This is a genomic window from Nocardia wallacei (assembly GCF_029869545.1).
GTDB lineage: Bacteria > Actinomycetota > Actinomycetes > Mycobacteriales > Mycobacteriaceae > Nocardia > Nocardia wallacei_A.
In genome coordinates, this window is the sequence record NZ_JARWQD010000290.1 from 1 (window position 1) to 57,671 (window position 57,671).

44 protein-coding genes, 1 tRNA gene and 1 pseudogene (1 of these 46 running past the window's edge) are annotated in these 57,671 nt (G+C 68.8%); 15 read left to right on the forward strand and 31 right to left on the reverse strand.

The window, feature by feature from the left end:
* The 5 genes from QH290_RS25320 to QH290_RS25340 form a co-directional block, all read right to left on the reverse strand.
* The coding region (locus QH290_RS25320) for an NAD-glutamate dehydrogenase domain-containing protein (RefSeq protein ID WP_280262145.1) at positions 1 to 2,754 on the reverse strand (2,754 nt) is incomplete at its 3' end.
* A gap of 298 nt (positions 2,755 to 3,052) precedes the next feature.
* The gene (ettA, locus tag QH290_RS25325) at positions 3,053 to 4,729 is read right to left on the reverse strand and encodes an energy-dependent translational throttle protein EttA (RefSeq protein WP_280262147.1); all 1,677 of its coding nucleotides are present in this window, start codon (positions 4,727 to 4,729) and stop codon (positions 3,053 to 3,055) included.
* 113 nt (positions 4,730 to 4,842) lie between these two features.
* Positions 4,843 to 5,310, reverse strand: coding sequence for a single-stranded DNA-binding protein (gene ssb, locus QH290_RS25330; protein ID WP_280262148.1), 468 nt, complete (start codon positions 5,308 to 5,310; stop codon positions 4,843 to 4,845).
* Between the two features lie 135 nt (positions 5,311 to 5,445).
* Complete coding sequence (locus QH290_RS25335; RefSeq protein WP_280262150.1) at positions 5,446 to 6,402, reverse strand: threonine/serine dehydratase; 957 nt, start codon at positions 6,400 to 6,402, stop codon at positions 5,446 to 5,448.
* On the reverse strand, positions 6,399 to 8,438 hold the full coding sequence (locus tag QH290_RS25340) for a bifunctional copper resistance protein CopD/cytochrome c oxidase assembly protein (RefSeq protein ID WP_280262152.1): 2,040 nt from the start codon (positions 8,436 to 8,438) through the stop codon (positions 6,399 to 6,401). Before QH290_RS25340 ends, QH290_RS25335 begins: the two co-directional genes overlap by 4 nt.
* 186 nt (positions 8,439 to 8,624) lie before the next feature.
* Here QH290_RS25340 and QH290_RS25345 point away from each other — a divergent pair.
* A tRNA-Arg gene (locus QH290_RS25345) sits at positions 8,625 to 8,701 on the forward strand.
* Between the two features lie 127 nt (positions 8,702 to 8,828).
* Here the strand turns inward: QH290_RS25345 and QH290_RS25350 are convergent.
* From QH290_RS25350 to QH290_RS25375, 6 genes are all read right to left on the reverse strand, one after another.
* The gene (locus QH290_RS25350; protein WP_280385596.1) at positions 8,829 to 9,197 is read right to left on the reverse strand and encodes a hypothetical protein; all 369 of its coding nucleotides are present in this window, start codon (positions 9,195 to 9,197) and stop codon (positions 8,829 to 8,831) included.
* Positions 9,198 to 9,310: 113 nt separating this feature from the next.
* Positions 9,311 to 12,025 (reverse strand): helix-turn-helix transcriptional regulator, encoded by a 2,715-nt coding sequence (locus tag QH290_RS25355; RefSeq protein ID WP_280385598.1) that lies wholly within the window; start codon positions 12,023 to 12,025, stop codon positions 9,311 to 9,313.
* 125 nt (positions 12,026 to 12,150) lie between these two features.
* Positions 12,151 to 12,588 (reverse strand): hypothetical protein, encoded by a 438-nt coding sequence (locus QH290_RS25360; RefSeq protein ID WP_280269735.1) that lies wholly within the window; start codon positions 12,586 to 12,588, stop codon positions 12,151 to 12,153.
* A 47-nt stretch (positions 12,589 to 12,635) separates the two neighbouring features.
* Complete coding sequence (locus QH290_RS25365; RefSeq protein ID WP_280385600.1) at positions 12,636 to 13,301, reverse strand: cation efflux transmembrane domain-containing protein; 666 nt, start codon at positions 13,299 to 13,301, stop codon at positions 12,636 to 12,638.
* Positions 13,301 to 13,630: an ArsR/SmtB family transcription factor gene (locus tag QH290_RS25370; protein ID WP_280269737.1), complete on the reverse strand. Its 330-nt coding sequence runs from the start codon at positions 13,628 to 13,630 to the stop codon at positions 13,301 to 13,303. Before QH290_RS25370 ends, QH290_RS25365 begins: the two co-directional genes overlap by 1 nt.
* Before the next feature lie 61 nt (positions 13,631 to 13,691).
* Complete coding sequence (locus QH290_RS25375; RefSeq protein WP_280269738.1) at positions 13,692 to 14,162, reverse strand: hypothetical protein; 471 nt, start codon at positions 14,160 to 14,162, stop codon at positions 13,692 to 13,694.
* Positions 14,163 to 14,696: 534 nt separating this feature from the next.
* Between QH290_RS25375 and QH290_RS25380 the strand changes: the two genes are divergently transcribed.
* Entirely contained in the window at positions 14,697 to 15,902 is a 1,206-nt protein-coding gene (locus QH290_RS25380) for a hypothetical protein (RefSeq protein ID WP_280385602.1), read from the forward strand.
* Positions 15,903 to 16,076: 174 nt separating this feature from the next.
* On the opposite strand, the gene QH290_RS25385 is transcribed toward QH290_RS25380, so the two are convergent.
* The 3 genes from QH290_RS25385 to QH290_RS25395 all read right to left on the reverse strand — a co-directional run bounded on the left by QH290_RS25385 (position 16,077) and on the right by QH290_RS25395 (position 19,623).
* On the reverse strand, positions 16,077 to 17,915 hold the full coding sequence (locus QH290_RS25385) for a hypothetical protein (RefSeq protein ID WP_280385604.1): 1,839 nt from the start codon (positions 17,913 to 17,915) through the stop codon (positions 16,077 to 16,079).
* Positions 17,916 to 17,980: 65 nt separating this feature from the next.
* Complete coding sequence (locus QH290_RS25390; protein WP_280385606.1) at positions 17,981 to 19,024, reverse strand: glycosyltransferase; 1,044 nt, start codon at positions 19,022 to 19,024, stop codon at positions 17,981 to 17,983.
* 68 nt (positions 19,025 to 19,092) lie between these two features.
* Positions 19,093 to 19,623 (reverse strand): hypothetical protein, encoded by a 531-nt coding sequence (locus QH290_RS25395; RefSeq protein ID WP_280269742.1) that lies wholly within the window; start codon positions 19,621 to 19,623, stop codon positions 19,093 to 19,095.
* 166 nt (positions 19,624 to 19,789) lie between these two features.
* Between QH290_RS25395 and QH290_RS25400 the strand changes: the two genes are divergently transcribed.
* Positions 19,790 to 20,773: an AraC family transcriptional regulator gene (locus tag QH290_RS25400; protein ID WP_280269743.1), complete on the forward strand. Its 984-nt coding sequence runs from the start codon at positions 19,790 to 19,792 to the stop codon at positions 20,771 to 20,773.
* Positions 20,774 to 20,784: 11 nt separating this feature from the next.
* Positions 20,785 to 22,017, forward strand: coding sequence for a cytochrome P450 family protein (locus tag QH290_RS25405; RefSeq protein ID WP_425301892.1), 1,233 nt, complete (start codon positions 20,785 to 20,787; stop codon positions 22,015 to 22,017).
* Positions 22,018 to 22,057: 40 nt separating this feature from the next.
* Here the strand turns inward: QH290_RS25405 and QH290_RS25410 are convergent, their stop codons facing one another.
* The 4 genes from QH290_RS25410 to QH290_RS25425 form a co-directional block, all read right to left on the reverse strand.
* Positions 22,058 to 22,345, reverse strand: a complete 288-nt coding sequence (locus tag QH290_RS25410) for a hypothetical protein (protein ID WP_280269745.1) — start codon at positions 22,343 to 22,345, stop codon at positions 22,058 to 22,060.
* A 298-nt stretch (positions 22,346 to 22,643) separates the two neighbouring features.
* Entirely contained in the window at positions 22,644 to 23,684 is a 1,041-nt protein-coding gene (locus tag QH290_RS25415) for an NAD(P)-dependent alcohol dehydrogenase (protein WP_280385607.1), read from the reverse strand.
* 98 nt (positions 23,685 to 23,782) lie between these two features.
* Positions 23,783 to 24,415, reverse strand: coding sequence for a response regulator transcription factor (locus QH290_RS25420; protein ID WP_280269747.1), 633 nt, complete (start codon positions 24,413 to 24,415; stop codon positions 23,783 to 23,785).
* Positions 24,412 to 25,653 carry a sensor histidine kinase gene (locus tag QH290_RS25425; protein ID WP_280385609.1) on the reverse strand — a complete coding sequence of 414 codons (1,242 nt, stop codon included), beginning with the start codon at positions 25,651 to 25,653 and terminating at the stop codon, positions 24,412 to 24,414. Before QH290_RS25425 ends, QH290_RS25420 begins: the two co-directional genes overlap by 4 nt.
* A 220-nt stretch (positions 25,654 to 25,873) precedes the next feature.
* Here QH290_RS25425 and QH290_RS25430 point away from each other — a divergent pair, with 220 nt between their 5' ends.
* On the forward strand, positions 25,874 to 26,434 hold the full coding sequence (locus QH290_RS25430; RefSeq protein WP_280266910.1) for a GlcG/HbpS family heme-binding protein: 561 nt from the start codon (positions 25,874 to 25,876) through the stop codon (positions 26,432 to 26,434).
* 80 nt (positions 26,435 to 26,514) lie between these two features.
* Complete coding sequence (locus QH290_RS25435; RefSeq protein ID WP_280385611.1) at positions 26,515 to 27,234, forward strand: ankyrin repeat domain-containing protein; 720 nt, start codon at positions 26,515 to 26,517, stop codon at positions 27,232 to 27,234.
* Between the two features lie 9 nt (positions 27,235 to 27,243).
* Here QH290_RS25435 and QH290_RS25440 read toward each other — a convergent pair whose 3' ends face one another.
* Positions 27,244 to 27,618 carry a nitroreductase family deazaflavin-dependent oxidoreductase gene (locus tag QH290_RS25440; protein ID WP_280266912.1) on the reverse strand — a complete coding sequence of 125 codons (375 nt, stop codon included), beginning with the start codon at positions 27,616 to 27,618 and terminating at the stop codon, positions 27,244 to 27,246.
* A 118-nt stretch (positions 27,619 to 27,736) separates the two neighbouring features.
* Between QH290_RS25440 and QH290_RS25445 the strand changes: the two genes are divergently transcribed.
* Together QH290_RS25445 and QH290_RS25450 are read left to right on the forward strand one after the other, a co-directional pair.
* Positions 27,737 to 28,417, forward strand: a complete 681-nt coding sequence (locus tag QH290_RS25445; RefSeq protein WP_280385613.1) for a TetR/AcrR family transcriptional regulator — start codon at positions 27,737 to 27,739, stop codon at positions 28,415 to 28,417.
* Positions 28,418 to 28,428: 11 nt separating this feature from the next.
* Complete coding sequence (locus tag QH290_RS25450) at positions 28,429 to 29,094, forward strand: DNA alkylation repair protein (RefSeq protein ID WP_280385615.1); 666 nt, start codon at positions 28,429 to 28,431, stop codon at positions 29,092 to 29,094.
* Between the two features lie 15 nt (positions 29,095 to 29,109).
* Here QH290_RS25450 and QH290_RS25455 read toward each other — a convergent pair whose 3' ends face one another.
* Together QH290_RS25455 and QH290_RS25460 are read right to left on the reverse strand one after the other, a co-directional pair.
* Positions 29,110 to 29,583 (reverse strand): hypothetical protein, encoded by a 474-nt coding sequence (locus QH290_RS25455; RefSeq protein ID WP_280385617.1) that lies wholly within the window; start codon positions 29,581 to 29,583, stop codon positions 29,110 to 29,112.
* Positions 29,577 to 29,810, reverse strand: a complete 234-nt coding sequence (locus QH290_RS25460; RefSeq protein WP_280385619.1) for a hypothetical protein — start codon at positions 29,808 to 29,810, stop codon at positions 29,577 to 29,579. Before QH290_RS25460 ends, QH290_RS25455 begins: the two co-directional genes overlap by 7 nt.
* A gap of 128 nt (positions 29,811 to 29,938) precedes the next feature.
* Here QH290_RS25460 and QH290_RS25465 point away from each other — a divergent pair, with 128 nt between their 5' ends.
* Positions 29,939 to 30,370, forward strand: coding sequence for an SSI family serine proteinase inhibitor (locus tag QH290_RS25465; RefSeq protein ID WP_280385621.1), 432 nt, complete (start codon positions 29,939 to 29,941; stop codon positions 30,368 to 30,370).
* An 18-nt stretch (positions 30,371 to 30,388) separates the two neighbouring features.
* Here the strand turns inward: QH290_RS25465 and QH290_RS25470 are convergent, their stop codons facing one another.
* The 6 genes and pseudogenes from QH290_RS25470 to QH290_RS25495 form a co-directional block, all read right to left on the reverse strand.
* A complete protein-coding gene (locus tag QH290_RS25470; RefSeq protein WP_280385623.1) occupies positions 30,389 to 31,858 on the reverse strand; it encodes an NCS1 family nucleobase:cation symporter-1 in 1,470 nt (489 codons plus the stop codon).
* 16 nt (positions 31,859 to 31,874) lie between these two features.
* Positions 31,875 to 33,380, reverse strand: coding sequence for a CoA-acylating methylmalonate-semialdehyde dehydrogenase (locus QH290_RS25475; protein ID WP_280266918.1), 1,506 nt, complete (start codon positions 33,378 to 33,380; stop codon positions 31,875 to 31,877).
* A gap of 32 nt (positions 33,381 to 33,412) precedes the next feature.
* A complete protein-coding gene (locus QH290_RS25480) occupies positions 33,413 to 34,723 on the reverse strand; it encodes an aspartate aminotransferase family protein (RefSeq protein ID WP_280385625.1) in 1,311 nt (436 codons plus the stop codon).
* Positions 34,724 to 34,745: 22 nt separating this feature from the next.
* A pseudogene (locus QH290_RS25485) lies at positions 34,746 to 35,771 on the reverse strand (TIGR03842 family LLM class F420-dependent oxidoreductase).
* A 9-nt stretch (positions 35,772 to 35,780) separates the two neighbouring features.
* The gene (hydA, locus tag QH290_RS25490; protein ID WP_280385627.1) at positions 35,781 to 37,202 is read right to left on the reverse strand and encodes a dihydropyrimidinase; all 1,422 of its coding nucleotides are present in this window, start codon (positions 37,200 to 37,202) and stop codon (positions 35,781 to 35,783) included.
* A gap of 22 nt (positions 37,203 to 37,224) precedes the next feature.
* Positions 37,225 to 38,073 carry a nitrilase-related carbon-nitrogen hydrolase gene (locus QH290_RS25495; protein ID WP_280385629.1) on the reverse strand — a complete coding sequence of 283 codons (849 nt, stop codon included), beginning with the start codon at positions 38,071 to 38,073 and terminating at the stop codon, positions 37,225 to 37,227.
* 111 nt (positions 38,074 to 38,184) lie between these two features.
* On the opposite strand from QH290_RS25495, the gene QH290_RS25500 reads away from it, so the two are divergent.
* Complete coding sequence (locus tag QH290_RS25500) at positions 38,185 to 39,576, forward strand: aminotransferase-like domain-containing protein (protein WP_280385631.1); 1,392 nt, start codon at positions 38,185 to 38,187, stop codon at positions 39,574 to 39,576.
* On the opposite strand, the gene QH290_RS25505 is transcribed toward QH290_RS25500, so the two are convergent.
* The 3 genes from QH290_RS25505 to QH290_RS25515 form a co-directional block, all read right to left on the reverse strand.
* On the reverse strand, positions 39,539 to 40,090 hold the full coding sequence (locus QH290_RS25505) for a dihydrofolate reductase family protein (protein ID WP_280266924.1): 552 nt from the start codon (positions 40,088 to 40,090) through the stop codon (positions 39,539 to 39,541). The genes QH290_RS25500 and QH290_RS25505 overlap by 38 nt on opposite strands.
* A 37-nt stretch (positions 40,091 to 40,127) precedes the next feature.
* On the reverse strand, positions 40,128 to 40,592 hold the full coding sequence (locus tag QH290_RS25510) for a hypothetical protein (RefSeq protein ID WP_280385633.1): 465 nt from the start codon (positions 40,590 to 40,592) through the stop codon (positions 40,128 to 40,130).
* Between the two features lie 147 nt (positions 40,593 to 40,739).
* A complete protein-coding gene (locus QH290_RS25515) occupies positions 40,740 to 41,963 on the reverse strand; it encodes a GAF domain-containing protein (protein ID WP_280385634.1) in 1,224 nt (407 codons plus the stop codon).
* 174 nt (positions 41,964 to 42,137) lie between these two features.
* Between QH290_RS25515 and QH290_RS25520 the strand changes: the two genes are divergently transcribed.
* A complete protein-coding gene (locus QH290_RS25520) occupies positions 42,138 to 42,941 on the forward strand; it encodes an alpha/beta fold hydrolase (protein ID WP_280385637.1) in 804 nt (267 codons plus the stop codon).
* A gap of 26 nt (positions 42,942 to 42,967) precedes the next feature.
* Positions 42,968 to 44,236, forward strand: a complete 1,269-nt coding sequence (locus tag QH290_RS25525; RefSeq protein WP_280385639.1) for a cytochrome P450 family protein — start codon at positions 42,968 to 42,970, stop codon at positions 44,234 to 44,236.
* Positions 44,237 to 44,246: 10 nt separating this feature from the next.
* On the opposite strand, the gene QH290_RS25530 is transcribed toward QH290_RS25525, so the two are convergent.
* Positions 44,247 to 45,458, reverse strand: coding sequence for a phage tail tip lysozyme (locus tag QH290_RS25530; RefSeq protein ID WP_280385641.1), 1,212 nt, complete (start codon positions 45,456 to 45,458; stop codon positions 44,247 to 44,249).
* A gap of 179 nt (positions 45,459 to 45,637) precedes the next feature.
* Here QH290_RS25530 and QH290_RS25535 point away from each other — a divergent pair, with 179 nt between their 5' ends.
* From QH290_RS25535 to QH290_RS25545, 3 genes are all read left to right on the forward strand, one after another.
* Positions 45,638 to 47,353, forward strand: coding sequence for a WXG100 family type VII secretion target (locus QH290_RS25535; RefSeq protein ID WP_280385643.1), 1,716 nt, complete (start codon positions 45,638 to 45,640; stop codon positions 47,351 to 47,353).
* Positions 47,354 to 47,445: 92 nt separating this feature from the next.
* Positions 47,446 to 47,880 (forward strand): YbaB/EbfC family nucleoid-associated protein, encoded by a 435-nt coding sequence (locus tag QH290_RS25540; protein WP_280385645.1) that lies wholly within the window; start codon positions 47,446 to 47,448, stop codon positions 47,878 to 47,880.
* A 36-nt stretch (positions 47,881 to 47,916) separates the two neighbouring features.
* Positions 47,917 to 57,671, forward strand: the 5' portion of a protein-coding gene (locus QH290_RS25545; RefSeq protein WP_280385647.1) for an MFS transporter. The gene runs 41,524 nt beyond the window's last position; the window shows 9,755 of its 51,279 coding nt (coding positions 1-9,755); the start codon lies at positions 47,917 to 47,919; the stop codon falls past the right edge of the window.

A 57,671-nucleotide genomic window follows, 5' to 3' on the forward strand; every position in this document is an offset into this window, starting at 1 on the left:
ACCATCACGACGCACCACCCGAGCAGGCGGAACCACCTGCCCCGTCGCATGATCCACATTATCGGTCACATCCAACAAACCCGAGATGAACGTGCGATAACACGCCACCCCCTCGGCCTGCAACGCCTGACGATCCGCGGCGGGATCGCCGGTGGGCGCGGGCTGATGTTTCACCACGAACCCGCCCTTGGCGCCGACCGGCACGATCACCGCGTTCTTCACCGCCTGCGCCTTCACCAAGCCCAGGATCTCGGTGCGGAAATCCTCGAGGCGGTCGGACCAGCGCAAACCGCCGCGCGCCACCGGACCGAACCGCAGATGCACGCCCTCCACCCGCGGCGAATATACGAAGATCTCGAATTGCGGTCGCGGCTTGGGCAATTCGTCGATCTCGCGCGGCTCCACCTTGAGCGACAGATACTCGCGCGCGGCGCCCTGCTCATCGGTGCGGTAGTAGTTGGTGCGCAGCGTCGCCCGCATCAGGCTCAGGATGGCGCGCAGGATGCGGTCGGCGTCCAGGCTCACCACCTCGTTGATGCGCTCGGCGACCGCGGATTGCAGTTCGGCGGCGCGGTCGGGCGAGGCCGAATCCGGATCGAACAGCGCCGCGAACAGGTCCACGAACAGCCGGGCCGCGTTCGGCGAGGTCAGCAGCACCCGGGCGATATTGGCCTGGCTGTAGGGAAAGTCGGCCTGCTGCAGGTACTTCGAGTACGCCCGCAGGATCGACACCGTGCGCCAGTCCAGGCCCGCGCGCAGCACCAGCTCGTTCAGCGCATCGGCCTCGGCGCGCCCGTACCACAGCGCGTCGAACGCCGCGGTGAACCGCTCGCGCAGCCCGCGCTCCTGCGCGTCGAGCACGTCCAGGCGGTCGGACGTCTCCACCAGTTCGGCGTCCATGTTGCGGTCCAGCGACACGCGCAACAGGTCGGGCCGGGCCTGCAGGCCGAAGTCGTAGATCCACGCCTCGCGGCCGTTCTCGAACTGCAGCTTGTACGGCCGCTCGTCGACCACCTCCACGCCCAGGCTCTGCAGCAGCGGCAGCACCTGGCTCAGCGAGATGCCGCCGCCGATGTAGAGGGTGAAACGCCATGAGCCGGGGGCGGATTCGGGCCGCCGGTACAGGTGCTGGTCGATCTGCCCGGGGGCCAGCCGCTCCAGCCGCACGATATCGGCAAGGGCGCGCCCGGCCTGGAAATCCTCCTTGTAGGCATCCGGCAGCGCGGACGAATAGCGCTGCACCACAGCCGGATCCAGCACCGTCGAGGCCGCCACCTCGTCGCGCAGGTGGTCGTCCCAGGTGCGGCTGGCCTCGGCCAGCAGGTCCTGGATGCGCAGCCGGTTCGGCTCGGACACGTCCACCGGCGTGCCCGGCTCCGGCAGGCGCACCGTGAAATACACGCTGGCGAGCTCGCTTTCGGAGACACGCGCGGAATAGTCGATGGAGACGCCGCCCAGCTCGCGGACCAGAATGTCCTGGATCTCGAGCCGGACGCGGGTGGTGTAGCGGTCGCGCGGCAGATAGACCATGCAGGCCACGAATCTGCCGTAGGAGTCCGAGCGCAGGAACAGCCGCACCTGCCGCCGCAGGCCGACATTGAGCACCGCACCGGCGGTGTGCCGCATCGTCTCCACGTCGGCGGAGAACAGCTCGGTGCGCGGGAAGGACTGGATCACCTCCAGCATCGCCTGCCCCGAATACGATTCGAGTTCGTGGCCGCTCTGCTCGACCACCGCGCGCACCCGGCGCTCGATGACCGGGATGTCGAGGACGTTCTCGTGCATCGCGGCGACCGTGAACACGCCGATGAACAGATGCTCGCCGGTGATCGCGCCGCCGGTGTCGAATTCGGCGACGCCGACGAAATACGGATACACCGAGCGGTGCACGGTGGCCGGGACCAGCCCCTGGGTGAGCATCAGCAGCGGCCGGTCGCCGCCGTCGACCGGGACGCGGAAGTCGGTGCCCACGTCCGGGCGCAGCACGCCGAGGCAACTGTCCGGGTCCACAACGGATTTCGCCTGCACCCCGCCCGTCGCGGGACGCTGGTAGCGGGCGTAGCCGAGCACGGTGAAGTGTCCGTCGGCCAGCCAGCGCAGCAGGTTCGCGCAGTCGATGAGGTCGGTCGGCGAGAACGGCGGCGTGCTCTCCTTGGCCGCCAGCTCGAGCATCTCGGCCAGGCTGTCCTGCACCGCGCGCATGGCCTTGGTGTCGCCGATGACCTGACGGACATCGGTGAGCACATCGGAGATGCCGGTCTCGAGCTCGCCCAGCAGCGCCGGACTGGTCGACGGGTGCAGTTGTACGTGTATCCAGGACTCCCGCAGGGCATTCCCGCCGTTGCCGTCGACCTCGTGCGGGACGACCGATTCCAGAACGCCCTCGGCGTCGCGGGTCGACTCGAGAATCGGGTGGATCACCTCGCTGATGCTGACGCCGTGCCGGCTGAGATACGCCGTGACCGACTCCACCAGCAGCGGCATATCGTCGGTGACCATCTGCACCGCCGCCCCGAGACCGGCGCCGTCGTCCGGGTGGTACACCCGCACCCGGGCCTGCCCGGGCGGGCGCTGCATGCCCAGCTCGAGGTGTCGCCGGAACACCAGGCTCGAACCGCCCGTGATCGCGACGTCCACATCGCCGGCGTCCACGTGGCGGAAGTACGCCTCCTCGAGGTTCGCCAGTTCCCCGCGCAGCTGCGCCGGCAAACCAGCGGCCCACGCCGCGCTGGACATTTCGGACGAGACCGTCATTTTCTTCGCCAACTCCTCGGATTCGGTTCCGCAACAAAGTGACGCCGGAGTCGAGAGTAGCTGGACGCCCGCGGCGCCGCCGAGGAATCCTCCCAAACCTCCGGCGGCGCCGAGCAGTCCGAACGGCACGGTTGGTACGACCGCACCAGCTCGCCGCCCGAATTTCCAGGTAGCGTGCGACAGACGTTGCGCCAGTTGTTATTTGACGCCCGTCCCACTATGACGAATCACACTGTTTGCTTGTCGATAACCCGCGAGTAACCGGGGTTCTAACTCGCGGGTAACCGGATCGGCGGACCTAATCGCGGGTGAGCTTGCGGTGGGTGACCCGATGCGGCCGCGCGGCCTCCGGCCCCAGCCGCTCCACCTTGTTGGCCTCGTAGGCCTCGAAGTTGCCCTCGAACCAGAACCAGGATGCCTCGTTGTCGTCGTTGCCCTCCCACGCCAGGATGTGCGTGCAGGTGCGGTCCAGGAACCAGCGGTCGTGGGAGATGACCACCGAACAACCCGCGAATTGCTCGAGCGCGTTCTCCAGCGAGGACAGGGTCTCGACGTCGAGGTCGTTGGTGGGCTCGTCGAGCAGGATCAGGTTGCCGCCCTGCTTGAGCGTCAGCGCCAGGTTCAGGCGGTTGCGCTCACCACCGGACAGCACGCCCGCCGGCTTCTGCTGATCCGGACCCTTGAAGCCGAACGCGGAAACGTAAGCGCGCGAAGGCATTTCCTGGTTGCCGACCTGGATGAAGTCCAGCCCCTCGGACACCACCTGCCAGACCGTCTTGTTCGGATCGATACCGGCGCGGTTCTGGTCGACATAGCTCAGCTTGACCGTGTCACCGATTTTCACGGTGCCGCTGTCGGGCTGCTCGAGACCGACGATGGTCTTGAACAGCGTCGACTTACCGACACCGTTGGGGCCGATGACGCCGACGATCCCGTTGCGCGGCAACGTGAACGACAGGTCCTTGATCAGCTGGCGGTCGCCGAAGCCCTTGTCCAGGTGCTCGACCTCCACGACCACATTGCCCAGGCGCGGACCGGCCGGAATCTGGATCTCCTCGAAGTCCAGCTTGCGCATCTTCTCGGCCTCGGCCGCCATCTCCTCGTACCGGCCGAGGCGGGCCTTGTTCTTGGCTTGGCGTGCCTTGGCGCCCGAACGCACCCACGCCAGCTCGTCCTTCAGCCGCTTCTGCAGCTTCTGGTCCTTCTTGCCCTGCACCTCCAGGCGCTCGGCCTTCTTCTCCAGGTAGGTGGAGTAGTTGCCCTCGTAGGGGTAGGTGCGGCCACGGTCGAGCTCGAGGATCCAGCCCGCGACGTTGTCGAGGAAGTACCGATCGTGGGTGACGGCGAGCACGGCACCGGCGTACTGGGCCAGGAACTGCTCGAGCCACAGCACCGACTCGGCATCGAGGTGGTTGGTGGGCTCGTCGAGCAGCAGCAGGTCGGGCTTGCTGAGCAGCAGCTTGCACAGCGCGACGCGGCGGCGCTCACCACCGGACAGGGTGGTGACCGGCTCCTCCGGCGGCGGGCAGCGCAGCGCGTCCATCGCCTGTTCCAGCTGGGAGTCGAGGTCCCAGGCGTCGGCGTGGTCGAGCTCCTCCTGCAGCTTGCCCATTTCCTCCATGAGCTCGTCGGAGTAGTCGGTGGCCATCAGCTCGGCGATCTCGTTGAAGCGGTCCAGCTTCACCTTGATCTCGCCGAGGCCCTCCTCGACATTGCCGCGGACCGTCTTCTCCTCGTTCAGCGGCGGCTCCTGCTGCAGGATGCCGACGGTCGCGCCGGGGGCGAGCCAGGCGTCGCCGTTGTTCGGCTGGTCCAGCCCCGCCATGATCTTCAGCACGCTCGATTTACCGGCGCCGTTCGGACCGACCACGCCGATCTTGGCGCCGGGAAGGAAGTTCAAGTTCACGTCATCGAGGACGACCTTGTCTCCGTGCGCCTTGCGAACCTTGCGCATTTGGTAAATGAACTCTGCCATGTGCATCACCCTAGTAGTTCGGAAGCTATCGGCTTTACCCGGCTGGCGAATTCCCCCAGGTAGTCAACGAGTTTGAGGCCGATTCCGGCGGCCGCGGCGGCGACGGCTCCGCGTCACCCCGGATCGGCCGGAGCGGCGGCGAGCGGCTGCCCGACATCGGGCTCGACAAGCCCACCGTCAGCCGCAGAATCAACGGCCGGGGGCTCCGCGGAGTTCCCGGATCGGCGGCGCACCACCGTCGCCGTGCAGCGGCCCAGGTCCGGGCCGAGCGCGCTGGCCCGCATCTCCAGGTCCTGCCGCTGGGCGCCGTCCTTGGTGCGGTACTCGTTGGTCCGCAGCTGGCCGTAGGCGACGATCGGGTCGCCGCGGCGCAGCGAGGCGTCCACGCCCTCCACCAGGCGCCGCCAGCAGTTGATCGTGATGAACAGGCTGCCGTTGTCGACCCACTCGCCGCGGTCGCGGTCGAACCGCCGGGCGTTGCTCGCCATCCGGAAGGTGACCACCTGTTCCCCGCCTGGCAGGCTGCGCCGCACCGGATGCGTGACGACGGTACCGATGACGGCGGTGTTCGCCTCGTACATGATTCCTCCCCTTGGTGATTCGGCCCCCGCCCTCGCTACGAGGACAGGTCCAGCCTGATCGATCGGCGCCCGCCGGAAAAGGCCGAATCCGGTTCTGGGGATGGATTTCCGCACTGTGAATATCGAGTGTTTCAGCTAGAGCGTCGTCAGGTCGGTATTGGCCCCGCACAGCACGATCACCGGCCGCTCCCCCGGCTCCGGCACATACGCCCCGCTCTGGATCGCCGCCAGCGCCACCGCACCCGCGGGTTCCACCACGATCCGGAACTCGCGCCACAGGTACTCGCGCGCCATCGCGATCGCATCGTCGGTCACCAGCACCGAGCCCACCCGATAGCGAGTGGCGAGCTCGAGGGCGATATCGCCGACCCTGGTCGCGCCCAGCGCATCCGCGGCGATGCTGTTGACGTGCACGTCCACCGGACGCCCCGCGGACAGCGCGGCGTGCAGCGTCGGCGCGCCCTTCGGCTCGACACCGACCACCCGCCCGCGCGGCCCCAGCGCCGCCGCGATCCCGGCCGCCAGACCCCCCCCGCCGACCGCGACCAGCACCGGCGGCCGACCGCGCACCTGCCGCTCGATCTCCAGACCCACCACACCGGCCCCGGCCACCACGGCGGGCAGGTCGTAGGCGTGCAGCTGCAGCGCCCCGCGCTCGGCGACCAGCGCGTCGGCGTAGCCCTTGGCCTCGGCGTAAGTCGTTCCGTGCCACAGCACTTCGGCGCCGTAGGCCCACATCGCGGCCACCTTGGTGTGCGGCGCGGACTCGGGCACCACCACCGTGCACGGGCGGCTCTGCACGGCGCACGCCAGCGCCGCGGCGATCCCGGCGTTGCCGCCCGAGGCGATGACCACCCCGCGCTCGTCGCCGCGGACATCCAGCAGCGCGTTGAGGCTGCCCCGCACCTTGAAGGTGCCGCCGTGCTGCAGATATTCGAGCTTGAAGGTCACCTTCACCGGTCCGTGCGGTCCGGTCACCTCGGTGTGGAACACCGGCGTGACGCGGATCCGGCGGCCCAGGCGCAGCCGGGCGGTCCGCACGTCGGACCGGTACAGCCGCTTCACCTTTCGCGTCGCGGGTGCGTCGGTCACGGCTTGACCTCCCGGTCCCGCCGCGCCAGCTCGGCGAACATGGCGTTGTGGGCGGCGAGGTCGGCGTCGTGGTCGCGCTCGGCGGCGCGGTCGAGCCGCTTGGCCATCCGGTCGTCGCTGCGCGACCACTGGATCAGCAGTGCCAGCATCACCAGCACCAGTGGAATCTCGCCGCTGGCCCAGGCCAGACCGCCGCCGGTGCGCTGATCACCGAGCAGATCGGTATTCCAGCCCAGGCCGAGCGATCGGTAGAACCAGGCGCCGAGCACGGTCGTCATGCTCATCAGCGCGACGCCGAAGAAGGCGTGGAAGGGCAGCGAGCCGAACACCATGCCGACCTTGGTCAGCGGCTGCACCTGCCGGGGCTTGGGATCGATGCCGAGCACCACCCAGTAGAACAGGTAGCCCGACAGCAGGAAGTGCACGTTCATCGCCAGGTGGGCGCCGTGCGAGTCGAGCACCGCGCCGAAGATGCCGCCCAGATACAGCGCGTAGAAGCCGACGACGAAGAACGCCGTGGCCACCGCGGGCTGGGTCATGAACCGCGACACCGGATTGTGCACGGCGGCCAGGATCCATTCGCGCGGCCCGGGCGGGGTGTCGCGGCCCGCGGCGGGTAATGCCCGCAGCGCCAGCAGGATCGGGCCGCCGAGGGCGAACAGGATCGGCGCCAGCATCGACAGCAGCATGTGCTGGGCCATATGCACGCTGAACATGCCCGGCGCGTACCGGCCCACCCCCGAGCTGGTGGCGAAAAGCAATGTCGCGCACCCACACAGCCACGCGGCGGTGCGGCCGATCGGCCAGGTGTCGCCGCGGGCGCGCAGCCGCCGCACCCCGGCGAGATACAGCACAGCAAGCACGATGGCCAGGGTTCCGAAGATCAGGTCGAAGCGCCAGTCGAACAGGATCCGCGCGGCCGTCGGCGGCCCGGCCAGGTCGTATCCGAGTTCCACCTCGGCCGGGGACGGAATGGTCTTCAGGTCCGGCGGCGGCGTGCGGCCCAGGCCGACGGCGAGCCCGACGGTGGCGGCGAAGATCAGCGCCTCCACCCCGGCGTAGCGGATCAGCGCGGCGCGGTCACCCGGATCGGCCTGCAGCGCCGGGACCGCCTTGCGCCGCTGCACGAATCCGATCACGCCGAGGGCGCACAGCGCGACGGTCTTGGCGATCACCAGCTGCCCGTAAGTGGTCGTGAACAGGTCGGCCCACGGCACCCGCACCCACGCGTTGATCACACCGCTCACCGCGACGACGCCGAACGCACCGGTCGCCACCAGCGAGAACCGCCGCGCCGCCAGCCCGGTGTGGGCACCCGCGCGCACGGCGTGCGCGAGCACCGCGAACAGCCCGCCCACCCACAGCGCCATCGCCACCAGGTGCAGGATCAGGCTGTTGGTGGCGACATCGTGGGATCCGCCGGAGGAGGAATGCCCGGTGAGCGCGACCGGCAGCAGGCACAGCACGGCCCAGCCGAACAGCGGCGGCGTCCAGCCCCAGCGCAGCGCCAACCGGCATCCGATCGCCAGCGCCACCGCCATGAAGGCCGTCGCCCGCCACGATCCCGCCACCTCGACCTGGGCGATGGAATGCCAGACCTGTTCCGGCCGCAGGACGCTGCGCACGGGTTGCCCGGTGGTGTCCGACAGCGTCAGCGGCACCAGCAGCAGCGCGGCCCCGGCCCACACCAGCGCCGCGATCCCGGCCCGATGCAGCGCCCGATACCCGGCCACGTCGAGCAGTCCACTACGCTGCGGCGGCGTGAGGAATGCCGCGAACAACAGCGAGCCGATCGCCAATGCCGCGCACAGATCGGCGACCGCGCGGACCACCGGCAGACCGTAGGTGGTCAGCGGCCCAGGATCGGGGATTCCGAGCAGCGTCAGCGCCTGAGCTGCGGACAGGCTCACCACCAGCGGCGCGACCAGCGCGGCCAGCGCCGTCGCGACCGTCGTCAGCACCGGGAACATCGCCGCCGATTCCGACCGGACGGCCCGGGGATCAGCTTCGGCGGACGGGTCCAGCGGTGACGACATGCGGCCCAGCCTAGTTCGATTCCGCACCCCCGGCCGCCCCGCCCCGACCTCCACATCGGCCGCTGTGACGCTGCTGACATGCCCGCGGGTTGCCCGTCGGCGCCCGAGCCCCCTTCTGGACGCTCGCTATACTGAACCCGCTGGACACCATGCGGCGAACGCGGCATGGTGTGTGGTGCCTGCAATGCCTCCGTAGCTCAGTTGGATAGAGCAAGGGCCTTCTAATCCCTAGGTCGCAGGTTCGATTCCTGCCGGGGGCACCACGCGTGGGGCCAGCGACGCCGCTGGCACTTACACCATTACCCGCACCGTCGAACGCTCAAACACAGATAACCTTTCGCTCGCGCCGGTGCCCGAGGCCCGCTGTGGGCCCCGGGCACTCGCGGCGTATCAGGCGGGGATCTGGGCGCCGACGCCCCCGCCGACGCCCGCGCCCACCGCGGCACCGACGGCGCCGCCCGTCACGGCGCCGATGCCCGCGCCGACGGCGATACCGGCGACCGTGCCCACCGGGCAGGCGACAGTCGTCGCGACGCATCCGGTGGCGCCGCCCGCCACCGCGCCGAGACCCGCACCGGCGACCGTGCCGACGGCTCCGCCGACGACACCGCCCGCCACCTGTCCGGGAACGGCCTGGGTCTGCCCGGCGGCGACCGGCTGTGCGGCGGCGGGCTCGGGCGCCGCGGCCTCGGAGATACCGGCACCGGCGCCGATCATGGCGGCGGCGACGGCTGCGGTGGTGATGAATTTACGAATCATGATGTCACTCCTGGGTGTTCGGTGCCGCGTGTGCGGCCCGCGATCAGGGTGACAGAGATTCGAGCACCATGTCGGGGCGAGCAATCGCTCGGCGAACCGGTGCGCCGGGGTGATCAGAGGGTGAACCGGCCGAGTTCGGTGCGTTTGGTGATGCCGAGCTTCGGATAGGCGCGGTACAGATGATGGCCGACCGTGCGGGGGCTGAGGAACAGCTGGGCGGCGATGTCGCGGTTGCTGAGCCCGGCCGCGGCGAGGCGGACGACCTGAAGTTCCTGGGGGGTGAGCCGGGCGGCCGGGTCGTGATCGTGCGGACGGGCGACGGGGCGGTCACCGAGGGCGGCCAGTTCGGCGCGGGCCCGTCCGGCCCAGGCGTCGGTGCCCAGCCGCTCGAACGCGTGCAGCGCCTCGGTCAGTCGGGCATGGGCGTCGGCGCGGCGCCGCTGCCGCCGCAGCCATTCGCCGTACAGCAGCGCGGTCCGGGCGTGATCGAACCCGTGCTCGGCCTCGGCGTGCTGGAGAAGTGCTGTCTCGTAATGGTTTTCGTCATCGTCGCCGACCAGCGCATGGCAGCGGTGCACCAGCGCGGTCGCGTACGGCTGCCCGGTGTGGTCGGCCCAGTCGGTAAGGGCGGGCAGATACCGCGCCGCCTGCTCGGCCCGGCCGCTGCGAACCGCCGATTCCACCTGATCGGGGATGGCACGAATCAGGAAGTCCCGCCGGGCCGGTCCGGCGCAGACGGCCTCGAGGTGGTCCGCGGCCGCCTCGAACCGTCCCTGCCCGAGGTCGAGCAGACCCAGCGCCCAGGTGGCCAGGGCGGCGTTGGTGGGATGCCGGTCCCGTTGGCGCAGCATGGTTTCGGCGTGGGCGCGGCATCCTTCGGCGTCACCGGCGACGGCGGCCAGCCAGGCCGGGATGGCGGTCATGATGGCCGCCTGGGTGTGCTGCCCGAGGTCCGCGGATACCGACAGTGCCTCGGCCACAGCGGTTTCCGCGTCACGGAAGCGACCGCGCAGCAGGTACGCGATGGCCAGCGGCTCCTGCGCGTAGGGCAGCCAGCCCAGCGCACCCGACCGGCGGGCATCGGCGACCATCGCCTCCAGCACCTCGGTCGCGGCCCGGTCGTCGATGATGAGCGCGAGGTATCCGGCCAGCACGCGCTCGACCATGCCGGATGCGCGCCCGTCCCGGACCGCCGACACCAGCGCGCGCATGCCGGTGATGCCCCGCTCGGTGCGGCCGTCGAAAAACTCACCCAGACCGATCATCCCGGCCACCACCGGCCGCAGTTCGGAATCGGCCTCGAGCGGCACGCGGGCGAGGTCCCTGGCCGCGCGGCGCACCAGATCGGGCGCGCCGCCGTCCTTGGCGCATCCGATCGCATCGGTCAGCATCGAAACGGCTTGTGCCGGACGGGATTCGATGATCGGCCCGACTCCGTCCAGCATCAATGCGGCGGCCGCCGCGGGTGATTCCCGTTCGTAGGCGACCTGCGCCCGCAACCACGCGGCCTGCGCGAGGATCGACTCGTCGCCGGTGAGATCCGCTGCGGCCGAGGCATATTCGGCCGCCCGGTCGAGCGCACCGGCATCGTAGGCGGCGCGGGCGGCGCCCACGAGCCGTCGGCTGGCGCGGTCCGGGTCCGGGCTCAGCGCGGCACTGCGCTCGAGCGCGGCCGCGACGGCGTACAGCCCACCCCGCTGGGCGGCGTCCCGGGCTGCCGATTCCAATGCGGCCGCGGCGGTTTCGTCCGGCTTCGTGGCGGCGGCGGCCAGATGCCACGCGCGACGGTCGGCATAGCGGTCCTCGGTGAGCGTATCGGCCAGGGCCTGATGCGCGGCGATCCGCCAGCCGCTCGGGGCGCCCCGGTAGGCGGCGGCGCGAATGAGCGGGTGCCGGAAAGCGATTCCGCGAGTGGACAATTCGATCAGGGCGGCCTGCTCGGCGGGCTCCAGATCGGCCGCACTCAGCCCGAGCCGTTCGCCGGCGTGGGCGACGATCGCCGGATCCGCGGTGTCGTCGGCCGCCGCCAGGACCAGCAGCCGCTGTGCCGGTTGCGGGAGTTCGGCGATCCGGGCGCGGTACGCGTCTTGGACCTGCCCCGCCACGGGCAGCGGTTCGACGGGCAGCGACCAGGCGCCGCCGTGTTCCCTGCCGGTGAGCGCGGCGGTGAATTCGATGATGGCGAGCGGGTTTCCGCGTGCTTCCGCGAGGATCCGCGCGCGCGTCGGACCGGCCAGATCGTTCGCGCGCCGGTCGAGCAGGGCCGTCGCGCTGGCGCGGTCCAGGGCGGGCAGGGTCACCGTATCGAGCGCGGCCGCCGGGAAGTGCCCGGCGCCCTCGCGCACGGTGAACAGCATGGCCAGCGGTTCCTGCCGCAGTCGGCGGGCAGCGAACAGCAGCGCGTCCAGGGAGGCCGGGTCGAACCAGTGGGCATCGTCGATCAGACAGGCCAGCGGTCCGTCGCCGGCCAGCTCCGACAGCAGGGAGAGGGTGGCGGCGCCGATCAGGAACCGCTCGCCGCCACCGGCGTCGGTCAGGCCGAAGGCCGCGCGCAGGGCCTGCGCCTGCGGTTCGGGCAGGGCGTCGATGCGGTCCAGATGCGGGTGGAGCAGCAGATGCAGACCGGCGAACGGGACCTCGATCTCCGATTCGATTCCCACGCCGCGCAACAGCCGCAGATCCGCCGCCGCCGTCTCGGCGTGATCGAGCAGTGCGGTCTTACCGATCCCGGCCTCACCCCGGATCACCAGCGCACCCCCGGCCCCCGCTCGGACGTCCGCCAGCAGGCGCTCGATCCGCGCCAGCTCCTCCACACGCCCGAGAACCACCGCCGAACCCTAGCAAGCCGACCACTCGAGCAGGGCGAGCCAGCGGGTAAGCCACCGCCGGACTACTAGGACAGGGCCAGCCCGCGGATAGCCCATCCGCCCGACAACCCCGGCGGCGGCGCGGCTCACACGATGCGGGTCATGACCGAGTCGTAGCCACCGCCGCCGGGATATACCCAGGCTCCGGCCATGACCGTGTCGTTGTCGTCGAACGATCCTCGGAAGTACGCCGGTGAGCCCTTCTCACCACCCCAGATGGTGAGTTCGTCACCGTTCATCTCGTAGACGTAGTCCAAGGTGTCGCCCTTGTTGCCGTAGAAGCGGCTCTTGATGTCGGCGCTGGGCTCGTCGGCGCCGAAGGGGCGCTCTCGCCCGATCACCTCGATGCCCTCGATCCGCTCGCCGTACTGCTCCAGTTCGATGTCCTGGATCAGGAAGTGCTCGCCGGTCATCCAGCGGTAGGTGACGGTGCCCTCCGCGCCGCCGGTGACCTTCCACGTACCGATCAGCCGTTGCAGCGCGGCCAGTTCGGCGTCCCGGGCCCGGGTGTTCTGTTCACTCATGTCGGTCATCTCCTCTGCGTGCCCACCGCGACCGCGGTGGCTTCACGTCACAAGCTATGGCCGGGCCTATCGGTAACCGCATCGGTCGAAGTACTGGTATCGCAGGTCGGGCAGCAGGTATCGCCCTGCCAGGCATCGACGCCTTCCTTGACCGCGATGGCGGCGATGACCAGCGCGGCGATCGGGTCGGCCCACGACCACCCGAACACGCTGTTGAGCAGCAACCCGACCAGCAGCACCGCGGACAGATAGGTGCAGAGCAGGGTCTGTTTCGAGTCGGCGACCGCGGACGCGGACCCGAGTTCGCGGCCCGCGCGGCGCTGGGCCCACGACAGCACCGGCATGATCACCAGACTCGCTGCGGCCAAACCGATTCCGATCGGCGAGTGCCGGGCCTCGCCGACGCCCAGCAGTCCGCGGATCGAGTCGACGGTGACGTAGAGCGCGAGGGCGAAGAAGGAGAACGCGATGATCCGCAGCGCGACCTTCTCGCGGGCCTCGGGGTCTCGACCGGCGAACTGCCACGCGACCGCGGCCGCGGAGGACACCTCGATCACCGAATCGAGCCCGAACCCGATCAGCGCGGCCGACGAGACACGGGCGCCCTCGGTGAGGGCGATGATCGCCTCGATGACGTTGTAGGAGATGGTCGCGGCGACGAACCAGCGAATCCGCCGCGCCAGCAACGCCTTTCGTTGCGGCGCCTGCACCATCAGCAGCACTCCTCGGCATCGGAGGCCGCGCAGCAGGCCGGATCGACCGCCAGCACCAGCCCGAGCAGATCCTCGAGCACGGCCCCGATGCGGCGATCGGCCAGCTCGTACCGGCTGCGCCGCCCCTCCGGGATCGCGACCACCAGCCCGCAACCACGCAGGCAGGCCAGGTGATTCGACAGAATCTGCCGCGACACCCCGATCTGCTCGGCCAGGTCGGACGGATACCCCGGCCCGATCCGCAGGCTCAACAGGATCCGAGTACGGGTCGGATCCGACAGCGCGTGCCCGAACCGGGCCAGCGCGTCACGCTGCACTACGGCTTCCACAACCCCGACAGTACACAATTTTCTGTATTCATCAACGGGTGAACTATCCGAGCTCGTTGGCTCAGTCGATGATCTTGGGTAGATCGGCGGCCAGACCCTGACGCGCCTCTGCAAGGGCCGACTGCCAATCCTTTTCGGCCGCTGCCACCGAAGTGCTCAGCGCGCCATGGGATCTCAGGTCGACGAGTCGCTCGGCGGCGGCAAGTGCGGTTCCTACAGTGCCGTCGGCAAGCTCGGGCCGGTAGCGCTCGATCCTGGCTACCGCGCTGCGCAGGTCGGACATCGTGCTGTCGATGATGTCGGTTCCCGCTCGATCGCCCAGTGCGCGCAGGCGCCGGGCCGCGACCAGAAAGTCCCGGCAGGCGTCGTCGTATTCTTTGCGATGGGCCTCCCTCCGGTCGACATCCCGCATCGTGATCGCCAAGCCGACGGCATTGCGCGCATTGAGTCTGCTGATGAGAATCCCGTTGACCACCGTCGTCACGTTGCCGACAACCGCCACCACCGTCGTCAGCCAGAGTTGAAGAGTCATAGGGGGCAGGCTATCCACCGCAGCCGTTCCACTCGATACGGTAAGGTCGGCCGGGAATCGAGAGGGACAAGGCAGGCGTGGCGACAGAAGAGCATCCGATACTGCTCGGTCCGGCCGCCGAAAAGTGGCGGACTGTCGGCGCGACACACACGGTTCTCCTCATCGCCCACAACGTGACCACATTGTCGCGGCTGCTCGATATCGTCGATGTTTTCGACAATGATCCACGCATCCAATTGATCGTCACCTCGACGGCGTCGGATCCATTCCGGTCGGGCCTTTCCGAGGAGATAGGCAAGACCGGATTGGTGACGATCCCCTGGGACGTGGCGCGAACGTCACGATTCGGCCTGGCAATAGCCGCAAGCCACCATGACGATGTGTCGAACATATTGTCCCCCTTGGCAATTCTTTCTCACGGAATCGGATATACTAAGTTCTCCCCCGAGAGCCGAGAGCCGAGAGCCGAGAGCCGTTTTCGGTCTCTCCTCCGAATGGGTGCTGCGCGAAGGAAGGCCCGCCGCACGAGCACTGGTGTTGTCGCACGAGGATCAGGTGCGGCGACTGGCCCTATCGGCACCCGCGGCCGCCCCGGCGGCCGTCGTGGCGGGCGACCCGTGTTTCGACAGAATTGTCGCGAGCCTGCCGCTCCGGAATCGCTATCGCGCCCGGCTCGGCGTCGGCGACCGACTCCTCGTCTACGTCTCCTCCACGTGGTCACCCGAGTCGGCGATCGGGGTGCGATTCGATCTGATCCGGGAGTTGCTGGCCGAACTTCCGCGCGACAGTTATGCGGTGGCCGTGGCCGTACATCCGAATATCAGCCACCTGCACGGGCCCGGACAGGTGCGCCGCTGGTTCGCCGATTGTGTCCGCGCCGGACTGATCATCCTGCCCGAGATCGATGATTGGCGCACCGGCCTGATCGCCGCGGATCTCGTCGTCGGCGACAACGGCTCGGTCACCGGATACGCCGCCGCGATCGGTCGGCCGACCATACTGTGCGCATTCCCCGAGGTTCCCGACGGCACACCGATCAGCGCGCTGGGCGAGCTCGCCCCGCGCCTGCCCGCGCACGGCCCCCTGGCCCCGTATCTCGAAGCCGTTCTCGCCGAACACGAACCGAGCCGTTACGCGGAGGTCGCCGACGGGGTCACGTCGGTGCCCGGCCGAGCCCATGAACGGCTGCGGGAACTCTTCTACGGCATCCTCGATCTCACCCCGCCACCGACCGAATCCGCGCCGATATTATTGCCACCACCGGCCGAAGTACGCCCGGCACCGTATTTCGCGGACACGGTCGCGACGAGAGTGGCCGACGACGGGACGATCCATCTGGTGCGGCGGCCCGCGGAGCTGCAGCGAATCACCTTTCCCGGCATCAGGCCGGGCATCGACGTCCACCTGTGCTGCACCGCGGACTATCCGATGCTCGCCCTGCGCGAACGAGCGGATATCCTGGTCGGCACCAGCGCGGACGCGCACGGCGATGTTCCGGATTGGTTGCGGAATACCTTGCGCGACAACTCGTTCTGCGAGGTCGCCGCCATTGTCGAGGGCGATTCGTGCCGTGCACTCACCCGATCCGGTGTCGAGGTCACAATGACCACCGGTGGTCCCGCCGACCTGCTGCCCTCGGTCGTCTACGCGTGGTTCTACGGCGGCCGGTCACCGGCTGTGTCGCCGGTCGCGGTGGAAGCCGGGGGTATCCGCTATGCCGTCGAGATCACATTCGACTAGGACCCGGGGCGCAGCACCTGTTGGGATTCGCGGTGCCGCCGGGCATCTTCCGTGCGTCCTTCGTCGTCCGCCAGGTCGGCCAGTTTGCCGTGGACCGTGGCGACCTCGTTGCGCATGCCGAACCGGGCCAAGGTGTCCAGCTCCGATTCCCAGTACCGCCTTGCGTCGGTGGTGTCACCCCGTTGCCGAGCGATATCTCCAAGCAGGACACGGGCATCGCGCCGTGTTACCGGCGTCGGTCGGCCGCGCGGCGAAGAATGCCTCGGCCGCCCGCACCTGGGCTTCGGCCTCCGGACCACGCTCCAGAGCGACCAGCGCCCGTCCGCGATGCATCCGCAGCAGCGCGGTGGACCGATCACGGTCGGCAGGCTCCGGCAGCCATTCCAACGCTGCCTGCGCCGCATCGTATTCGGCCAGGGCCTCCTCCGGCTGCCCCAGCTGTTCGAGGACGATGCCCCGCCACTCGAGCACACTCGCCCGCCCCGGCAGATAATCGATCGCCGCCGCACGGTCGAACCAGGAACGGGCCGAATCGAGTTCGCCACGCCGCTCGTGCAGTGCACCGAGATCTCGTGCGAGTTGCCAGCAGCATCCGATATCGTCCGCTGCTTCCCATTCGGTGTCGGAACGGTCCGCGAGATCCCACAGGTTCCGATAGAGATCGATGATCTCCCCGGTCCGGTAGGTGTGATAGGCGAAGGGCCACAGCGCCATCGGCAGCGTCACCGCCTCGGACCACCGGCCGAGTTCCCGCGCCAGGCGCGCCGCCTCGACGAACGTCGTCCACCGGGCGGCGAGTTCGGCGGATGCGTGCTCGAAGCCGGTGTCACCGCGATAGCGTGGCTCGCACTCCTGGAACAGTCGGCCCGGTTCGGTGGCGGCGATCGGGCGCCCGGAGATCGACAACGCCAGCTGCACCGCCCGGCGCGTGCACCATTCGACCGTCCGCAGTGCGTGTATTCGCATGTCCGACACCGAATCCACGGCCAGCGCCCGCTCGACCGCGTGCCGTCGGATCACGTGCGGGAACTCGAGGTAGCCCGCGCCGCGCGGCTGCACCAGCGACCGGTCGGCCAGCTCCCGGATCAGCCGCTTCGCCTTCGGCAGGGACACGTCGAGCACGGCCGCGGCCGCCTCAGCGTCGAACGCCGCACCCGGGTACCGGCTCAGCACCCGATACGCACGGGCTTCGTCCGAGGTCAGGCCCTCGTACCCGGCGTCGCATACCGCGTTCACCACCGACACATTGTCGATGCTGAGGTCCTCGGCTACCTCATCGACCGAGTGCGCCCGTTCCAGCCGCTCCACATAGGCCTCGATCGGCTCATCACCGTCGGCGAGCCGGGCCGCGGCGGCCGCGATCAGTCGTGGCACGCCACCGCACAGCACGACCAGCCGCCGCAACACCTCCGGGTCACTCCGCGCGACCTCCGCACCGGCGAGCGACACCAAGTACTCGGCACCCGCGTCCGGATCGAATCCCTTGAGCTTCAACGATTCGAAGCCTTCGAGCCGCAGCTGCTCGAGATGCCGCTCCCCCGCCACCACGACGGCGGCATTGTGCAGGTCTCCCAGCAGCGGCAGCACCTGTCCCGCGGAACGAATCTCGTCGAGGACGATCAACAGTGGCCGCCCGCCGATCAGCGACCGCAGGACCGACAGCCGCAGCCCCGGCTCGGGAAGCTCCTGCCACGGCAGGCCCAGTTGGACAAGAAGATCCGCCAGGAGGTCCGCCGAGCCCGGCGCGTTTCCCGGTTCCGACGAATCGGCCGCGGCGTACACCACATCGCGATACTCGGCACCGAATTCATAGGCCACCGTCACGATGAGCGTGCTCTTGCCGATTCCGTTCCCACCGCTCACCGCGAGCAGCAGCGGCTCCCCCGCGTCGACCGCCCGCCTGCGCAGGTCACGAACGGCGCCGAGTTCAGTCTCTCGGTTCAGGCACAACGGTTTTCGCGGCAACGCGGCCCTCCGCCCGCCGCTGGTCTGCACTCCCCGATCCTCGGCCACAACACGACCCTAGCGGGTTCCGGCGGCCGTGGTCGGCAACCGTGCCGGAAGCCGAATCCCGGTTCTCACCGGCCACCCATTCTCGCCATGAGCAGATCCGCGGCCCTGACGTCCCCTCGCGAGGATTCAGCGCGCGTCCGCATTTCCCGCAATCTGCGGTGCACCAAGGGATCCGATGCCAGCCGGGCCGCGTTCTCGACCAGCTCCCGCCGATCCCCGAGCGGCATCGCAATACCCAGGCGACCCAGCCGTGCCGCGGTCAGGCGCTGCTCACGGATTCGCGGCGCCAGGATCATCGGCACTCCCGCGAGAATCGCATCGTGAACGGAGTTGATGCCCGCATGCGTGAGGAACACCTGAGCCGTACGCAAGGCTTCCTGCTGCGGAATCCATTGCTGTGCGTACACATTCGGCGGCAATGCACCCAACTCGCATACCGGTAGCCACGAAGTCGCCACAATCACCGTCCACCGGGTATGCGCGAACGCCTCGACGATCGACCGGAAGAACCGTGCCGCCCGGGCGAAAACCGTTCCCAGCGCGACCACGATCGTCGGCCCGTCCGAGTGAAGCGGCTCACTCTCCGCGGCGACCGTCCGTGGAGCCGGACCCACAAGAGGCCCGACTAGGTGGACACTGCGCCCGAAGCGGGGACCGCCGGGTTGAAGCTCCGGCAACGTATTGGCGAGAACGAGACCCGAATCTCGCGCGGAGCGTGCGTGACTGGTCCACAGCGGGACCACCTCGACATCGTGACGAGCCACCAGGCGCTCAGCCCATGGAACATGCGGATCGACCACGCACAGGGCCGGACGCTCACGCCGCAGTTCACGCTCGAGAACCTGCCGCGTCGCCTGCCATGCGGCTCGGCGACGCCACCACAACGCCGCACGATCGCAGAGTTCCGTGGGCGACCCGCCCGCGGGCACACGAACCTCGTGACCGACCGCAGGAACCACAGCCTGAGCACCCGTCGACTCGATCGCGGAGCGAAATTCCTCCCCGGCCACGACCCGAACCGGCACTCCACGCCCCGTCAGCTCCGCAACCACCGCCAGCGTTGGCAGCACATGCCCCCACGCGGAGTACGGCACGAACAAGACACCCATGACTCAGTATCCTGAGCCATCAACGCACGCGGACCGAGGACGGCGTGCGCCCCGCAGCCTCCCGACCGCTAGCGGTGACTGTGTGCGCAGGGGATGCGGGTGCGTGGCGCGAGGGTCCAGGGCTGTGGTTTACGGGTCCGGCGGGTGTCGTCGCGGACGTCGGTGACGTGCCGGGCCCACCGGCCCTCGGATACCTCGGCGTGCTGAATCCGGTTCCAGCCGAACGGCATCAGGTGGACCCGCTCGCCGCGTTCCTCCAGCCGCTGGGCCAAGTCCGCCAGCACGTCGAGGGCGTCGGCGAGCCCGGTCAGCACGTCGAAATCGGCGGCGGGGCCGAACCGTTCGGCGGTCGCGGCCCACTGCGCGAACCCGTCGATCACGAGGTGGGCCGAATGTGTCCTGGCCGCAAGATGTTCGACGATGTCGGCGGCGGCACCGGTGAGCGTGAGATCGCCGGGCTGCACCCCGACCGTCAGCAGCAGGCAGTCGAAGAACGGCCTGGCCACTCCGATCTCGGACGGCGCGAGTTCCACCGCGCAGGGACTCGGGGTGGTGACCCGGTACTCGAACATGCGGCAGTGACTACTGACGATCCTCATCGGTCGCTTCCCACTCCCAGAAGGGTGAATCAATCTGCGCAAGAGCGGAAGTGAGCGAGCCATTCCTGCCCGCAACCGCAAATTCCCGCGCGCAGGACGTAAGTCGCCCGCGCGCGACGAGACAGCGCCACCGGGCATGGATAAGGTCTATCCACTCAGTTCCGGGATGATCAGTCGACGCGGAGAGCCGAAGTTCGAGGAAGCCATGAAGTACGACCAGGTCACTGTGAACGACGCCCGGCAGTGGACCGAGCTCACCAACAGCTTCGTCCCGATGGGGCATCGGATCCAGCACGCCGACCGATGGACCTCGCGCCTCACCGTGCAGCAGACGACCGCCTACAGCCTGCTGCGCTGGGACGAACCGGAGGGCCGGACCTGCTACCGCACCCCCGGCCACGTCCGGCGCACGCCTGCCGACAGCTTCTACTGGTGCGTATTCCCTCAGCACAGCACCTACACCGTCGGCCGGGACGACACCGTGCTGCGCGCCGGCCACGGCCGCGCGGTCCTGATGGGACTCGATCAGGTGTGCCGCCTGCGGCCGGGGTCCTCGGCGCTGGCGCTGCAGCTCCCCCGGGCCGAGATCGACAACGCGGTGCCCGTCGACGGACCGCGATGCACCGCGCTGACCATGGATTCCGGTCTCGGCCGCATCGTCGAGTCCATGATCCACGGCGTGCACGCCGAGCATTCGAACCTCAGCGCCCGGGAGTTCAACGCCGTCTGCGACCGCATCTGCGAGTTGCTGTGCATGATGGCACTGGGCGATACGAGCCCGCAGGCGGGACATCTCGACGAGACGGTGGAGGCCGTCCGGCGCTACGTGCGCGAGTCCATCGGCGTCGCGGATCTGCGACTGCCCGCCGTCGCCCACGCGCTGAACTGGTCACCGCGACAACTCCGGACCGCCATGCAGCAGGCGGGCACCACCTATCGCGACGTGCGCCGCGAGGAGGCGCTGCGCGTCGCGCGCGATCTGCTGGAAAACGGTGGCACGCAAGCCATGTCGGTCACCGAGATCGCCGGGCGCGCCGGTTTCACCCCCACCTGGTTCTCGGCGGCGTTCAAGGCACGCTACGGCGAGACCCCGCGCGAGTTCCGGCAGCGGCGACTCGCCGAGTCGCGTGCCGACCGGACCTACGAGTGATCGGAAACTGTTTGAGCACACCAGAGTTCCCGCCGTACGCACCGGGATGCCCGGTGGCCCATGGCTCACCGCTCGACACGGCGGGTCCGCGCGTGCCGCTCCACACGCCGGAGTTCGCCGTGGATCCGCATCGGATCTACCGCGAGGTACGCGAGCGGTTCGGCGCGCTGGTGCCGGTGGAGCTGGCGCCGGGCGTGCCCGCCACCCTGGTGATCGGCTACCGCACCGCGCTGCGGATCCTCAACGACCCGGAGCATTTTCCGGCCGACCCGCGGCGCTGGCAGCGGACCGTGCCCGCCGACTGCCCGGTCCTGCCGATGATGGAGTGGCGGCCGAGCGGGAGCCGCAGCGCGGGAACGGATTTCACGCGCTATCGGGACGCGACCATCGCGGGGATCAACGAGGTCGACCTGTACGGCCTGCACAGCATCGTGGAGCAGGCCGCGGCCGACCTGATCGAAGGGTTCCGGCCGGAAGGTACCGCGGATCTGTTGAGCCAGTACGCATTTCCGCTGACCTTTCAGGTCTGTTGCGCCATGGTCGGATGCCCGCCGGAGATCGGCCAGCAGGTCGCCGCCGGTATGGCGGCGATGTTCGACGGGGTCGACGCCGACAAGGGCAACCGGATGGTCAGCGACGCGCTGCGCGAGCTCGTGGCGCTGAAGCGGACCGAGCCGGGCAACGACGTCACTTCGATTCTGCTGCAACACCGTTCCGAGCTCGACGAGGAGGAGATGGTCCACCAGCTGGTGGCCTTCTACGGTGCGGGCATCGAGCTGCAGGTCAACCTCGTCGTCAATACGCTGCTGCTGATCCTCGACGACGACCGATTCGGCGGCAGTGTCCTGGGCGGCAGCCTGTCGACCCGCGACGCCCTCGACGAGGTGCTGTTCAACGACCCGCCGCTGGCGAACTTCTGCATCACCTACCCCAGGCAGCCGATCCTGATCGATGACGTCTGGCTACCCGCCGACCAGCCCGTCCTGATCAGCATGACCGCCTGCAACAACGATCCCGCCATCCGCGCCGACGACCGCACCGGGAACCGCTCGCACCTGGCCTTCGGACTCGGCCAGCACGCCTGTCCCGCCCGCTCGCTGGCCTATCTGGTCGCCCAGGACGCCATCGACCAGCTCCTGGACATGCTCCCCGATATGCGACTGGCGCTCCCCGGCGGAAGGCCCACCTGGCGACCGGGACCGTTCCACCGGTCCCTGGCCGCACTACCGGTCACCTTCACCTGATGTAGCGGCACAGGCGACACGCCCGCGTGGCGGGTACGGATTACTCCCGGAAGGGCTCGGTGCGGTGGGACAGGCGTTCGGCGAAGGTTTCCGCCCAGGCGACCGATTCCGGTTCGTCGTCGATCTCCGGCCTGCGGCGCGGCGCCCGCAGGCCGCGCAGTTCGCTGGATGCGCGGGTGGCGCCGGGGCGGTTCTGGGCCGCGAGCAGCCGCACGCCCCAGGCGATGTAGGCGGGCATGCCCATCCCGGCGCATTCGGCGGCGTCGTTCAAGCTGAGCCATTCGGCTTCGTCCACGGTCACGGTCACCGTGATATCCCTGGTCGACATGCAGGCTCACGGTAGTCCCTTCGGGAGGCGGCCGTCACGTCTGGGGACACCGCGTCGCGATTAAGAGACCAAGTGGTTTGAAATAACGGATCGGTTGCTACCGCGTGGAAATGTGTGGTCGTCCAGTTCGGCTGGCATAGGGTCGTGTTCGTCCCCGGGTGCCCCTGGGGACGTTCCAACCGGTGATCGGCGGTAGCCCAAGCCGTGGATCGCCCGCTGTACGCAGTCCGGTGCGGCCCGAGGGAGATTCGAGTCAGCCCACTCCCTCGGGCCTCATCCGTGCCGCATCCGGATTTGCTCACGGATCGGGCAGGATGACCGCGCGCCCGTTGATCTTGCCCGCGTGCAGCCGTTCGTACGCCAGCGGCGCCTCGTCGATGGTGTAGGTCTCGACGTGGACCTCGACACCGCCTCCCCGCGCGATGTCCAGCACCTCGATCAGTTCGGCGCGCGTGCCCCAATACGGTGACGTCACGGTCGTCTCGTAGGGCAGGGTCCCGAAACCGACGGACACGGCGCCGCCGCCGAGCCCCACCACCGTGATATCCGCCTCGATCGCCGCCGCGGCGGCCGCGATCGATGTCGTCGGCGGCGCACCGACGAAATCGAGTACGACCTCGGCACCGCGGCCACCGGTGAGCGCCCGGATCCGTTCCGGTGCACCGTCATTCGACAGCACGGTCTCGTGCGCACCGACCTGGCGGGCCAGGGCCAGCTTGTCCTCCGACACGTCGAGCGCGATCACCCGCGTGGCGGTCATCCGGCGCAGCAGCTGGATGGCGACGTGGCCGAGCCCGCCGGAGCCGATGACGACCGCGGTGCTGCCGGGAACCAGCTTGGGCAGCGAGAGCGTGATGGCGTGATAGGGCGTGAGCCCGGCGTCGGTGAGCGGGACGTTGCGGACCGGGTCGAGGTCGCCCAGCGGCACCAGATGCCGGGCGTCGTCCACGATCATGTACGGGGCCATGGCACCCGGGGCGCCCAGGCCCGGCGGGAAGATCTTCAACTCCGCGGCGCGCAGGCAGTAATTCTCTTTGCCCGCAGCACATTTGATGCATACGCCGCAACCCCACGGACCGTACACAGCCACCGGGTCGCCGACGTTCACCCCCACGACTCCCGGCCCCAGCGCCGCGACCGTCCCCGCGCCCTCGTGGCCCAGCGTCAACGGCAGCGGGAATCCGATCGCCTCCACGGGCAGGCTCATCACGGCGATATCCGAGTGACACACCCCCGCCGCCGTGACCTGCAGTAACACCTGTCCGGGGCCTGGCTCGGGATCGGGCACCGTGACGACTTCCGGAGCCGACCCGACCGCCCGGTACTGCACCGCCTTCATATCGACCGACCTCCTCGACGGTGGATGTCGTTGAACCCGGTACCGCGATCAGCGAACCTCAGGCTACCTCAGTCGGCCCGGCGCCGGAATGGTTCGCATCAGGTGATCAGGCGTTTCTCCTTCGCGACGGCGACCGCGGCGGTGCGGGTGTCGACGCCGAGCTTGTCGTAGATCCGGCCGAGATGGGTCTTCACCGTCGCTTCGCTGATGTGCAGGGCGCGGGCGATCTGCCGGTTTCCGAGGCCCTGCGAGAGCTGGACGAGGATGTCGTGCTCGCGGGCGGTGAGCGTGGGCGCCGGATTGCGCAGCCGCGCCAGGACCTGGTCGGCGATCGGCGCGGACAGGGCGGTGCGCCCGGCCGCGGCGGCGTGGATCGCGGTGAAAAGTTCTTCGGGCCGTTCGGCTTTGAGCAGATAGCCGGTCGCGCCCGCCTCGATGGCACGGGTGATGTCGGCGTCGGTGTCGTAGGTGGTGAGCACCAGGACCCGGGGCGCGGGCGCCGGCAGGGCGGCGATGCGCCGGGTCGCCTCGACCCCGTCCATTCCCGCGCCGAGTTGCAGATCCATCAGCACCACATCGGGTTTCAGCCGCGCGGCCAGCGTGGTCGCGGCCTCGCCGTCGGCGGCCTCCCCGACGATCTCGATATCGGACGCACTGGACAGCAGGGCCAGCAGCCCCGCCCGGACCACGGCGTGGTCGTCGCAGATCAGCAGTCGCACAGCGGGATTCACCGCACCTCCAGGGGGATCGCGACGGAGACGACCGTGCCCTCGCCGGGGGCGGACTCGATCGTGCAGGTCCCGCCGAGCTGCCGGGCGCGGGCCCGGATCGCGGGCAGGCCGTGCCCGCGCCGGGCGCCGGGCGCGACCGCCGCCGGGTCGAATCCCGTTCCGTCGTCGGCGATGTCGAGCAGGACCTGATCATCGAGATAGGTCAGGGTGAGGGTGGCCGCGGAGGCGTGCGCGTGTTCGCGGATGTTCGCCAGGGCACCCTGGGAGACGCGAAGCAGGGTGGCCTCCACGCGATTCGGGAGCACCGCGGGGGTGCCCTCGACATGCGCCCGCACGGCCAGATCGGGTGTGGTCTCCCGTTCGGCGAGGGTGGTCAGCGCCGCGGGCAGCGAACCGCCGTCGGCCAGTTCGGCGGGGGCGAGGTCGTGGACGAATCGGCGTGCCTCCGCCAGGTTCCGTTCGGCGATGTCGGCCGCCGTGCGCAGGTGGGAGCGGGCCCGCTCCGGATCGCTCCCCCAGACCCGGTCGGCGGCCTGCAACAGCATCTGCTGGCTGGACAGGCCCTGCGCGAGCGTGTCGTGGATCTCCATGGCGAGGCGTTGGCGCTCGGCGAGGGTGCCCTCGCGTCGCTCGGTCGCCGCCAGGTGCTGCCGCGTGCGCACCAGGTCGCCGATGAGGGCCGACTGCCGCTCGGCCTGGCGGCGCATCCCGACGAACAGCGCCGCGGTCACCGCCGCGACCGCGGGCGGGCCGAGCACCAGATTGGGATCGGCCCATCCGGCCAGCCGCACCTGAGTGACCATGACCAGCACGGTCAACACCACGACCAGCGCCAGCGCCACCCGCACCGAGAGAATCCGCAGGCCGGTGTACAGCAGCGGCACCGCCGACCAGGCAAAGCTCGGCGCCAGCACAACCAGCACCGCCCACGCCGCGACCAGCAGCGCGAACCACAGCAGCCGCCGGGTCCCACGCACCTCGCTCGCCACATACAAAACCGCCACGACCAGCGCCAGCGCAACCACCCACGGCGCATCCGGCTTGTCATGATGGCGAATGAGGAACCGCAACAGCGAAGCAGCCAGCAACACGGCAAACGCCGTATGCATGATCATGCCGAGCAGCCGCACATCATCGCCCGCGCCGCGCGAACGCGCCTCATCGGCCATGCCGCTCGAACGCACATCGTCGGCCGCGTGGGGCGGGTGGGCGGGGTTGGGAGGTTCGGGCGACTGCACCGTTATCACCTCCTCGCCGCGGGCCGACTCTTGTCGTCATTCTGCCCTGGCGAGGGCCGGGCGTGGGTCAACCGATCGGATGACCCGCGCGTCCACCACATATCCCGGCCGGAGGAGCCGGAGCGCCGATGGCTCGCGGTCGGCGCGGCAGCAGCATGGATGGCAGAGGGAGCGCGGCAGATCGCGGCCCCGGCAATCACTCAGCGATAGGAGCTATTCCATGACTTCGACATTCAGCATCCGCAAGCGGGCCCTGATCGGCGTCGCCGGGGCCGGGGTGATCGCCGCGGGCGCCGCCGGGGTGATGACGGTGCAGGCGCAGAGCCCGCAGCCGGCCGCTCAGGCCCCGGCGCCGGTCGAGGCCGCCGACGCGAACCTGCAGTCGACGACGCGTCTCACCGTCGGCGCCGCGACCAAGGCGGCGCAGGGCGCCCTGGACGCCGCGGCCGAGGCCGGGCAGCGCGTGTCGGTCGCGGTGGTCGACCGCGACGGGAACGTCATCGTGCAGCTGCGCGGCGACGGCTCCGGACCGCAGTCGTTCGAATCCGCCGAGCAGAAGGCATACACCGCGGTCTCCTGGAATGCCCCGACCTCCCAGCTGTCCACGCGGCTGGACTCGACTCCCCGCCTCGCCGACATCCCCGGCACGCTGTTCCTGGCGGGCGGCGCCCCTGTCACCGCACACGGCGCCCCGATCGCGGGCATCGGAGTGGCGGGCGCACCGAGCGGCGACCAGGACGAGGCCTTCGCGAAGGCCGGTCTCGCCGCCCTGGGCCGCTGAGGTGCCATGGAATTCCCACGGTCGCAACGTCTTACATCGGATATCGAGGGGATCGTCTTACCTGACAGGAGGTTTCGGACATGAGATTCCAGAAATCCGCAGTGGCCATCGGCATGGTCGCAGCCGCGGTCGCCCTGGCCGCATGCAGTAACAGCTCGGGCGAACCGGCGGCGGATACCGTTCCCGCACCGGCATCCGTCACCGTCGCCGACCCGGCGCTGGGGCGGGAACTGGTGACGGCTGCGGCAGCCGATGACGTGGGCAGGGTGCGAGATCTGATCGATCGCGGCGCCGACCTCGAAACGCGCGGCGAGCGACAACGCACACCCCTGGTGGCCGCCACGAAGAACCGCGCCACCGAGGCCGCGCGGATCCTCATCCAGGCGGGCGCCGACGTCAACGCGAAGGACGATCTGCAGGATTCCGCATTTCTCTACGCCGGGGCCGAGGGTCTCGATGACATCCTCGATCTGACACTGCAATTCGGTGCCGACCTCCGCAGCGTCAACCGCTACGGCGGCACCGCGCTGATCCCGGCCAGCGAACACGGCTCCCTGAGCACGGTGCAGCGTCTGATCGCGGCGGGCGTCGACGTCAACCACGTCAACGACCTCGGCCTGACCGCCCTGCAGGAGGCGGTTATCTACGGCGACGGCTCCCAGCGGTACCAGCAGGTGGTCTCGGCGCTGCTGCGGGCGGGCGCCGACACCGCGCAGCGCGACCACTCCGGCGCCACTGCGCTGGACAACGCCGTCCAGCGCGGGCAATCCGAGATCGCGGCCCTGCTGCGCGATCGGTAGGCCGGGGGATCACCCCTCCACCCGGTCCATGCGGAGGAACTCGGTGATGCGGAGGAGGCCCGGCGGGCGGGGCGCGTCGCTGGAAAGGGCTTGGAACGCTTCGGTTTTGCCGACCAGGCGGGGTGCGGCGAGGTTCACCTCCCGGCCCTCGATCCGCAGGCGCGCGGTTCCGGCGGCCAGGATGTTGCGCACCCAGTCGGCGCCCGTTCCGTAGACCGGGACGAACAGGTAGCCACCGTCCACGGGGAAGGCGTCGAGCGGGGTCCGGTATGTCTCGCCCGATCTTCGGCCGACGTGAATCAGCACCGGCCACTTCCCGCTGGCGACGGCGCGGGGGTTGAACACCCGTTTGTTGATCCGGCCCCACCATCTCGGCATCGGCATCGCGGTCTCCTTGTCGGACGAACATGGAATCCAGCCTTACGACTGTAAGCCTGGCTTACACCTGTAAGGTAGGCTCGTTCGCGTCAGCCGTCAATACCCCCCGCGCCCAGGAGCCGCAGTGCCACGATCCCCGCAACCACTCAGCAGAGAGCGCGTGCTGGAGGCCGCCGTCCGTGTCGCGGATCGCGGTGGCGTGGAGGCGATCTCGATGCGGCGGGTGGCGCAGGAACTGGGCGTGGAGGCGATGTCGCTCTATCACCACGTGCCGAACAAGGACGCGATCCTCGACGGGGTGGTCGACCTCGTCTTCGCGGCCATCGAGCTACCCGACGGCGACGACTGGCGCGATGCGATGCGCACCCGCGCCCGCTCGGCACGAGCGGTGCTGTCCCGGCATCGATGGGCGCTCGGTCTCATGGACTCGCGCCGCACCCCGGGTCCGGCCACGCTGCGCCACCACGACGCTGTCCTCGGGACGCTCCGGAACGCGGGGTTCACGCTGCCGACGGCGGCCCACGCCGTCTCGCTCATCGACAGCTACATCGGCGGATACGTACTTCAGGAGGCGAACCTCCCGATGACCACGCCCGCCGACGTGGAGGACGTGGCGGGCGCCCTCCTCGACCGGCTGCCACCCGGCGAGCTGCCACACCTCAGGGAGATGATCGTCGACCACGCCCTGCGACCCGGTTACGACCACACGAGCGAATTCGGCTACGGCCTGGAACTGATCCTGGATGCGCTCGAGGCACGGCGGTCCGACGACAGGCTAGGGTCGGGATCGAAAGCCGCACGGTGACGGAGGGTGGTATGGCCGACACGGTGACCGAGGTGATGGCCGAGCTGGCCGCGCTCGAGGATCCGAAGGTGCGCGCCGTGAACGAGAAGCACGGCGACGACCACGGCGTCAATCTCGGCAAGTTGCGCGCGGTCGCGAAGCGGCTGAGGACGCAGCAGGAACTCGCGCGCGAGCTGTGGGCGACCGGCGACACCGCGGCGCGGCTGCTGGCGCTGCTCGTCTGCCGCCCGAAGGCGTTCGAGCGCGACGAGCTGGATGCCATGGTGCGCGAGGCGCGCACGCCCAAGGTGCACGACTGGCTCGTGAGCTATGCGGTGAAGAGGAGCCCGCACGCCGAGGAGCTGCGCCGGGCCTGGCTCGCCGATCCCGATACCGTGGTCGCGAGCGCGGGCTGGGCCCTGACCGCCGACCGCGTGGCGAAGCAACCCGAGGGCCTCGACCTCGCCGCACTGCTCGACACCATCGAGGCGGATATGAAGGACGCCCCGGACCGCCTGCAGTGGGCGATGAACACCTGCCTGGCCCACATCGGTATCGAACACGCCGAATACCGCTCCCGCGCAATCGATATCGGCGAGCGCCTGAGGGTCCTCGAGGACTATCCGACCTCCCCCGGCTGCACCTCTCCCTACGCGCCCACCTGGATCGCCGAAATGGTGCGGCGGCAGGGCAAGTAACCCGCGCCCTGCCGTCTAACCGCTGGACTCGCTCGGTTCCGGGCGGCGCTGCCGCTCGCTCAGCACCAGCGCGCCCGCGGCGAGCAGATAGAACGGCGAGATGAACAGCAGCAAGCCCGAGCCGACGGTGCCACTCCCCTGCAGAGCCGACATCCCGAGATACCCGTCGACCGCGCCGAGAACGGCGAGAACCGCTGCGGCCCAGCGTGTCCCAGTCCGGGCGTAGCGGTGCGGCAGCACGAGGACAACAGCGGTCAGCAGCACCACGAGGCCGGACTCGGCGACATACTCGAGCCATTGCTCGGGCAGCGGCGGTGGCGGCAGGTATGCCACTCCGAACGTCACCGCCTCACCGCGGGGCATCTCGGCGTCGCGGTCCGGCAGTTCCGGAAGACGCGAATCGAACAGCTGCGGTAGCGCGACCAGAACCAGGGCCGCCACCCGCCAGAACGTGACCGAACGCCGCCACCGCCCGAACCACATCACCATGCCTCCGTCCGCTCCGATCGGCCCAGCCCCGCCACGACCATCCGGAACAGCCGGTCGGCCTGCGCGGCGGGATCGGGGCCGTGTTCGGTGGCGAGGGCGATGCCCGGTTGCCGAACGGCGGGGCCCGCCAGATCGTAGCGGAAGTAAAACGGCGGACCCCGCCATTTGATGGCCGAGCACTCGAGGAGCACCACCGGCCGTCCCCGGTTCGCCGCCGACCTGGGCATCTCCCTCACCACCTTCGAGGAGTGGGCACGAAAGAACTTCGGGCGCGACGCCTGAACCCCCGGGACCCGACACGCGCCCGTCCGCCGCCGCGGTGGCATATGGCGGGCACGCGGGTTACCGTCGCGCCATGCGGCAGAACAAGCTCGTCCGTGCGTCGCGGAGTGCGGCGGCGCTGGTTGCGGCCGCCGTGGCGGGACCGGTCCTGGCGGCCGCTCCCGCGCACTCCGGCACGCCCGCCCCGACGACGCTGGTCCTCACCGTCCGCGAAATCGCCCCGGACATAACACATCTCGGCGTCCGGGTGGCCACATTGACCTGCTCGCCCGAGGTCGGCGGCAATCACCCCCGGGCCCCACTGGCCTGCGCGGAGCTGGAGGCGGCGGACGGGAACCTCCGGGCGCTGACAGACGTCCCCGACCCCGCGGTCTGTCCACAGAACTTCGATCCGCTCGTCGCCACCATCAGCGGCACCTGGCACGGCGCACCCCTGGTGGACCACGGCACCTTCTCCAACCGCTGCGTCATGCAGGCGACCACCAAGTCCGTATTCGACCTGTGAGACATGCGCGGGGCAGGATCACGAAGGAGCGTGCAGCGAGCCTTCGCGGTCGACGGGCCTTCCCATGCTCAGCGCGTACATCAGTCCCGCGCCGAGCAGGGCTCCCGCGGGCCAGGACAACGCCGTCACCGATTGTGAATCCGGGACCAGCGCGACCACCACACCCACGATGCCCGAGATCACCAGGGCGATGAGCGCGCGCGGGTTGAAGCCGCGGGTGTAGTAGTAACTGCCCTGCGGCACATCGGAATACAGGTCGGCCACCGCGGTGCGACGGCGCCGCACCAGGTAGTAGTCGACGACGAGGATGCCGAATACCGGGCCCATCAGCGCGCCCACGCCGCCGAGGAAGTAGACGATGAAATCCTGGTTCGCCCACAGCTTCCACGGCATCACCAGGATCGACAGCACGGCCGTGATGATGCCGCCGGTGCGGAAGGAGATGTATTTCGGTGCGGTATTGGAGATGTCGTAGGACGGTGAGACGAAGTTCAGCACCACGTTGATGCCGACGGTGGCGATCGCGAACAACGCCGCGGCGATGATGACGACGGTATCGCTGTCGACGTGCGCGACCAGCTCGACCGGATCCGACAGCACCTTGCCGTACACCTTCAGCGTGGCCAGCGAGACGATGATCGAAATCACCACGAACGCAGTCTCATTGAAGGGAATTCCCCACGCGTTGCCGCGCAGGATCGCCTGCCTGCTCGGCGAGAACCGGGCGAAGTCGGCGTAGTTCACCAGCGGTCCGGCCATGAACGCCACCATCAGGAACGCCACCCCGATGAACGCCGACACGGTCTGCCCGCCGCTCAGCGCCGCACCGCTGCGCGCACCGAAATCGATGCTCCAGTCGGCCTTTCCGAGGATCCAGACGGCCAGCGCGATCATGCCGATCCACACCACCGGGCCCGCGAAGTCCGAGACCTTGCGCACGACATCCATGCCGTAGGTGATGATCAGCAGCTGCGCCGTCCACAGCACCAGGAACGAAATCCAGCCCAGCGCGGACAATCCCAGGAAGCTCGACGTCGTCCACGACTCCAGCCCGGGCGCGACCCGCAGCAGCAGCACGATGAGCGCGGTGGACGCCAGATACGTCTGGATGCCGTACCAGAACACCGCCACCAGCGCCCGCAGCAGGGCCGGGATATTGGCGCCGAACACCCCGAAGGCGCCGCGGGCGAAGACCGGGAAGGGCACACCCACCCGCTGTCCCGCGACGCCGATGAGGTTGCTGCCCAGCCAGAGCAGCAGCACCCCGGCGAACAGCGCCAGCATGGTCTGCCAGCCGGTCATGCCCAGGGCGAGCATGCCGACGGCGAATCCGTAACTGCCGATGCTGTGCGCCGAGGTCATCCAGAGACAGAAGAGGTCCCAGGTGCGCCAGACTGCCGTTTCCTTGGTGGTGGGCAACAGATCGTTGTTGACCAGCACCGAATTCTCCGGTGTGCCCTCGGGCTCCCGGACCTGGGTATCTGTCATCGAATTTCCTTGTTCTCTAACTGTTTTGCGGGAATCCGAGGTTGATGCCGCCGTGGCTGGGGTCCAGCCAGCGCGACGTCACGGCCTTCTCGCGGGTGAAGAAGGCGAAGCCCGCGGGCCCGTAGGCCTTGGCGTCGCCGAAGATCGACGCCTTCCAACCGCCGAAACTGTGATAGGCCACCGGAACCGGGATGGGCACGTTGACTCCGATCATCCCGACGGTCACCTGCCGCTGGAACCGTCGTGCAGCGCCACCGTCATTGGTGAAGATGGCGACGCCGTTTCCGTACGGTGACGCATTGATCAATTCCACGCCCTGCTCGAAGCCGCCGACCCGCACCACCGACAGCACCGGGCCGAAGATCTCGTCGCGATACACCTGCGAGCCGGTCGGGACGTTGTCGATCAGGGTGGGGCCCAGCCAGAATCCGTCCGCCGCGCCGTCCGGCTGGACGGCGCGCCCGTCGACCACGATGTCGGCGCCGTCGCGGGCGGCCACGTCGAGGTACCCGGCCACCGCGTCGCGGTGCGCGCGGGTGATCAGCGGGCCCATATCGCAGCCGCGGCGGCCGTCGCCGGTGCGCAGGCCGCCCATGCGCTCGGCGATCTTCGCGACCAGTTCGTCGGCGACGGAATCCACGGCCAGCACCACACTGACCGCCATGCACCGCTCCCCCGCCGAGCCGAATCCGGCGTTCACCGCGGCATCGGCCGCCAGATCCAGGTCGGCGTCGGGCAGCACCAGCATGTGGTTCTTCGCGCCGCCCAGGGCCTGCACGCGCTTGTCGTGCGCGGCGGCGGTCCGATAGACATAGCGCGCGATCGGCGTCGAGCCGACGAACGAGATCGCGGCCACGTCCGGATGCACCAGTAGTGCGTCGACCGCCTCCTTGTCGCCGTGTACCACATTCAGCACGCCCGCCGGTAGCCCCGCCTCGATCGCAAGGGCCGCAAGCCAATTCGAGGCCGAGGGATCCTTCTCACTCGGCTTGAGCACCACGGTGTTTCCGGCCGCGATCGCGATCGGGAAGAACCACAGCGGCACCATGGCCGGGAAGTTGAACGGGGTGATGATCCCGACCACGCCCACCGGCTCCCGCACCGAGTACACATCCACGCCGGTGGAGGCGTTCTGGCTGAACTCGCCCTTGGTGAGATGCGGCATGGACAGGGCGAACTCGACGACCTCGAGGCCGCGCGCGATCTCGCCCGCGGCGTCGCTGAGCACCTTGCCGTGCTCGGCGGTGAGGATCTGCGCGAGTTCGTCCTTGCGGGCGTTGAGCAACTCGCGGAAGGTCAGCAGGAAGCGGCTGCGGGTGGCGACCGAGGCATCGCGCCAGGCGGGCAGGGCCGCGGCGGCAGAGGCGACCGCCGCGCCGACGTCGCCCGCGGTGGCCATCCGCACCGTGCGCTGTTGCGTCCCGAGCGCCGGATCGAAAACCGGTGCCACACGGTCGGATTCGCCCGCCCAGGGCTTGCCGTCGACCCAGTGGTCCAGAATGTCGGTGGTTGTCGACGTCATCGTCGTCTCACTCTCCTTCACAGCATCTTCGATCACAGAGCGGTCAGTACTTCGCGCAACGCCCGCATCGCGGTGTCCACCTCGTCGGCGGTCACCACGCACGGCGGCACCACGTGAATGCGGTTGTCGGCCCCGAACGGCAGCACGCCGCGGGCCACCAGTTCGGACTTGATGCGCGCCATCGTGGTGGCGGGCAAGGGTTCCCGGGTCTCGCGGTCGGCGACCAGTTCGACGGCCCAGAACACCCCTTCGCCGCGCACCTCGCCGATCACCGGGCAATCCTGTGCCAGCGCCGTCAGGGCGGGGGCGATCGCCTCTCGCCCGATGCGCTCGGCGTTCTCCACGATCCGCTCCTCGGCCATGGCGTCGAGCGCGGCCACGATCGAGGCACAGGCCAGGGGATGTCCGCTGTAGGTGAGGCCGCCGGGGAACACGGTGTCGTCGAAAGTCCTTGCCACGGCCTCGGAGACGATGACGCCGCCGACCGGGACATAGCCGGAGTTCACGCCCTTGGCGAAGGTGATGAGGTCGGGCACCACGTCGTGGCCCTCGAACGCGAACCAGCGGCCGCAGCGCCCGAATCCGGACATGACCTCGTCGAGGATCAGCACGATGCCGTACCGGTCGGCGATCTCGCGGACACCGGCCAGATAGCCCGGCGGGGGCACCAGGATGCCCGCGGTGCCCGGCACGCTCTCCAGCAGGATCGCCGCAATGCGTTGTGGCCCTTCGCATTGCACGACGCGCTCGAGATGGTGCAGGGCACGCTCGCACTCCTGCTCGGGTGACTGCGACCAGAACTCGCTGCGGTAGAGGTACGGGCCGAAGAAATGGACGTGCCCGCGCGCGTACTCGTTCGGCATGCGCCGCCAGTCGCCGGTCGCCACCACCGCGGCGCCCGTATTGCCGTGGTAGGAACGGTATGTCGAGAGCACCTTGTCGCGCCCGGTGTGCAGGCGCGCCATCCGGATGGCGTTCTCGTTGGCGTCGGCACCGCCGTTGGTGAAGAACACCTTGTCGAATCCGTCCGGCGCGAGCGCGGTGATCCGCTGCGCGGCTTCGCCTCTGGCCAGGTTGGCCGTCGCCGGGGCGATGGTGGTCAGCTGCGCCGCCTGCGCGGCGATGGCCGCCGTTACCGCCGGATGCTGGTGCCCGACATTGACATTCACCATCTGACTGGCGAAATCGAGATACTCCCGTCCGGCATGGTCCCACACCCGGGTCCCCTTGCCCCCCGCGATCACCAACGGATCCAACGCCCCTTGCGCCGACCAGGAATGAAAGACGTGCGCGCGATCCAGCTCATAGGCACGCGCGTCCAGGTCAATCTGTGTGCTCGTCATGCTGTCTCCTGTCATCCTCGGCTCAGGCCGTCACCGTCGTCGCGGCGATCGACGGTGCCAGTTGGGGAATGATGGACTCGCCGTAAACGCGCAGGGTCTCCTCCTTGTTGTCGTGCTGCAGGTAACCCGCGAACTGGTCGACGCCCAGGTCGGCGAGGCGGCGGAGCTTGGCGAGGTGGTCTTCGGGGGTGCCGAGGACGCAGAAGCGGTCGACGATGTCGTCGGAGACGAAGTCGGCGTGGGTGTTTCCCGCGCGGCCGTGCTGGTTGTAGTCGTAGCCCTCGCGGCCCGCGATGTAGTCGGTCAGGGCCTGCGGGATATCGCCGTCGGTGCCGTAGCGGGCCACGATGTCGGCGACGTGATTGCCGACCATGCCGCCGAACCAGCGGCATTGATCGCGCATGTGCTTCAGGTCGGTGCCGACGTACATCGGCGCCGCGACACAGATCTTCACCGCGCTCGGGTCGCGTCCCGCCGCGGCCGCCGCCTCCTTGACCGTGCGGATCATCCACTCGGCGATATCGAGATCGGCCAGCTGCAGAATGAACCCGTCCGCGACCTCGCCGGTGAGCGCCAGGGCCTTCGGCCCGTAGGCGGCCACCCACACGTCCAGCGTCGAGCCGACACTCCACGGGAACTGCAGCACCCGGCCGTCGCATTCCACCGGCCGCGAGTTGGCCAATTACCTGATTACCCTGATTGATTCGCGCAGCGTCGCCAGGGTGGTCGGCCGCCCGCCGCCGACCCGCACCGCCGAATCGCCCCGGCCGATACCGCAGATGGTGCGGTTGCCGTACGCCTCGTTCAAGGTCGCGTAAGTGGAGGCGGTCACCGCCCAGTCCCGGGTCGCGGGATTGGTCACCATCGGTCCGACCGTGATCCGCTTGGTCTCGTTCAGGATTCGGCTGTAGAGCACATACGGCTCCTGCCACAGGATGTGTGAATCGAAGGTCCACACGTGGCTGAAGCCGTGTGCCTCAGCGAGTTTCGCCAGATGTACCGTGCGCGCCGAGGGCGCGTCGCACTGCAGCACCGCTCCGAATTGCATGCGTGTCTCCTAGATGAGGTACTGGCAGGGATCGCGGCGGACGAACCGCCCGTCGCCCTTGCGGCCGAGGTACTCCCCGCCGCCGACGACGACCTTGCCCCGCGAGAGCACCGTGTCGACGCGGCCGTCGATCTCGTAGCCCTCCCAGGCGGAGTGGTCCATGTTCATGTGGTGGGTCTTGCCCAGCCCGATCGAGGTGTGCCCGTCCGGGTCGTAGACGACGATGTCGGCGTCGGCGCCGGGCGCGAGCACGCCCTTGCGGCCGTAGAGCCCGAACATGCGCGCCGGGGTGGTGGAGGTGATCTCGACCCAGCGCTCCAGGGTGATCTTGCCGTCCACCACGCCCTGGTACATCAGGTCCATGCGGTGCTCGACCGAACCGATGCCGTTGGGGATCTTGGAGAAGTCACCGACGCCCATATCCTTCTGCCCCTTCATGCAGAACGGGCAGTGATCGGTGGCGACCATCTGAACGTCGTTGGTGCGCAACGCCTGCCACATATGGTCCTGATGGTGCTCGTGCTTGGATCGCAGCGGCGTCGAGCACACCCACTTGGCGCCCTCGAAGCCGGGCGCGCCGAGCTGATCCTCCAGCGACAGGTACAGATACTGCGGGCAGGTCTCCCCGAACACGTTGCGCCCGCGGTCGCGCGCCGAGGCGAGCTGCGCCACGGCCTGTTTCGCGGACACGTGCACGACATACAGTGGGGCGCCGGTCAGATCGGCGAGCATGATCGCCCGGTGCGTCGCCTCCTCCTCGAGCTGCCAGGCCCGCGCGATGCCGTGGTAGTAGGGATCGGTCTTGCCCTGCTCGAGCAGCTGACTCACGAGAACGTCGATGGCGGGCCCGTTCTCGGCGTGCATCATCGTCATCAGGCCCGTGTCGGCGCCGACCTGCATGGCCCGCAGGATCTGCGCGTCGTCACTGTAGAACACGCCCGGATAGGCCATGAACAGCTTGAAGCTGGTGATGCCCTCGCCGGGCAGGTCCCGCAGCGCCTGCAGCGAGGCCTTGTCGACGTCGCCCACGATCTGGTGGAAGCCGTAGTCGATCGCGCACTGCCCGGCGGCCATCTCGTGCCAGGTCTGCAGGCTGTCCTGCAGGCGCTCGCCGAACTTCTGCACCGCGAAGTCGATGATCGTGGTGGTGCCGCCCCAGGCCGCGGCCCGGGTGCCGGTCTCGAAATCGTCTGCGGCGGTGGTGCCCCCGAACGGCATCGACATGTGGGTGTGCGCGTCGATACCGCCCGGGACGACGTACTTGCCGGTGGCGTCGATGACGGTGTCGGCGGTCTCGGCGAGGTTCGCGCCGAGCACGGTGGACCCCGGCTCCAGCAGCGCGACGATGCGCTCGCCGTCGACCAGGATGTCTGCCGCGCCCCTGCCGGTCGCCGAGACGACCGTGCCCCCGGTGATCAAAGTTGTTGCCATACTGCGTCTTTCCTCCAGCTGGTCAGGGTGCGACGATGGCGTCGTAGGAGTCGGGGCGGCGGTCGCGGTAGAACTGCCAGTCGCCGCGCACCTCGCGGACCACGTTCAGGTCGATCTCGCGGACGACCAGCTCCTCGGTGTCCGTGGAGGCGACCTCGCCGACGTAGTTGCCGCGCGGATCCACGAAATACGAACTGCCGTAGAAGGTCACGGCCGCGTCCCCGAATTCGTCGCTCTCCGTGCCGATCCGGTTGTTCGCCGCGATGAAGTACTGATTGGCCGCCGCCGCGGCGGGCTGCTCCAGCTCCCAGAGCCGGTTGGACAGACCGGGTTTCGTCGCCGACGGGTTGAACACCAGCTCGGCGCCACCCAGCCCGAGGGCGCGCCAGCCCTCCGGGAAGTGCCGGTCGTAGCAGATGTAGACGCCGACCTTGCCGACCGCGGTGTCGAACACCGGATAACCGAGATTGCCGGGCCGGAAGTAGAACTTCTCCCAGAAGCTCGGCAGGTGCGGGATGTGATGCTTACGGTATTTGCCCAGGTAGCTGCCGTCGGCATCGATCACCGCGGCGGTGTTGTACAGCACGCCGGGCTGCTCCTCCTCGTACACCGGCAGCACGATCACCATGTTGTGCCTGCGTGCCAGCTCGGCGAAGCGCGCGGTGGTCGGCCCGGGGACGGATTCGGCGTACTCGTAGTACTTCTTGTCCTGAACATTTCCGAAGTACGGCCCGTAGAACAGCTCCTGGAAGCAGATCACCTGCACGCCCGCGGCGGCGGCGGTCTCGACGAACTTCTCATGCTTGGCCAGCATGGACTCCTTGTCTCCGGTCCATGTGGCCTGGGTGATGGCTGCCTTGATCGTGGTCACCAGTGGATCTCCTGCCTCGCTCGATTTTGTTATTCTTTATGGTGAACATTTCCTGAATATTTCAGCGAGTGCCGGAAGTGTAAACCTGCTACACCGATCCCCGAGGCGGAAATGAGCAGACCGATACAGATCGATGACCCGACCCCGGCAGGCATCGCCGGTGCCATCGCCCGGATGATCCGCAGCGGCGAGCTGCGACCCGGCGACCGGCTGCCGACGGTGCGGGAACTGTCGGGTCAGCTGGGCGTCAGCCCGGCGACGGTGAGTCACGGATGGAAGGCGCTCGCGCAGGCCGGGCTGGTCGTATCACGCGGCCGCAGTGGCACTTTCGTCGCCGAGCCGGAGTCCTCCGAGCACCGACCGGCCCCGGCGCGCACCGCGCGGATGGTCACCGATACCGGAGACGCCCGGCTGGATCTGTCGCTGGGCACGCCGGACCCGGCCCTGCTGCCCGAGCTGGGGCCGCTGCTCGCGCACGTCGCGCTCAGCGCCGAACCCACCGACTATCACCAGGCGCCGGTGGTTCCCGAACTCGGGCGCCTGCTGCAGGCCGACTGGCCGACCACCTCGGGCGGGCTCACGGTGGTCGACGGGGCGATGGACGCGGTCGCGCGCGGGCTGCGGGCCGTGGTCCGCTACGGCGACCGGGTGATCGTGGAGAACCCGACCTTTCCGCATTTCCTGGACTATCTGGAATCCATTGGCGCCCAACCTGTTCCGGTGGCGTTGGACGAGCAGGGCGTGCTCCCGGACGACTTCGAGCAGGCCCTCGCCCTGGCCCCGGCCGCCGCGATCATCCAGCCGCGGGCCCAGAACCCCACCGGCGCCTCGATGACCGCCGAGCGGATCCGGGAGCTGGCGGAGATCCTGCGCCGCAGCGACCACCGCTGCATGATCGTCGAGGACGATCACTCGGGCCGCATCGTGCCGACCGCGGATCTGAGCATCGGCCGGTGGCTGCCGGATCAGGTGCTGCATGTGCGCAGCTACTCCAAATCACACGGCCCCGATCTGCGGATCGCGGCGCTGTCCGGGCCCGAGCAGGTGATCGACCGGGTCGTCGCCACGCGCATGCTGGGACCGGGATGGACGCCGCGAATTCTGCAGCGGCTGCTCTACGAACTGCTGCGCGACGCCACCGCCACCCGCGCGGTCGACAACGCCCGCGAGCAGTACCGCATCCGCCGCCGGGCCTTCGTCGACGCCCTGCGCCACCACGGCGCACCGGTCGGCGACGGCGAGGGGCTCAACGTCTGGGTGCCGGTCACCGACGAGCGGACCACGCTGGTTCACTTGGCGGCCAACGGAATTCGTGTGGCGCCCGGCGGCCCGTTCTGCACCGACACCCGCGGCAGGCACCCCCAGGCAGTCCGGGTCACGGTGGCCCCGCTCGCCGACGGAAGCGACGAGGTGGCCCGCATCCTCGCCGCGACCACGCAGTCGCGCCAGTCGGACTACTTCTCCCTCAGTCGGCGAGATAGCGCTGCAGCACCGCGGTCTTGAACTGCCGCGTCTCGGCGAGCCGGACCCGAATGCGCTTGTCCAGCGGCGGGAACATCGGCGTGCCGCCGCCGAGCACCACGGGGCACACGAACATGTGGTACTCGTCGATGAGCCCGTGCGGTATCAGCGAGGCCGCGAGAATCGCGCCGCCGACCTCCATGACGCCGTCGCCCCCGGCCTTGAGCCTGCGGACCTCCTCGACGGCGTTCTCGCTGACCAGCGTGCTGTTCCAGTGGACCTCGGACAGCGTGCGGGAGAAGACGACCTTCGGCTTCTCCGTCCACAGCGTGGCGAACTCACGCTCGATGGGCGGCGCGTCCTCGGCCACGTGCGGCCAGTATTCGGCCATCAGCTCGTACATGCGCCGCCCGTGCAGCGAGATCTCGAGCGCCCGGAAGCGATCGTTGTGGAACTGGTGCAATTCGTCGTCCGGGTCGGTCCAGTCGATAGTGCCGTCGCGGTCGTTGACGTAGCCGTCCAGGGACACACCGAACGGGTAGATCAGTTTCCTCATAACGGGTAGACGCCCCGGGCGCCCGAAATTCATCGGGCTAGGGCTTCTCGGGGCAATCGGCGTCCACCCAGGTGGCCGTCAGGTCGCGACAGGCCACGGTGAGTGTTCCCGGGCGGAAGGCGATCTCGTGGGTGCAGCCGACCGCGGCGGGCAGGATCTCGTCCAGGATCACGTCGCCGAGGTTGCGCCACTCGGCGCCGCCGGGAGCGTCGATCTCGAAGCCGGATACGCCCACATAGCGAATGTGCAGGTCTTCCTCGTGCTTCCAGCAGTTGTGCCGAAACCGCAGTTCGGTTTCGCCGCCGCGTGATTCGACGAACTCGAGTTTCAGGTCCTTCACGCACCGCTTGCCGTGGAAGTCGTAGTGCTCCGCATCCGCCGCGAACGCTCGAGCGCCTACGGGCAGCGACTCGACGAACGAGGGAAGCCGGTTCAGATACTCCGTCGGGCTGATAACCCCCGTCAGCCCACCCACCGTCGCGTTGAGGTTGACATATCGCACGTGCCGTTCCTCCATCCCCCACTCACCTCGGCGGGCCACAGACATCGTCGCACGTCAGACCCGCACACCGCGGCCCGGCCGTCCCGCACCCGGTCACAGCTTGCGAACACCGTGCGGTGACAGACACACGGGGCTCGGCCTGGAAGATCAGCGCAGTGCGCCGAGGGCGGCGCGCAGGCGGAGGATTCCGGGCGCGCGCGAGCCGGGGAGCAGGGCGCGCTCGTCGGGCTGCTCGCCGCGATGCTGAAAGTCCGCGCTGACGGCGGGATCGAGACGATAAGGGTTGGCGCTCAACCGATATCCGAGTATTCGTCGCAGCCGGGCGAGTTCGGCGCGGACGGTGACGACCTTGCCGCCGGATCCGTAGACCTGCTCGGCGAGGGCGGCGGCGGTGAGGCCCTCGGGATGCGCGAGCAGCAGCACGACCAGCTCACTGTGGCGGACGCTCAACCGGTGCGTGGCTCCGTCGAGGGTGAGCATCGCACGGTCCAGGCCCAGCGCGGTGACGTGAGCGGCCGGGGCGTCGAGGGCACCGCGGCGCGGCGCGCGGACCGCGAACATGCCTGTGCGCGAGAGGCGTTCGACGATGACGGGGCGGCCGTCGGGCAGCGTCGCCGGTCCCTCGGTGAGCGGCCCCTGCCACCTCGGCGGCAGCCAGCCCCTCGGTTCGGCATGCAGTACCCGCCCGTCCGCCGACACCAGCGCGTTGCGGTCGGGCGAGCGAGCGGAGATCCGGTCGGCATAGCGGGCGCGAGCCTCGGCATCGCGCCGCCGGTACAGGTCGGCGAGGTGCGCCTCGGCGAGCCGGGCCGCCGCGGTTACCAGGGGCAGCGCCAGCGCACGCGCGTCGCGGCGGCGGCAGGTGACGTCGACCACGCCGACCAACTCCCCCGTCGCCGGGTCCCGAATCGGCGCCGCCGTGCAGGTGTACTCCATGGCGAGCGACAGGTAGTGCTCGGCGCCACGCACCTGGAACGGGCGGCCCAGGGCCAGCGCGGTACCGACGCCGTTGGTGCCCGCGCCCGCCTCGCTCCACCGCGCCCCGGAGACCAGATTGGCGCGTTCCGCCGCCCGGCGGGTCGAGGCATCACCCCGCACCCACAGCAGGTGCCCGCGCGCATCGCCGACGAACAGAATGTGCCCGGGTTCCGACGCCGCGGCGTCCAGGGAGGTCAGCAGCGTCGGCAGGACGGTGCCCATCGGGCCGGTCGCTCGAAGCTCGCGCAGATCGTCGTCGGTCAGCACGACCTGCGGGACGTGGCGGTCGGGGTGCAGCCCCCGGCGGCGCGCACGATCCCACGACGCACGCACATCGGTACGCACCTGCCGTGCCCGTCCCTCGGCAAGCAGGTCGTCCCGGGCCTCGGCCACGTATCTGTGCGCGGAGTCGTTGCTGGCGATGGCATGGAGCGTAGGCCGCCGACATCGTGTGGCGCAATCGCCTCGGCCGCAACGTCATTGCAACCCCCGTCGGCCGAGTGGTCACGGGCCCGCGGCCGCGCCACAGTGCCTTGGCAACACATTCGCACGAGGTGGAGGTCAGCAGTGGCGTACGTGGAGCTGCCGGACGGCGTACCGATGTACTACGAGGATCACGGTGCCGGTCCGGCCGTGGTGTTCATTCACGGGTGGACGATGAACTCCACGTTCTTCGCGCAGAATGTGCCCGCGCTGGCCGAGGGCAACCGGGTGATCACCGTGGACCTGCGCGGGCACGGGAACTCCGGGAAGTCCGATGACGGCCACACCCTGGCGCAGTACGCCCGCGATATCGACAGCCTGCTCGACCATCTCGGGCTCGACGACGTATGCCTGGCGGGCTGGTCGATGGGCGTCGCGGTGATCCTCGCCTACGTTCGCCAGTTCGGTTGCGGGCGTTTGCGATCCACGGTCTTCGTCGATCAGTCCCCGCGCTTCCTGGGCGCGCCGGGCTGGGACTTCCCCTTGCAGGGCGGGTACACCGAATCCGATATCGCGGTGTTCGTCCAGGGGCTGCACCATGCGCGCCCCGCGGTGATCAAACCGTTCATCGCGGCATGTTTCGCCGAGACACCGCCTCCCGAGGCCATCGACGCCGTGTACGCGGAGACGACCAAGATGCCGACCTCGGCCGCCGCGGCCATCTGGTACGACATGGCCTATGCCGATCTGCGGCCGGTGCTGCCCGCGGTCACCGTCCCGACCTTGCTGATCTACGGTGTACAGAGCAAGATATTCCCCGGACCGCTCGACGACTGGCTGGCGGCGGGGCTGCCGCAGGCCCGGGCGGTGCCGTTCGAGCACAGTGGCCACGTGCCGTTCGCCGAGGAGCCGGAACGGTTCGACACCGTGCTCGCCGAATTCCTGTAGGCCCGCAGCACGGCAGGACGAGACCGATGACCGATCTGCAGCGAGTACCGCGGCGGCCGGAGACGAGGGAGTTCCCGTTCGCGCGGCTGACACCCAATCAGCTGACCTTCGCCGAACGCGACCAACGCTATCGGTGGCTGCACCGCTGGCCCGAACCGACCTACCGGCACCCCAGCGGGCTGCGCATGGTCTGGCGCTACGACGACGTGCGCGAGCTGCTGGAGGCGGCCGATCCGGGGATCTCCAACACGAATTCGCTGCAGCCGCTGGTCGGTTTCGGCCGTATCGCGACCAATCCGCGCGCCGTCGGCCATCTGTGCCGTCATCTGATTCCGTTGCCCGCGAAGGCGACCGCGGATTCGACCGACGCGGTCATGCACAAGAAGGTGTGGGAGACCATGGCGGGCCCGGCGGGGCATTTCACGGTGCCCGCGAGCGAGCGACAGCGCCGAACCGAGGGCCTGACCGAGCACTTCCATCGCGCGCTGCACGACTTCCAGGTGCCGGACGGTCCCCTCGACGTGACCGCCCTGTCGGTCGCCTACGCCACCCGGGTCATCGGCGAGGCGGTCGGCCTGCCGACCGAGCACTGGCCCCGGGTGTCGGAGTGGAGCGGCGCGCAGTCGGGATTGCTCGGACGGCACCTGCGCGGCCGCGAACTGGCCGATGCGGTCGGCGCGCTGGGCCGGTTGTTCACCGTGAGCGCCGGTGCCGTCGAACGCGGTGGGGCGGAGGGGTTTCCGGCCAGGCTCAGTGCCGCGGGAATCCCGCGTCGGGTCGCCGTCTCCGCCGTGGCGAATTCGCTTGCCGCGGGCGTACATACCGTCAGCGGCAGTATTCAGCAGGGCGTGCAGCGCATGCTGCGAGATCCGGATCGTTCCTGGTGGGGGTTACTCGCCGACCGGTCCGACGCGGCCCGGGTGACGGCCAAGACGCTGCAACTCGACCCGGGCCTGGTGGCATGGAAGCGCACCGTCGTGCATCCCGTGACGCTGCGCAGCGGGACGACGCTGCCGCAGGGTCCGGTCCTGGTGATGTTCGCCGCCGCCAATCGCGACCCGGCGGCATTCGCGAATCCGCTCGATCTGCACAGTCCGGGGAAACTTCCGCTGACCTTCGGTTTCGGCCGACACGTCTGCCCCGGTAAACAATTGGCGCAGCTGGCGATCGAGGTGTTCCTGCGCGAACTCTTCGAACTCCGGCCCTCCGCCCGCCTGCTGCCGGGCGCCTCGTCGCCGCGCAGGCGCGCGGCCGACCTGCTGTTCAGCGGGGCCGATATCGTCCTCGTCGATTGAAGGTGAGAGCCTAGGCGGCGGCGGTTGCGGACTTGCTGTTGTAGGACTTCAGCAGTTCGTCCGCATCCGCCATCCGACTGCCGGTACTCAGTCCGGCGCTCTTCTCGTAGTGCTTGTCGAAACCCGCTGCCACGGCGCGGGGGTTGTCCGGGTTCGAGTTCACGATGTTATTGGCGGCCTGATACCCGCCGCCGCGCAGTTCCTTGACCATGTAATCGAGATGGGTTCGCCAGTCGCCCTCGCCGTATTCCGAATTGGCCGCGTGGTTCTTGAACCCGGTGTGCCGGTTGAAACGCCACTGGAACAGGCCGTGGGCAGTTGGTATTTTCTTCTGCGGATCATTTTTGTCCCTGACATGGTCACCTCCGGCATTGACGTTGAACCTCGACTCGTGCCAAGCGTTCGCGACAATGCCCGCTGCTTGCGCCGGTGTGAATTTGTGATGCTTGATGAGGTATTGCATCATGGCCATCGCGGTCTCGTGGGCCTTTCCGGACTTCAGATCTCCGCTCGGCGCGCCGGGTCCACCAGCATCGCCGCCGCCTCCTGAGTCCTGGTATCCCGCCTGCTGAATGCCGCCTCCGCCACCAGCACCACTGCCGCCATTGCTATTGTTGCCCGAGGGCGGCACCTCCGGCGCTTCCTTGCGAATTCTGACCGCCTCGGCCGCCACTCGATCCGAGATTCCGCTGACCTGCTTGTACGTGGTGTCCAACGTTTCCCAGAGACCGTTGAAGAGCTTGTCGACCATCGACCGGGGCAACTTCTTCCGGACCTTGCCGTTCCTGTCCGTCAGCTGTTTCCCGTTGGCGTCGACCACGTCCTCTTTCTCGATCTTGTGGGCGGCCTGGACCTTCCCGTTGAGCTCCTTCACCGAGGTGTCGATGGCCCCGTATGCGTTCTTCACGACCTCACCGACCCCATCGGTACGGAGCGCGATGTCGTCGTCCTTCTGATGGATTCCCTTGGTGGCCTTGTCTATCTCGTCCTTGTAATTGTTGTATTCATCGACCATCTTCGACCGATCCTCGGGCTTGGTGATTCCCTCCTTGCGCAGCAACTCACGCAGGTTGGGCGCCTTGGACGGCGTGCCGGACCCCAGCCTGTGGGTCTGGGCCTTGATGATCATCTCGCCCTTGTCGAACCACGCCTGCAACCCCCGGGGCTCGCAGTCCGGAAGCCTGTCCAGATCCCCCAGTACCTTGGTTCCATCGGGGCTCATCGATGCCTCGCTCTCACCCGGGCGGACACTGTCGACGCTCTCACCCGGGCAGACAGCATCGACATGCGCCGATTATCGAATGTTCCCGGGTGTGGGAACGCCTGGCGGGTGGGCCACAATCGAACCCGGATCCGGTCGGTGCCGACGGCGTGCCGCGCGACGTTACCCGAGGGGGCTGTGTGAGCGACTCATTGTCGGTCGACCCGGCCGAATTGCGTGCCTCCGCAGCGGAATTGAAGCAGCAGGCCGACGAGACCGAGCAGATGCTGCGGGAGATGCGGGCGATCGTCGCCAACGAGGGCCGCTGCTGGGGCGACGACGAACTCGGTGAGACGTTCGCGAAGAGTTACGAACCGGATTCCGAGCGTGGCCTGGAGGGTCTCGAGGATCTCGTCGCCGAGCTGCGGGCGATGAGCGCCAATCTCGCCAAGTCGGCCGAGGAGTTCGAGCAGCGGGATCGCGGCGGCGGGCAGCAGGTCCGGGGCTCGGACCCCCTGACCCGTGACGGTGCGGTGCCGCCAGCCTCGAACCCGTTCGCGGCCCCCGCGATGCAGCCTGCCGAAGACCCCTACACCGCAGGCGATTCCACACAGCGGCCGTCCGCCGCCGAGCGCCCGGAAGACCGGCCGGGCCCGCGTCCGGAATCCACGAATTCCCCGGGCGCCGGACCCGGCGCCGACTCCGGCCGCAACGCCGACCCCGGTGCGGCTCCACAGCAGTCCCCGGGGAGTTCGAACGACCCGTCCGATACGGATTCTCCCGACACCGGCGCTCCCGACGATCAGGCCGGGCACGAAGTTCCGGACACCACCTCGCAGGCGCCGCCCACGGCCGGAGATCCTGCGAGACAACAGAACTCCCGGGCGGGTAAGCAACCGAACGCGCCGTCGACCCCGGACGGCCGCTCATCCGCCGGTCGTGCGGCGGCGGAGTCGCCGTGGTCGCAGAACAGGTCGGGCACGCCGTGGTCCAGGCCATCGGCCGCGCCGCCCGCAGCGGCGAACGACGTGCCGCCGCGAGTGTCGCCGCCGCAGGCACCGCATCGCCCGCCCGGCGGGAAGAAGACCGACGACCCGCGGCGAGACCGTCCCGATCGCCGATCGAAGCCGCGGGTGGCGCCGCCCCGGACGACCAAGCCGACCGACGCCGAGGCGATGCGGATCGCCCGCGAGATGGCCGCCCGGCACGGCCTGAGCATCGTCGGGTTCGAATCGGCGGGTATCGACGTAAGCACCGTCCAGGACATCGCCGATGCCGTCGACGCCGTGCTGGACCGGTACCCCACGGTGCTGCGCGGGATCGAGATCACCGAGGTGGCGAGCACGCTGTCCGCCGTCGAAAACCGCAGTGTGGCAGCGACATCGAAGATCCCGGCGCCATGGATCGTGCTGGCTCGCACCGCCGCCGTCAATCCCCGGCTCCTGGCCGATAAACGCCCGGCGACCGCGCCGGACGCACCCCCGCACCGGCCGATGCATACGACGATGCTGCGGGAGTTGGGTGCCGCCGTCGACCTGACGGGAGGACTCCGCGCACGCGGGGAGGCGCAGCGCGCACTGATCACCGAGTACCTGCGGGTGAACGGCGCGCAGGGCGAGACGCTGGCACAGGTGGTCGGCGGTTACAAGCGATGGCGTTCCCAGCTCGGTGACGGCTGCTTCGAACAGGGTGTGTTCGTTCCCGCCCGGGCGCTGGCCGAAGCGTTCGCCGCGGTCGAGTCGGGGGGTGGCGAGGCCAGTGGTCCGGCGAAGGTCCTGCACCGCACGCTGGTGATGATGTCGCAGGCGCCGGTCCGGCCCGGGAGCCGGACACCGACGCCCACGCGGGCCGGACGACTGCCGGATGCTCCGGCGCACCCGTCGCGGAGCGAGGTACGGCCTTCCCACCAGCAGTAAGAGCGACCCTGCACCTCGGCAGACTTCCTCGGTAGATTCGAGACCCCCGCGAGTGTTTCCGTTCGCCGGTGATATCGAGTCGAAGGGGCGTTATGGACCGATGGGAGCGTGAGGGCCTACGCTCGGCCAACAGCGGCATGCGCAACCAGCTCGACCACCTCCTCGATGCGTTCGAACGTCAGCAGGCCCGGCTGACCGAGGTCTACCGGCAGGTGGAAACCTCTCGCACACAAGCCGTTTCGCCCGACCACTCGGTGGAGGTGACCGTCGACGCCGCCGGTGTGCTCACCGATCTGCGGCTGACCCCCGCGGCGTTGCGCCGCAGTCCGGAACAGTTGAGCCGGTCGATCGTGGACGCCGTCAGAACCGCGGCACACCAGGCACAACAGCAGGCCGAGGCGCTGGCCGCCCCCATCGACGCCGACCTCGACGATCTGCCCGACTACACCGATATCACCCCGGATGCACCCAGCTTTCACGACATTCGCGCACTCTTCCGCGGCGACAAGGAAGACACCCCGGCCTGACACCGATGGCACGGGACAGGGTGAGGCGCCGGTCCGATGAGCTTGGTATTACCGCCGTGGCTGCCCCCGATGGTGGTCGCGTGCGCGGCGGGGCGCTTTCCGCTGGGCATGGAGGACGAGCTGCGACGGCTCGGCGACGGGTGGTCGGACCGCGCCGAGGAATGCCGTAAGAAGGCCCAGTTCCACGAGGACAAGGCGCGCAAGCCCAGCGAGGCGCGCGGCGAAACGGCCACCGCCATCAGGAACAAGCACCGGCAGTTCGCCGACCGCTTCCACAAACAGGCGACCTACTACGACAGCCTCGCCCGGGGGCTCTACGAGTACGCCAACACCGTCGAACTGATGAAGATCACCGTGATCGGCATCCTGGTGATCCTGTTCGTCGCATTGCTGCGCTGCGCGCTGCTGTTCGCGTTCGGTGGCGCGCTGGAGGCCCAGATCCAGCGTATGGCCGCACGAACCGCGATCGAGAGCGCGTGGAAGAAGGCCCTGCAGTTCCTCGCCGGGCGCATCGCCCAGCTGGCCGCCGAACGCGGCGGGATCGTGCTGATCGGCCACGCCATGACGATCGGCATGCTGCAGGGCGGCGGCCTCAACGTCATCGCGCAGGGCATCCAGGTCATCGAGGGCAACCGCGAGAAGATCGACGGGAAGGCGGCGGGCGTGGCGACGGCCGCCGGTGCCTCCGGTGGATTGGTCGGCGTGCTGTTCGCCCGCTGGCTCGGGCCCAAGGTCGGGGCATACGCCGCCAGCCGCGAGAGCAAGAGCGCGCGGATCGGCGTGCAACTTGCCGGGACCGCCGCCATCGGCGGCCTCGGCGGGCTCGGGGGCGCCGCCGCGGGCACCGCGGTCTCGCTCGGGTTGACCGGCGAGGCGTTCACCACCAAGGCTTTCGCCGAGGGTATGTTGCCGGGCATGGTCGGCGGCGCCGTCATCGCCGGCGGCTACGCGGCTCGCGACATCCGCACGGCCACACCGGTTTCCGTGTCGGCCGGGGAATCCCCGAGGCCCGCTGCGAAACCCGAGGCCTCGGACGCCGCGCTCTACGATGCGCTGGCAAGGAACGGCCTCACCACGAGGGATTTCGATCCGGCCGATCCCGCTGCCGCCCAACAGGAAATCAACCAGCTCGTCTCGCGGGTGCGGGAGGCGAACCAGCAGGCCGGTGCGCCGCGTCCGGCCCCGGTGGTCAACAACAGCCGCAATGTGCAGTTCGCGGGCGTATCGAAGATTTCGGTGGACAACCTCAGCCCGGCGAAGTTCGCCGAGAGCAAATCCGGTGCCACCGCGGACCCGGCGGTCTCGGCACCGAAGCCGACGAAGACCGCTCCGTCGCCGGACGCCGCCGCGGCTACGGCGGCGGACTCCGGTGCGGGCAAACGTCCGCCGGATGTATCGCCACCGAAGCAGTACAAGCCGCCCCCGGAGCGACCGTTCTCCGTGGAGAACAACAGCGTGGACTGGCAACCCACAAACATGCCGGGCGTGGTGGTCGACAACGTCAATTTCGTCAAGAACGTTCCCTTCCCCGCCGCCGTGGCGGCCAACCCGCTCGGGGCGCCGAACACCGGGGTGGTACAGGATCCGACGGCCACGGAGGCGCCCGGGCCGCAGAATGTTCCTGCCGCACAATCGGATTCCGCGGGCGTCGCCGACGCCGCCGCACCGGCCGTCGGCACGGCGGACGGACCCGGGCCCGCTGCCGGTTCGGCGGAGGCCGCGGCCGGAGCGAGCAAGCCGCACCCTGTGGACAACGAGGTGGGCGGCGCCCGGCAGCCGTCGCCCGAGTCCGCCCGAGACGATGGCGGCCATGCCGACACCGGCGTGAAACTTCCCGCTCCCAAGTCCCCTGCGGAACAGGAGAATCCGGGTGCGGCGGGCAAGCCGCACCCCGATTCCTCCGACGCGACCGGCGGTGCGGAACACGCACGCGCGGACGCCGTGAAGTCCGGCGCCGCACCACCTCTCGTCGAGGAGGGCGTCGGTGTCGGGCAACCGCACGCTGGCGACGGCGAGCAGCCGCGCGCCCGGCCCGGCGAGCAGACGGACGGGCAGTCGCCGCCGGAACGCCGACGCGGTGTCGCGGCCGATGCGGCGGCCGGTCCGGTGGCACGGCCTCCCGAAGCCAAACCACCGGGAGCGAAAGACGAACCGGCACAGCCGGTCCCGGCGGCTGCCGTGGCCGAGGCCAGTCCTGCGCAGCAGAGGGCGACCACGGGTTCCGACACCCCGCCCGCCGTCTCCGAGCTGACTCCCGCCGGGCCGCGCGAGGGTGCCGGTGCCGAAGCGGCGGAGCAGCACGGCGGAGCGGTCATGTCGGTCGCCAGCCCCGAGGCGCCCGCTGCGCCACGTACACCAGGACAGCCCGCTGGCGCGCCGGACGGCTCAGGAGCACCCGCACGGCAGCAACCGGCCGCACAGCCGACGGGCGGCAACGCACCGCGGACCCCCGAACCGCGAACCGGTACCCCCGCAGATACGCCCGCCGCCGGAGGTGGGAATCGCCCGCCCGCCGTATCCGCCCCGAAAGTCGCTGCGTCGGAACGCCCCCCGGCCGTCGAACCCACCAAGACAGGGTCCGGGCGCTCCGAAGACGGTGTCGCGCACAAGAAGCCGACGACCGACGGCGACAACATCGCCGCCGAGGATGCGAAACATGGGCGCGCAGACGACGACGGTGCGAATCAGCAGGAGGTCAAGCCCCATCCGGGCCACACCGACGAGGACAATGGAAAGACATCGGCCGCAGCCGAACCCGACCCGCAGCACGGGCGCGCAGACGACGGGGCCAGCCCGGACCCCACCGGCGCGCAGGTGCAGAAGGGGGACAAGGCCGAACGACCCGTTTCGGCGGAGCAGCGTCAGAACGAGCTGGTGTGGGAACACCACCGGCAGCGGATCCAAGAGGCGAACGAGCGTGTGCAGGCCACGCACGCCGAGCTGAAACAGCAGGAGAAGGCCGTCAGTGTGGCGGAGGCACACGAGCGGGCCACCCGCCTCGCCCCCGGCGACGAACTGCGCGAGCTGTCCGGGCAGGGCACGGCGGAGGACCGGGTCGCGGTCGAGGCCGCCCGCGCGGCCCGCGAGCAGCTCAGCCGGGCTCAGGAGAATCTGGCCGAGTGCCGCACCGCGTACGAGGACGCGGTAGCCGTGCGCAATGACGCCGCATCGGCGTTGGCCAGAGACCTGCTGGCGATGCTGCCGTCCGCGGACCCGACGGTCAGGGCGGATCTCACTCCCGAGCAGCTGACGCAATTCAAGACGACGGCGAAAGCCGTGCAGATCGTGTACCGCCTGCGGAGCGAGGAGTTCGCCGGCGCCTCGTGGACGCAGCGCAGGCAGGGGGTCGAGGGCGGTGACGAATTGGAGTCGCTGCTGTGGTGCGTCGATACCGTGCGGGAGGCCACCGGTTTGACGCCGCGCTGGAACCAGAACGAGGCGGTGTTGCTCGGTGAGCACGGATATATGCGCCAGATGGGCACGGGGCAGGGAAAGTCGATTGTCGGTGCGATGGACTCGCTGCGGCAATTGTCGCGCGGGGATCCGGTGGAACTCTCGGACGGGCGATCGGAACGGGTGCACCATGTGATCACCACGACCGAGACGTTGGCCAATGAGGGAATCCGGCAGTTCGCGCCGATGTTCCGCAATCTCGGCTACGAGGCCGCCCGCTGGGACACCCACAATCCGCCGCCCGAACCGGATGTTCCCACGGTCTATTACATGACCTATGACGAGCGGGCGACGGCTCAGCTGTTCGATCAGGCCCCACCGGGGAAGACCGCGACGATCGATGAGGCGGATGCGGTACTGGTGCACAACCAGACGGTTCATTACCAATCCGATGGGCAGCGTGAGGTCGCCTCGGACGTGGAGGCGGCCGGGGTGTATCGGGTGCGCGATTTCCTGCGCGGAGCGTTGAAGGACCGGGTGTTGACCTCCGCGGACCTGCGCGCCGATCCGGAAGGGAGCCTCACGAAGGCGGGACAGCTGTGGGAACAGCGGACCGGTCGAGCGTTCTCGGCGGAGGAGACCGAGATGGCCCGCGCGCTCCTGGACGTCAAATCGGGTCGGCTGAAGCTGAATCGAGAGTTCCAGATATTCGACGGCAAGATCCAGATCCTCGACGAGTACGGGAAACCGCGCAGCGACCCGAAGGTCGGTACCGAGAGTCGCTGGTTCGGCGGCCGCCACAAGATGGTGGAGGCGATGTTCGGAGTCGACGTGTACTCCGATGGGAAGGGGTTGAAGCAGGTAACCGTCGAGGATGTATTCGGTGATTATCAGAGTTTGAAGCTGATGTCGGGCACGCTGGAACGAACGGCCGCAGAAATCAAGGAGAATTTCCCGGTCGAGGGCGGCTTGGCGAAGGTGGAGGATTTCGCCAGGTCGAAACTGACCGGCGAGGAGGACCGAATATTCCTCACCGGGCCGGAGAAATTGAAGGATGCCGTCGCGCAGGTACTGAAACTCCAGGCCGAAGGACGTCCGGTCCTGGTGATCAGTCCGACCAACGATATCGCCAGGGCGTTCTCGCTGATGCTGACCAAGGCGGGGGTCGAACACGACGCCATCTACGGCCGGTGGTTCGCCGAGCATCGCGACAACAATGCCGCCGAGGAACACCTGCTGTCGGTCAAGGACGGGGCGGGCAAGCGAGGCAAGGTGACCGTCGGCACGGGAATGCTGGGCCGCGGCTTCGACGTCTCGATCACCGACGAGGTCAACGCGCTGGGCGGGGTGCACGCGCAGATGCTGGGACGTTCGGCCCGCAACCCCGATGAAGATCATCAATGGGCGGCGCGCGCGGGGCGCAACGGTCGCAACGGCAGCTACTGCTTCAACGTCGCGGTCACCGACCGGCTCTACACCGACGCTGCGAGCCCCCAGGCGCAGGTCGCCGTGGCGCACTATCGGAGCGCGGTGTCCAACCACGCCGAGGCCGCCGCCGATATGGCCGGGGCCGCCGCCCGTGCACCGGAAGGGGCGCGACCGGCCCCTGCCGTCGGCGAGGCCGCGCAGGCGAAGGCCGCCGCCGAAACGAACCTGAAGGCGGCCGAGAACCTGATCCGCCAGGTAACCCCGGAGCTGCAGCAGCAGGCCGCCGACCTCGCCTACGTGGAACGCTCGATGCGGCGGGCCAACCCGGCCAATGCTCCGCCCGGTGATTCGACGGGGCATACCCAGCAGTCCGCTCCCCCGGCCGCCGGTACGGCGGCGCCGCACGCGACCCCGCAGCCCCAGCATGCCCAGGCCACCGTGGACGGCGTCGCCGTGCCGACCGCGGCCGGTCTCGCCGCCGGGTCGGCTGCCACCTTGGCTTCCGGCAACCCCCCGGCCGCCCCGAACCTGCGAGACGAGCACGCCGACAACATCATTCGCCAGCTGCTGGAGCTGCTGAACGCACCGGGCGGGCAGGCCGCCGCGCCGCTGCTGCCGGTGGCGCACGCCGTCCAGCGGGCAGTTTTCGACGAGGTCGAGGCCCAGGGGATCCCCATCGGGACCGACGTCACCGACCATCTGCGCACCACCGCGCGGAACCTGTTGGACACCAGCCTCGATCAGCTCGATCCGGCGCAGCGCCAGACCGTCACCGAGGCCGGTACGGCGCTGCAGCAACGGCATCGGCTCGCCGACGAGGAGGGCAAGGCTCTCACCGAATCGATCACCCAGGCGATCAAACAGCTGGTCGGGCAGGTACAGCACGCCCAGCAGATCCTCGCGGCCGCACCGATATCCACCGTCCCGTTCGACCAGTGGTCCGCCGACGACCGCACCCGGACGCTGCAACAGGCGCAGCAGGGCGACCGGTCCGCCGTCCAGGCACTGGACCGCCATTTCGGTCCCGCCATCGCCCAAAGCCTGTGCACCGTGTTGTGGGGTGCCGATCGCGGCACACCACCGCCACAGGTCCAGGTTCTGGCGCACGCCGTCGCCCGTGCCACGCTCGCCGCCGCCGAGGCCGGTGGGTGGCAGGTTCCCCCGGGCTTGGATGTCGGCGACTGGCTGCTCGGCGAAGCGCGGGGAAACGTGCTGACCGACAGCTTCAATATGCTCAATCCCGCCGTCAAACGACTCGTCTCCGATGCGTTGAAATCTCGGTCCGGCGATGTCACCGACGCTCAGTTCGCCCTGGTCGGGTGGGCCGCACAGGAGATCGCGGTACGGGGCACCGGCGATTCGTCCGCCCGGCGATCGCAGTCCCCGGCCGACAGGAGCGGTGTCCCGGAGACGACTGCCGACGCCGAACGAAAAAAGCAGGACATCGCCCAGTGGTTGTACGAGGAATACGGCATCGACGTGCTGGGGCTGAACAAGCCGGGGATCTCCGTCGAAACGGCGATGTCGATCCGGAATGCGATCGTCGACGGTTACGCCGCGGATCCTTCGATCAAGCTCGACGGAGTACTCGTTGCTCGCATGGGGGGCAAGACCGGTGCCTGCATCTGGTCTCCGAGCGGCCTCACCGAGTCGGCGCCGACCTTCATGGTGCTGAACGAGAATCTCTTCGCCAACCCGGAGGAATTCCAGCGGAGCATGCGAGATGCGGTGCAGGCGGGCCGCCTGAACGCTCCGACGGGTGATCCGGCGTACGACTCGGTCAGCCATGAGATGGGCCACCTACAGGACCACGCTCTCCGGAACAACCTGTACAACCAGTCGCCGATCGCCAACCTGCGAACCAAGGTCGATTGGAAGGACGAGCGCAGCGACTCACCGATCGCGAACCTGCGCAACGAAACCGGCCGGAAGGACAAGAGCGACGTTCCGCCGATCGCGAACCTGCGAAACGAGCCCGCCTGGAAAGGCAAGGACAACGATCCATCGATCGCGAACCTGCGCAACGAAACCGGCCGGGAAGATTACTTCTCCCCGAAGCGAACACGGGGATTCGGGTTCCTGTACGAGCATTTCGTCGGCTTCAAACAGGCCGGAAAGCTGCCGGCGGACACCGAATTCGATGAGTGGCTGGGGCAGCTCAATGTGTACAGCGCCGGTAGGAAGAAGCTGACGAACGATGAAGAGGGACGCCTGCGCGCAACCTTCGAATCGTGGTTGAGCCGATTCGGAAGTCGCGCAGATCTCGACGTATGGCTGCGGCGCGCCGGAATAGCGGGGCGAAATGATCGCGCCGTTGCCGCGGGGAAGGATACGAAACACTACGACAACGTGGGCACGATCGCGCCCGAGGTCGTCTATCGCGCATGGCGGCGGTGGCTCGATGCCGATGCGCTCAACAGGCTGCTCGCGGTCGAAGGCGACGGACCGGATGCCTACGAACGCAACCTGCGCAGCCTCAGGATATTCAATCCGGTGGAAGCGCTGGCCGAGTCCAACAACGCCTTCGGCAAGAGCGCACCGGTCGACCCCACACATCCCGCCTACGTCCTGCAGGCCCTGCTCCGGCGCATCCCGCACTCCCAGGTGGTGGCGGAAGCCGAACAGCGTAACGCCCTGGTGCAGGTGAACTATCGCGGCCCGGTCCCGGCCCCATCCGAACCCGGCCCGAGCACCCGCACGAACGGCCCCGCCGCATCCCTCGCCGCAGCGTGGCGCGCCAAGCCCCAAGCCGACCGCACCGCCTACGCGAAACAACAGGTCGCGTACCTGAACCCCGAAACCGGTTTCGTACTCGACGAATTGGCCCGGCTGGAGGAGGCACAGCGCGGCCCGGCGGCGGCCAAGGGCCAGGACACCGCACAACCTTCTGCGGCCCCGGCATCCCGACAGCAGCGCACGGGAACCCGGACACCGGAGACCATTCCGGTCCCGATCGACCCGAGCGAGCCCGAGGATGGGCAGCCGGGATCTTCCGGCGAGAGAACGCATCGAACGGCGCCCGTGCCCAGAACAGTGCTGCGCCAGCTGATCGACCGGTACATCGCACAGGGACGTCGCGATGAGGCGATCGAGGTGCTTCGGAATCAGTTCGGCGACAAGCTGTTTCGGTGGATATCGACCGCCTTCACCGAACCCCGTGCGGCGCGGGAGATCGCCGACGAAGCAATCGAAGCCAGCGTGGACCGTTTCGCGCAGATCCCCGATCGCGACGTAGAGAAATGGGTTGTCTTCGTCGCACGTAACCTCATGCCCAAGCATGCCGAATTCGCCCGCTTCCGGGAACGCATCCAGCAGGCGTTCGCGGAATCCGAAGGCGCCGAGGAACTCCGGCGACCGCTGGCCGAGGCGACGACATCCGAACTGCAACGCGCCATGAGGGTGATCGGAGCAGCCCAGCGGGCAAACCTCGGTCGGTTCGGTCCCGGCGAACGTCGTCGCGGTGCGGCACAACCTGTGCCATCCGGAAATCTCGCCGCTCGAGATCGCCCGTTGTGGGCCGCCGTCCAGGCATACGTACTCGCGATCGCCGCCATTCGGGGTCGCGACGCCGAGTCTGCCGCCGGTTCGGCCGCACAGCCGAGCGTACTGCAGGTCGAACTGCTCCGCCTGGCTGCGCAAGGTAGGTCCGATGAGCAAATCGCGGAGCGGTGGGGGCTCACCGCACAGCGTGTCTCCGAGCAATTCACGACCATCGCCCAGCAACTGAACCTCGACGTCCGCGGTGCGACGCTGCGCGCAGCGGGCCATTGGTTCGGAGAAGAACGCGGCACGAACCCGGCCAACCTGCCCGATAAGCTGTACATGGCCCTGACCGAGGGCGAGAAAGAATTGTTCCGAATGGCCACGGCGGGCAAGAGCGATGCCGAGATCGGGGCCGTCTGGGGAATTTCCACCAAGAACGTCACGGCACGCTGGCTCGGAGTTGCGAACAAGCTCGGCATCGACTTTCGCACCGACCTGCTGGAAGCCGCGGCAAGGGCCGGAGTTGTAGATTCGCCGGACATCACGGGTCCTCCCCGCCATGATGTCATGCTATCTCCCAACCATATCGAACTTCTGCAGTTGATCGCGGCGGGTTGGACCGATAAGAGGATAGAGAAGCACAAGAAGCTTCCCCCCAGAACGGTCGAGAGTCAATTGGGACTGATTGCGAAAGCACTCGCCGTAAGCAGCAATCGAGTTGCCATGGTGGCCTTCGCGATCCGCAACAACATTTTCGAGGCACCCGCATCCACTCGCGCAGTGGATTTCCTGACCCCCAGAGACAAGGCCTTGTTGGAACTCGCAGCGGAAGGCCGGAGCGACCGGGAAATAGGGGAGATGATCGGCAGGACCGGGGGATCCATCGGGGAGTACTTCCGGGATATTCGCGAGCTACTCGACGCCAAGACACGATCGGAGATGGTGGCGATGGCCATCTCCGTGCTGGAGGACCGGTCCGATTCGACAGGAGAGCCTGCGGAGCGCGAGCGGCTGCTCCAACTGTTCCCGGCAGAACCCCCGGCACCGACCGAGCTGCCGCACCCGCGCGAGTCGACCTACCTACACGAGTGGCTCAGCGAGTTGCGGCGATATTTCGACGTGCGTCAGGAAGACTTCGCTCGACACGCCGGGACATCAACATCGACGATCTCCCGATGGGAGCGCGGTTTCAACAAACCGCGGGTCCTCGAACTGCGGAAACTACGAACCGGACTCGGCCTACCCAATGAATTTGTCGTCGAAGCGCTGAAGCGCTTCTACGTACGCCCCGACACGAAAGCGGCCGACCCCGCGATACAGCGCCTGTTCTGGCAGTTGGTTGCCTCCGAACCAGGTTCGAGAGAGCAATGGGAGCTCCAGGAGAGGATCTATCGGGAACATTATTCATGGATTCCCTCCGTGGTCGCTCCGGGCTGGGCCGAATCCGATACGCACCGCCAAGACCTCATCGAGCTGGCGGAACGGGA

Bases quoted from the DNA above. Each gene is read 5' to 3' on its own strand.
- ettA (WP_280262147.1), bottom strand. From the start codon at position 4,729: ATGGCAGAGTTCATTTACCAAATGCGCAAGGTTCGCAAGGCGCACGGA.
- ssb (WP_280262148.1), bottom strand. From the start codon at position 5,310: ATGTACGAGGCGAACACCGCCGTCATCGGTACCGTCGTCACGCATCCG.
- QH290_RS25340 (WP_280262152.1), bottom strand. From the start codon at position 8,438: ATGTCGTCACCGCTGGACCCGTCCGCCGAAGCTGATCCCCGGGCCGTC.
- QH290_RS25350 (WP_280385596.1), bottom strand. From the start codon at position 9,197: ATGATTCGTAAATTCATCACCACCGCAGCCGTCGCCGCCGCCATGATC.
- QH290_RS25360 (WP_280269735.1), bottom strand. From the start codon at position 12,588: ATGAGTGAACAGAACACCCGGGCCCGGGACGCCGAACTGGCCGCGCTG.
- QH290_RS25365 (WP_280385600.1), bottom strand. From the start codon at position 13,301: ATGGTGCAGGCGCCGCAACGAAAGGCGTTGCTGGCGCGGCGGATTCGC.
- QH290_RS25375 (WP_280269738.1), bottom strand. From the start codon at position 14,162: ATGACTCTTCAACTCTGGCTGACGACGGTGGTGGCGGTTGTCGGCAAC.
- QH290_RS25390 (WP_280385606.1), bottom strand. From the start codon at position 19,024: ATGGGTGTCTTGTTCGTGCCGTACTCCGCGTGGGGGCATGTGCTGCCA.
- QH290_RS25395 (WP_280269742.1), bottom strand. From the start codon at position 19,623: ATGAGGATCGTCAGTAGTCACTGCCGCATGTTCGAGTACCGGGTCACC.
- QH290_RS25400 (WP_280269743.1), top strand. From the start codon at position 19,790: ATGATCAGTCGACGCGGAGAGCCGAAGTTCGAGGAAGCCATGAAGTAC.
- QH290_RS25410 (WP_280269745.1), bottom strand. From the start codon at position 22,345: ATGTCGACCAGGGATATCACGGTGACCGTGACCGTGGACGAAGCCGAA.
- QH290_RS25415 (WP_280385607.1), bottom strand. From the start codon at position 23,684: ATGAAGGCGGTGCAGTACCGGGCGGTCGGGTCGGCTCCGGAAGTCGTC.
- QH290_RS25430 (WP_280266910.1), top strand. From the start codon at position 25,874: ATGACTTCGACATTCAGCATCCGCAAGCGGGCCCTGATCGGCGTCGCC.
- QH290_RS25435 (WP_280385611.1), top strand. From the start codon at position 26,515: ATGAGATTCCAGAAATCCGCAGTGGCCATCGGCATGGTCGCAGCCGCG.
- QH290_RS25440 (WP_280266912.1), bottom strand. From the start codon at position 27,618: ATGCCGATGCCGAGATGGTGGGGCCGGATCAACAAACGGGTGTTCAAC.
- QH290_RS25450 (WP_280385615.1), top strand. From the start codon at position 28,429: ATGGCCGACACGGTGACCGAGGTGATGGCCGAGCTGGCCGCGCTCGAG.
- QH290_RS25455 (WP_280385617.1), bottom strand. From the start codon at position 29,583: ATGGTGATGTGGTTCGGGCGGTGGCGGCGTTCGGTCACGTTCTGGCGG.
- QH290_RS25460 (WP_280385619.1), bottom strand. From the start codon at position 29,810: ATGCCCAGGTCGGCGGCGAACCGGGGACGGCCGGTGGTGCTCCTCGAG.
- QH290_RS25465 (WP_280385621.1), top strand. From the start codon at position 29,939: ATGCGGCAGAACAAGCTCGTCCGTGCGTCGCGGAGTGCGGCGGCGCTG.
- QH290_RS25470 (WP_280385623.1), bottom strand. From the start codon at position 31,858: ATGACAGATACCCAGGTCCGGGAGCCCGAGGGCACACCGGAGAATTCG.
- QH290_RS25475 (WP_280266918.1), bottom strand. From the start codon at position 33,380: ATGACGTCGACAACCACCGACATTCTGGACCACTGGGTCGACGGCAAG.
- QH290_RS25480 (WP_280385625.1), bottom strand. From the start codon at position 34,723: ATGACGAGCACACAGATTGACCTGGACGCGCGTGCCTATGAGCTGGAT.
- hydA (WP_280385627.1), bottom strand. From the start codon at position 37,202: ATGGCAACAACTTTGATCACCGGGGGCACGGTCGTCTCGGCGACCGGC.
- QH290_RS25500 (WP_280385631.1), top strand. From the start codon at position 38,185: ATGAGCAGACCGATACAGATCGATGACCCGACCCCGGCAGGCATCGCC.
- QH290_RS25505 (WP_280266924.1), bottom strand. From the start codon at position 40,090: ATGAGGAAACTGATCTACCCGTTCGGTGTGTCCCTGGACGGCTACGTC.
- QH290_RS25525 (WP_280385639.1), top strand. From the start codon at position 42,968: ATGACCGATCTGCAGCGAGTACCGCGGCGGCCGGAGACGAGGGAGTTC.
- QH290_RS25530 (WP_280385641.1), bottom strand. From the start codon at position 45,458: ATGAGCCCCGATGGAACCAAGGTACTGGGGGATCTGGACAGGCTTCCG.
- QH290_RS25540 (WP_280385645.1), top strand. From the start codon at position 47,446: ATGGACCGATGGGAGCGTGAGGGCCTACGCTCGGCCAACAGCGGCATG.